This is a genomic window from Microbacterium panaciterrae (assembly GCF_039541635.1).
GTDB classification, from domain to species: domain Bacteria; phylum Actinomycetota; class Actinomycetes; order Actinomycetales; family Microbacteriaceae; genus Microbacterium; species Microbacterium panaciterrae.
Map to the genome: position 1 here is coordinate 1 of NZ_BAABGP010000021.1, position 56,003 is coordinate 56,003.

At 69.0% G+C, this 56,003-nt stretch carries 52 protein-coding genes (1 of these 52 running past the window's edge); 25 read left to right on the forward strand and 27 right to left on the reverse strand.

Annotated features, from left to right (window positions below; translation table 11 throughout):
- Nucleotides 1–143 precede the first annotated feature (143 nt).
- Both ABD882_RS14895 and ABD882_RS14900 read left to right on the forward strand, forming a co-directional pair.
- Nucleotides 144–2,231 carry an APC family permease gene (locus tag ABD882_RS14895; RefSeq protein WP_425563379.1) on the forward strand — a complete coding sequence of 696 codons (2,088 nt, stop codon included), beginning with the start codon at nucleotides 144–146 and terminating at the stop codon, nucleotides 2,229–2,231.
- A 53-nt stretch (nucleotides 2,232–2,284) separates the two neighbouring features.
- The gene (locus tag ABD882_RS14900) at nucleotides 2,285–2,992 is read left to right on the forward strand and encodes a DedA family protein (protein ID WP_345188154.1); all 708 of its coding nucleotides are present in this window, start codon (nucleotides 2,285–2,287) and stop codon (nucleotides 2,990–2,992) included.
- On the opposite strand, the gene ABD882_RS14905 is transcribed toward ABD882_RS14900, so the two are convergent.
- The gene (locus tag ABD882_RS14905) at nucleotides 2,968–3,627 is read right to left on the reverse strand and encodes a response regulator transcription factor (protein WP_345188156.1); all 660 of its coding nucleotides are present in this window, start codon (nucleotides 3,625–3,627) and stop codon (nucleotides 2,968–2,970) included. The two genes, ABD882_RS14900 and ABD882_RS14905, sit on opposite strands and share 25 nt — an antisense overlap.
- The gene (locus tag ABD882_RS14910) at nucleotides 3,624–4,649 is read right to left on the reverse strand and encodes a sensor histidine kinase (protein ID WP_345188157.1); all 1,026 of its coding nucleotides are present in this window, start codon (nucleotides 4,647–4,649) and stop codon (nucleotides 3,624–3,626) included. Before ABD882_RS14910 ends, ABD882_RS14905 begins: the two co-directional genes overlap by 4 nt.
- A gap of 237 nt (nucleotides 4,650–4,886) precedes the next feature.
- On the opposite strand from ABD882_RS14910, the gene ABD882_RS14915 reads away from it, so the two are divergent.
- The 7 genes from ABD882_RS14915 to ABD882_RS14945 all read left to right on the forward strand — a co-directional run bounded on the left by ABD882_RS14915 (nucleotide 4,887) and on the right by ABD882_RS14945 (nucleotide 14,040).
- Nucleotides 4,887–4,976, forward strand: a complete 90-nt coding sequence (locus ABD882_RS14915; RefSeq protein ID WP_345188158.1) for a potassium-transporting ATPase subunit F — start codon at nucleotides 4,887–4,889, stop codon at nucleotides 4,974–4,976.
- Complete coding sequence (kdpA, locus tag ABD882_RS14920; RefSeq protein ID WP_345188159.1) at nucleotides 4,976–6,673, forward strand: potassium-transporting ATPase subunit KdpA; 1,698 nt, start codon at nucleotides 4,976–4,978, stop codon at nucleotides 6,671–6,673. The genes ABD882_RS14915 and kdpA overlap by 1 nt, the downstream gene beginning before the upstream one ends.
- Before the next feature lie 158 nt (nucleotides 6,674–6,831).
- A complete protein-coding gene (kdpB, locus tag ABD882_RS14925; RefSeq protein ID WP_425563380.1) occupies nucleotides 6,832–8,973 on the forward strand; it encodes a potassium-transporting ATPase subunit KdpB in 2,142 nt (713 codons plus the stop codon).
- Nucleotides 8,974–9,003: 30 nt separating this feature from the next.
- Nucleotides 9,004–9,642: a potassium-transporting ATPase subunit KdpC gene (gene kdpC / locus ABD882_RS14930; protein WP_345188161.1), complete on the forward strand. Its 639-nt coding sequence runs from the start codon at nucleotides 9,004–9,006 to the stop codon at nucleotides 9,640–9,642.
- 42 nt (nucleotides 9,643–9,684) lie between these two features.
- Entirely contained in the window at nucleotides 9,685–12,420 is a 2,736-nt protein-coding gene (locus tag ABD882_RS14935) for an ATP-binding protein (protein ID WP_345188163.1), read from the forward strand.
- Complete coding sequence (locus tag ABD882_RS14940) at nucleotides 12,417–13,097, forward strand: response regulator (RefSeq protein WP_345188164.1); 681 nt, start codon at nucleotides 12,417–12,419, stop codon at nucleotides 13,095–13,097. Before ABD882_RS14935 ends, ABD882_RS14940 begins: the two co-directional genes overlap by 4 nt.
- 52 nt (nucleotides 13,098–13,149) lie before the next feature.
- The gene (locus ABD882_RS14945) at nucleotides 13,150–14,040 is read left to right on the forward strand and encodes a siderophore-interacting protein (protein WP_345188165.1); all 891 of its coding nucleotides are present in this window, start codon (nucleotides 13,150–13,152) and stop codon (nucleotides 14,038–14,040) included.
- 54 nt (nucleotides 14,041–14,094) lie between these two features.
- Here the strand turns inward: ABD882_RS14945 and ABD882_RS14950 are convergent, their stop codons facing one another.
- Nucleotides 14,095–17,073: a helix-turn-helix transcriptional regulator gene (locus ABD882_RS14950; protein WP_345188166.1), complete on the reverse strand. Its 2,979-nt coding sequence runs from the start codon at nucleotides 17,071–17,073 to the stop codon at nucleotides 14,095–14,097.
- A 681-nt stretch (nucleotides 17,074–17,754) separates the two neighbouring features.
- Here ABD882_RS14950 and ABD882_RS14955 point away from each other — a divergent pair.
- A complete protein-coding gene (locus ABD882_RS14955) occupies nucleotides 17,755–18,792 on the forward strand; it encodes an FUSC family protein (protein WP_345188167.1) in 1,038 nt (345 codons plus the stop codon).
- Nucleotides 18,793–18,997: 205 nt separating this feature from the next.
- On the opposite strand, the gene ABD882_RS14960 is transcribed toward ABD882_RS14955, so the two are convergent.
- A complete protein-coding gene (locus ABD882_RS14960; protein ID WP_345188168.1) occupies nucleotides 18,998–20,812 on the reverse strand; it encodes a glycoside hydrolase family 35 protein in 1,815 nt (604 codons plus the stop codon).
- A gap of 177 nt (nucleotides 20,813–20,989) precedes the next feature.
- Here ABD882_RS14960 and ABD882_RS14965 point away from each other — a divergent pair, with 177 nt between their 5' ends.
- Nucleotides 20,990–21,652 carry a DNA alkylation repair protein gene (locus ABD882_RS14965; RefSeq protein WP_345188169.1) on the forward strand — a complete coding sequence of 221 codons (663 nt, stop codon included), beginning with the start codon at nucleotides 20,990–20,992 and terminating at the stop codon, nucleotides 21,650–21,652.
- A gap of 123 nt (nucleotides 21,653–21,775) precedes the next feature.
- On the opposite strand, the gene ABD882_RS14970 is transcribed toward ABD882_RS14965, so the two are convergent.
- Together ABD882_RS14970 and ABD882_RS14975 are read right to left on the reverse strand one after the other, a co-directional pair.
- Entirely contained in the window at nucleotides 21,776–23,440 is a 1,665-nt protein-coding gene (locus ABD882_RS14970; RefSeq protein ID WP_425563381.1) for a SulP family inorganic anion transporter, read from the reverse strand.
- A 5-nt stretch (nucleotides 23,441–23,445) separates the two neighbouring features.
- Nucleotides 23,446–23,829 (reverse strand): ArsR/SmtB family transcription factor, encoded by a 384-nt coding sequence (locus ABD882_RS14975; protein ID WP_345188172.1) that lies wholly within the window; start codon nucleotides 23,827–23,829, stop codon nucleotides 23,446–23,448.
- Nucleotides 23,830–23,911: 82 nt separating this feature from the next.
- Between ABD882_RS14975 and ABD882_RS14980 the strand changes: the two genes are divergently transcribed.
- Both ABD882_RS14980 and ABD882_RS14985 read left to right on the forward strand, forming a co-directional pair.
- The gene (locus ABD882_RS14980; RefSeq protein WP_345188173.1) at nucleotides 23,912–24,262 is read left to right on the forward strand and encodes a zinc ribbon domain-containing protein YjdM; all 351 of its coding nucleotides are present in this window, start codon (nucleotides 23,912–23,914) and stop codon (nucleotides 24,260–24,262) included.
- Between the two features lie 77 nt (nucleotides 24,263–24,339).
- Nucleotides 24,340–26,922, forward strand: coding sequence for a DEAD/DEAH box helicase (locus tag ABD882_RS14985; protein WP_345188175.1), 2,583 nt, complete (start codon nucleotides 24,340–24,342; stop codon nucleotides 26,920–26,922).
- A 3-nt stretch (nucleotides 26,923–26,925) separates the two neighbouring features.
- Here ABD882_RS14985 and ABD882_RS14990 read toward each other — a convergent pair whose 3' ends face one another.
- Nucleotides 26,926–27,783, reverse strand: a complete 858-nt coding sequence (locus ABD882_RS14990; RefSeq protein WP_345188176.1) for a hypothetical protein — start codon at nucleotides 27,781–27,783, stop codon at nucleotides 26,926–26,928.
- 334 nt (nucleotides 27,784–28,117) lie between these two features.
- On the opposite strand from ABD882_RS14990, the gene ABD882_RS14995 reads away from it, so the two are divergent.
- Both ABD882_RS14995 and ABD882_RS15000 read left to right on the forward strand, forming a co-directional pair.
- The gene (locus ABD882_RS14995; RefSeq protein ID WP_345188177.1) at nucleotides 28,118–29,215 is read left to right on the forward strand and encodes a M4 family metallopeptidase; all 1,098 of its coding nucleotides are present in this window, start codon (nucleotides 28,118–28,120) and stop codon (nucleotides 29,213–29,215) included.
- A complete protein-coding gene (locus ABD882_RS15000) occupies nucleotides 29,196–29,600 on the forward strand; it encodes a protealysin inhibitor emfourin (RefSeq protein WP_345188178.1) in 405 nt (134 codons plus the stop codon). Before ABD882_RS14995 ends, ABD882_RS15000 begins: the two co-directional genes overlap by 20 nt.
- A gap of 23 nt (nucleotides 29,601–29,623) precedes the next feature.
- On the opposite strand, the gene ABD882_RS15005 is transcribed toward ABD882_RS15000, so the two are convergent.
- The 5 genes from ABD882_RS15005 to ABD882_RS15025 form a co-directional block, all read right to left on the reverse strand.
- Nucleotides 29,624–29,899 carry a hypothetical protein gene (locus ABD882_RS15005; protein ID WP_345188180.1) on the reverse strand — a complete coding sequence of 92 codons (276 nt, stop codon included), beginning with the start codon at nucleotides 29,897–29,899 and terminating at the stop codon, nucleotides 29,624–29,626.
- A gap of 45 nt (nucleotides 29,900–29,944) precedes the next feature.
- Nucleotides 29,945–31,000 (reverse strand): DUF998 domain-containing protein, encoded by a 1,056-nt coding sequence (locus ABD882_RS15010; RefSeq protein ID WP_345188181.1) that lies wholly within the window; start codon nucleotides 30,998–31,000, stop codon nucleotides 29,945–29,947.
- A gap of 136 nt (nucleotides 31,001–31,136) precedes the next feature.
- Entirely contained in the window at nucleotides 31,137–31,703 is a 567-nt protein-coding gene (locus ABD882_RS15015) for a hypothetical protein (protein WP_345188182.1), read from the reverse strand.
- 155 nt (nucleotides 31,704–31,858) lie between these two features.
- Nucleotides 31,859–32,836 (reverse strand): SRPBCC family protein, encoded by a 978-nt coding sequence (locus ABD882_RS15020; RefSeq protein ID WP_345188183.1) that lies wholly within the window; start codon nucleotides 32,834–32,836, stop codon nucleotides 31,859–31,861.
- Between the two features lies 1 nt (nucleotide 32,837).
- Entirely contained in the window at nucleotides 32,838–33,248 is a 411-nt protein-coding gene (locus tag ABD882_RS15025; RefSeq protein ID WP_345188184.1) for an ArsR/SmtB family transcription factor, read from the reverse strand.
- A gap of 228 nt (nucleotides 33,249–33,476) precedes the next feature.
- Between ABD882_RS15025 and ABD882_RS15030 the strand changes: the two genes are divergently transcribed.
- Nucleotides 33,477–34,682 carry an ROK family protein gene (locus tag ABD882_RS15030; RefSeq protein ID WP_345188185.1) on the forward strand — a complete coding sequence of 402 codons (1,206 nt, stop codon included), beginning with the start codon at nucleotides 33,477–33,479 and terminating at the stop codon, nucleotides 34,680–34,682.
- Between the two features lie 146 nt (nucleotides 34,683–34,828).
- On the opposite strand, the gene ABD882_RS15035 is transcribed toward ABD882_RS15030, so the two are convergent.
- The 9 genes from ABD882_RS15035 to ABD882_RS15075 all read right to left on the reverse strand — a co-directional run bounded on the left by ABD882_RS15035 (nucleotide 34,829) and on the right by ABD882_RS15075 (nucleotide 43,252).
- Complete coding sequence (locus ABD882_RS15035; RefSeq protein ID WP_345188187.1) at nucleotides 34,829–35,782, reverse strand: Gfo/Idh/MocA family protein; 954 nt, start codon at nucleotides 35,780–35,782, stop codon at nucleotides 34,829–34,831.
- Nucleotides 35,779–36,636 carry a carbohydrate ABC transporter permease gene (locus ABD882_RS15040; protein WP_345188188.1) on the reverse strand — a complete coding sequence of 286 codons (858 nt, stop codon included), beginning with the start codon at nucleotides 36,634–36,636 and terminating at the stop codon, nucleotides 35,779–35,781. Before ABD882_RS15040 ends, ABD882_RS15035 begins: the two co-directional genes overlap by 4 nt.
- Entirely contained in the window at nucleotides 36,633–37,577 is a 945-nt protein-coding gene (locus ABD882_RS15045; protein WP_345188189.1) for a carbohydrate ABC transporter permease, read from the reverse strand. Before ABD882_RS15045 ends, ABD882_RS15040 begins: the two co-directional genes overlap by 4 nt.
- A 51-nt stretch (nucleotides 37,578–37,628) precedes the next feature.
- Nucleotides 37,629–38,906 carry an ABC transporter substrate-binding protein gene (locus ABD882_RS15050; protein ID WP_345188190.1) on the reverse strand — a complete coding sequence of 426 codons (1,278 nt, stop codon included), beginning with the start codon at nucleotides 38,904–38,906 and terminating at the stop codon, nucleotides 37,629–37,631.
- Between the two features lie 178 nt (nucleotides 38,907–39,084).
- Complete coding sequence (locus ABD882_RS15055; RefSeq protein ID WP_345188191.1) at nucleotides 39,085–39,846, reverse strand: SDR family NAD(P)-dependent oxidoreductase; 762 nt, start codon at nucleotides 39,844–39,846, stop codon at nucleotides 39,085–39,087.
- Nucleotides 39,847–39,859: 13 nt separating this feature from the next.
- Nucleotides 39,860–40,846, reverse strand: coding sequence for a Gfo/Idh/MocA family protein (locus tag ABD882_RS15060; RefSeq protein ID WP_345188192.1), 987 nt, complete (start codon nucleotides 40,844–40,846; stop codon nucleotides 39,860–39,862).
- Entirely contained in the window at nucleotides 40,843–41,736 is an 894-nt protein-coding gene (locus tag ABD882_RS15065) for a sugar phosphate isomerase/epimerase family protein (protein ID WP_345188193.1), read from the reverse strand. Before ABD882_RS15065 ends, ABD882_RS15060 begins: the two co-directional genes overlap by 4 nt.
- A complete protein-coding gene (locus tag ABD882_RS15070) occupies nucleotides 41,733–42,281 on the reverse strand; it encodes a VOC family protein (RefSeq protein WP_345188194.1) in 549 nt (182 codons plus the stop codon). Before ABD882_RS15070 ends, ABD882_RS15065 begins: the two co-directional genes overlap by 4 nt.
- Nucleotides 42,278–43,252, reverse strand: a complete 975-nt coding sequence (locus tag ABD882_RS15075; RefSeq protein ID WP_345188195.1) for a Gfo/Idh/MocA family protein — start codon at nucleotides 43,250–43,252, stop codon at nucleotides 42,278–42,280. Before ABD882_RS15075 ends, ABD882_RS15070 begins: the two co-directional genes overlap by 4 nt.
- 116 nt (nucleotides 43,253–43,368) lie before the next feature.
- Between ABD882_RS15075 and ABD882_RS15080 the strand changes: the two genes are divergently transcribed.
- The 5 genes from ABD882_RS15080 to ABD882_RS15100 are packed head-to-tail and all read left to right on the forward strand — an operon-like array spanning nucleotide 43,369 to nucleotide 46,482.
- The gene (locus tag ABD882_RS15080; protein ID WP_345188196.1) at nucleotides 43,369–44,010 is read left to right on the forward strand and encodes a bifunctional 4-hydroxy-2-oxoglutarate aldolase/2-dehydro-3-deoxy-phosphogluconate aldolase; all 642 of its coding nucleotides are present in this window, start codon (nucleotides 43,369–43,371) and stop codon (nucleotides 44,008–44,010) included.
- A gap of 1 nt (nucleotide 44,011) precedes the next feature.
- Complete coding sequence (locus ABD882_RS15085; protein WP_345188197.1) at nucleotides 44,012–44,647, forward strand: P-loop nucleotide/nucleoside kinase family protein; 636 nt, start codon at nucleotides 44,012–44,014, stop codon at nucleotides 44,645–44,647.
- Nucleotides 44,644–45,474: a sugar phosphate isomerase/epimerase family protein gene (locus ABD882_RS15090; protein ID WP_345188198.1), complete on the forward strand. Its 831-nt coding sequence runs from the start codon at nucleotides 44,644–44,646 to the stop codon at nucleotides 45,472–45,474. Before ABD882_RS15085 ends, ABD882_RS15090 begins: the two co-directional genes overlap by 4 nt.
- On the forward strand, nucleotides 45,471–46,262 hold the full coding sequence (locus ABD882_RS15095; RefSeq protein ID WP_345188199.1) for an SDR family NAD(P)-dependent oxidoreductase: 792 nt from the start codon (nucleotides 45,471–45,473) through the stop codon (nucleotides 46,260–46,262). The genes ABD882_RS15090 and ABD882_RS15095 overlap by 4 nt, the downstream gene beginning before the upstream one ends.
- Nucleotides 46,263–46,305: 43 nt before the next feature.
- A complete protein-coding gene (locus ABD882_RS15100) occupies nucleotides 46,306–46,482 on the forward strand; it encodes a hypothetical protein (RefSeq protein WP_345188201.1) in 177 nt (58 codons plus the stop codon).
- An 88-nt stretch (nucleotides 46,483–46,570) separates the two neighbouring features.
- On the opposite strand, the gene ABD882_RS15105 is transcribed toward ABD882_RS15100, so the two are convergent.
- Complete coding sequence (locus tag ABD882_RS15105; protein WP_345188202.1) at nucleotides 46,571–47,545, reverse strand: glycoside hydrolase family protein; 975 nt, start codon at nucleotides 47,543–47,545, stop codon at nucleotides 46,571–46,573.
- Nucleotides 47,546–47,655: 110 nt separating this feature from the next.
- Between ABD882_RS15105 and ABD882_RS15110 the strand changes: the two genes are divergently transcribed.
- Nucleotides 47,656–48,660: a LacI family DNA-binding transcriptional regulator gene (locus ABD882_RS15110; protein WP_345188203.1), complete on the forward strand. Its 1,005-nt coding sequence runs from the start codon at nucleotides 47,656–47,658 to the stop codon at nucleotides 48,658–48,660.
- A 29-nt stretch (nucleotides 48,661–48,689) separates the two neighbouring features.
- Here ABD882_RS15110 and ABD882_RS15115 read toward each other — a convergent pair whose 3' ends face one another.
- The 5 genes from ABD882_RS15115 to ABD882_RS15135 form a co-directional block, all read right to left on the reverse strand.
- Complete coding sequence (locus ABD882_RS15115; RefSeq protein WP_345188204.1) at nucleotides 48,690–49,508, reverse strand: carbohydrate ABC transporter permease; 819 nt, start codon at nucleotides 49,506–49,508, stop codon at nucleotides 48,690–48,692.
- Nucleotides 49,505–50,461, reverse strand: a complete 957-nt coding sequence (locus ABD882_RS15120; RefSeq protein WP_345188205.1) for a carbohydrate ABC transporter permease — start codon at nucleotides 50,459–50,461, stop codon at nucleotides 49,505–49,507. Before ABD882_RS15120 ends, ABD882_RS15115 begins: the two co-directional genes overlap by 4 nt.
- Nucleotides 50,462–50,528: 67 nt before the next feature.
- Nucleotides 50,529–51,767, reverse strand: coding sequence for an ABC transporter substrate-binding protein (locus ABD882_RS15125; protein ID WP_345188206.1), 1,239 nt, complete (start codon nucleotides 51,765–51,767; stop codon nucleotides 50,529–50,531).
- Between the two features lie 55 nt (nucleotides 51,768–51,822).
- Nucleotides 51,823–52,737, reverse strand: a complete 915-nt coding sequence (locus tag ABD882_RS15130; RefSeq protein WP_345188207.1) for a family 43 glycosylhydrolase — start codon at nucleotides 52,735–52,737, stop codon at nucleotides 51,823–51,825.
- A 163-nt stretch (nucleotides 52,738–52,900) separates the two neighbouring features.
- On the reverse strand, nucleotides 52,901–53,572 hold the full coding sequence (locus ABD882_RS15135) for a TetR/AcrR family transcriptional regulator (protein WP_345188208.1): 672 nt from the start codon (nucleotides 53,570–53,572) through the stop codon (nucleotides 52,901–52,903).
- Between the two features lie 105 nt (nucleotides 53,573–53,677).
- On the opposite strand from ABD882_RS15135, the gene ABD882_RS15140 reads away from it, so the two are divergent.
- The 3 genes in view from ABD882_RS15140 to ABD882_RS15150 are tightly spaced (at most 60 nt apart) and all read left to right on the forward strand, a layout consistent with a single transcriptional unit that may run on beyond the window.
- The gene (locus tag ABD882_RS15140) at nucleotides 53,678–54,544 is read left to right on the forward strand and encodes an alpha/beta fold hydrolase (protein ID WP_345188209.1); all 867 of its coding nucleotides are present in this window, start codon (nucleotides 53,678–53,680) and stop codon (nucleotides 54,542–54,544) included.
- A 34-nt stretch (nucleotides 54,545–54,578) separates the two neighbouring features.
- The gene (locus ABD882_RS15145; RefSeq protein WP_345188210.1) at nucleotides 54,579–55,586 is read left to right on the forward strand and encodes an NADP-dependent oxidoreductase; all 1,008 of its coding nucleotides are present in this window, start codon (nucleotides 54,579–54,581) and stop codon (nucleotides 55,584–55,586) included.
- Nucleotides 55,587–55,646: 60 nt separating this feature from the next.
- Nucleotides 55,647–56,003, forward strand: partial view of an alpha/beta fold hydrolase gene (locus tag ABD882_RS15150; protein WP_345188212.1) — the beginning only. The gene runs 501 nt beyond the window's last position; the window shows 357 of its 858 coding nt (coding positions 1–357); the start codon lies at nucleotides 55,647–55,649; the stop codon falls past the right edge of the window.

A 56,003-nucleotide genomic window follows, 5' to 3' on the forward strand; every position in this document is an offset into this window, starting at 1 on the left:
CTGACCGCCTAAACCCCACCCACCACGGAGCAACAGGAATTACACCACGACACGGGACTTGACCGCAAAGAGTGATGGAACAGTGATGCAAAACACCGCCGTGAAATTGCATCCGCACCGAACCAGGCGTAGTTTTGCGGCTCGTGGCAAATGACAGCCGTGAGAGCGCCGACGCCCCGCAGGTAGCCAAACGCATCCTGCTCGGAGAACCGCTCAGCACCGAGAAGGCGAACGAGCAGCTCCTCCCCAAGAGGATGGCGCTGCCGATCTTCGCATCCGACGCCCTCTCCTCTGTGGCGTACGGTCCGCAGGAGATGCTGATGACTCTCGGCATCGGTGGTCTGGCCTTCCTCACGTTCGCCCCGTGGGTCGCCGCGGCGGTCGTGCTGCTGCTGATCGTGATCGTGCTGAGCTACCGGAAGCTGATCCAGGCGTACCCCTCCGGCGGCGGCGACTACGAGGTGGCGGCGAAGAATCTCGGCGAGGTCCCCGCCGTCGTGGTGGCCTCGGCGCTGCTCGTCGACTACATCCTGACCGTTTCGGTGTCGATCGCGTCGGGTGTGGACAACATCATCTCCGCGGTGCCTCAGCTGAACCCGTGGCGGGTCGAGCTCGCCGTCGGCTTCGTCATCCTGATCGTCGTGGTGAACCTGCGGGGCGTCCGCGAGGCGTCGACGTTCTTCGCGATCCCCACCTACGTGTTCGTCGGATCCGTCCTCGTCATGATCGTCACGGGCCTCGTGCGCACGTTCCTCGGCAACACCCCCGTCGCCGAGAGCGCGTCCTTGGCGATGCACGGCGACCAGCTGGCGAACGCGGCCATCATCCTGCTGGTGCTGCGGGCGTTCTCCAGCGGCTGTTCCGCCCTGACCGGCGTCGAGGCCGTCTCGAACGGCGTGCAGGCGTTCCGGATCCCGAAGATCCGCAACGCACAGGCGACGCTCGCGATGATGGGCGGCATCGCGATCCTGCTGTTCACCGGGCTCACCGCCCTCGGCCTGATCACCCAGGTGCACTACGCGGAGGATCCGTGTCGCGACCTGGTCGGATTCAACTGCGCGCTGCCGCAACAGTCACTGATGGCGCAGATCGCGTCGGCGGTGTTCGGCGGCGGCTCGCTGCCGTTCTTCATCATCCAAGCCGCGACCGCGTGCGTGCTGCTGCTCGCGGCCAACACCGCGTTCAACGGCTTCCCGCTGCTCGGCGCGGTGCTGGCCCGCGACGGCTACGCCCCCAAGGCGCTGAACACCCGCGGCGACCGCCTCGTGTTCTCGAACGGCATGATCCTGCTCGGCATCGCCGCGGTGGGCGTGCTGGTGATGTTCCAGGCGAACCTGACGAACCTGATCCAGCTGTACATCATCGGCGTGTTCGTGTCGTTCTCGCTGGGCCAGGTCGGCATGGTGCGGCACTGGAGATCGCTGCTGCGCGCCGCGAAGTCGCAGAACGCGGAGGTCGCGGCTGCTGCGCGCCGCACCGCCTACACCGGTCTCGTGATCAACTCTCTCGGCGCCGCCATGACGATCGCGGTGCTCGTGATCGTGACCGTGACGAAGTTCACCCACGGCGCGTGGATGGTGTTCCTCGCGATCCCGATCCTCGCCCTGCTGATGATGGGCGTGAAGCGCTACTACCGCGACGTGGAGCACGAGATCGCGATCGACGACACCACGCATTTCGGCGCCGAGGGCGATGTCGCACTGATCCTCGTCAACCGGCTGCAGAAGCCCGTGATCAAGGCCATCGACTACGCGATCGCGGCCAAGCACCAGAAGACGATCGCGTTGCACGTGGCGGCCAACCCGGAGGACGGTCAGCAGCTGCAGAAGGACTGGCAGCGGCATCGGATCCCGATCCCGCTTGTCATCGTGGAGTCGCCGTTCCGCACCTACGCGGCACCCGTCGAGGCCTACATCAACAAGTACCGGCAGAAGAACGGCCCCGCCGTGGTGACCGTGTACCTGCCGCAGTACATCGTCGGACACTGGTGGGAGTCGGTCCTGCACAACCGGCGCGCGCGTCGCGTGGCGGCCCAGCTCATGCTGGTGCACGGCGTGAGCATCACCCTGGTGCCGTGGCTGCTGGACTCGTCCGAGCTCATCTACGGCCGCCGCTCCCGCCCGATGCCCGGTCAGCAGCGCTCCGGCCGGCCCGTCGTGCTCTACGCCGACGCCGGCGCGAAGGGCCGCCGCGCGCAGCGCCCCGCGGGTCCTCCCGAGCACGAGGGCTGAGCCCGGGCGCGAATCTTGGCGAGTCCTTGGCGCGGGGTGCTTAGCGTCGAAGCATGCACACGCTGATCGTCTCGACCGGGATCATCCCGGACGCCGCCTCGATGCTGCACGCCTTCGGCCCGTGGGTGCTCGCGGGCGTCGCGCTGCTGATCTTCATCGAGTCCGGGGTGCTGTTCCCGTTCCTGCCCGGTGACTCGCTGCTGGTGACGGCCGCGATCCTCGCCGGCCCGCTCGGGATCCAGCCGTGGCAGGTCATCGCGGTCGGCATTCCGGCCGCGTTCCTCGGCGATCAGGTCGGGTACTTCCTGGGACGGCGCTACGGGCGGAGGCTCTTCACGGACGACGCCCGCGTGCTGAAGAGCTCCCGGCTCGTGGAGACCGAGCAGTTCTTCGCGAAGTACGGCGGCGTCTCCCTCGTGCTCGGCCGTTTCGTGCCGATCGTGCGCACCTACGTGCCGCTCGTCGCCGGCACCGCGCGGCTCCCCTACCGCCGGTTCCTGCTCTGGAACCTCCTCGGCGGCGTGCTCTGGGTAGGCGGGATGACCGCGATCGGGCTGCTGCTCGGCGGGATTCCGGGGGTCGTGAACAACATCGACCTGCTCATGATCGTCATCGTCGTGGTCTCGCTGGTCCCGGTCATCATCAGCGGGCTGCGCGGGATGATCCGCGCCCGCCGGCAGGCGGCCGTTCGTGCCGCCCAGGCCGATCCCGCAGAAGCCCGTGCGGAGTCGGCGGATCAGGCGGGCGTGCCCAGGCGGTAGCCGGATCCGCGGATCGTCTGGATGAGGTCGCGATCGGTCTTGCGGCGCAGGTAGTGCACGTACGTCTCGACCGTGGTCGGGCTCTCCCCGCGCGGGAACACGGCCGAGAGCAGGTACTCGCGGGAGAACGTGCGCTCGGGTTCCGCGGCCAGCACGGCCAGGAACGCGGCCTCGACCTCGGTGAGGAGCACGCGGCCGGTGTAGGGCGAGTCGATGCACTGATCGAGCGGGTGGAACGTCCAGCTGCCGATCGCGACGCCCTCGTCGGGCCGCGTGTAGTCCCGGGTGAGGGCGCGCAGGCGCGCGCTCAGCTCCTCGAACTCGAACGGCTTCACCAGATAGTCGTTCGCGCCCGCGTCGAGTCCTGCGACCCGGTCGTGCAGCTCGCCCAGGGCGGTCAGCATCAGGATCGGCGTGCCCACCTTGCGCCGCCGCAGCTCGCGCACGAGCTCCTCGCCGCTCATCCCGGGCAGCCGGCGATCCACGATGATCGCGTCGTAGCCGTGTGAGAGCACGGCGTCGATCCCGGCCTCGGCGGACGCACGCAGCTCGGTCTCCCACGAGGCCGCGAGCACGTCGCGCATGATGGGCCCGAGCCGCGGGTCGTCCTCGACGATCAGCAGCCGGCCGCTCATCGCGCCTCCCCGGGTGCGATCGGGACGGTGAGTTCGAACACGGTCCCCGCGGGGCCGGTCTCCGCGACGCGCACGCCGCCGCCGTGCCGCTCGGCGAGTTCCTTCACGAGGGCGAGGCCGATCCCGAACCGGGTGCGCGATCCGCCCGTGGTACCGGATTCGGCGCCGGACTCGGCGCCCGTCGTGGGCGCCGCCCCGTGCGCGAACCGGTCGAACACCCGGAGCGGATCGATCCCGACGATCCCGGCGCCGACGTCTGCCACGGCGATCCGGGCGACGGATCCGTCCCGCGAGGCCGACACCGTGACGACGCCGCCGGAGGGCGAGTGGTCGATGGCGTTGTCGAGCAGCGCCACCAGGCATCGGCGCAGCTCGGCGGCGGGCAGAGCCACGTCGGCCGTCAGCGGCTGCGCGTTGACCTGCACGCCGCGCTGCTCGGCCAGCAGCGCCATGTCGGACACTGCTCCGGCGATCACCTCGCCGAGCGCCGCGACGCCCGACGTCACGGGCCTGCCCGTGGCGGTGGCGAGCATGTCGTCGACGATCGCGGACATGATCCGCGCGTCGTCGCGCAGCGCCTGCACGGTCTGCTGCCGCTGCGCGTCGTCGGGCGGAAGGGCCGCGAGCTGCTGCAGTCGCGCGTTCAGCACCGCCAAGGGGGTGCGCAGCTCGTGGCTCGCATCGGCCACGAAACGGCGCTGGATCCGCGCCGCCTCCTCGAGCGGACGCACCGCGCGCCGCGCGATCAGCCAGGCGGCGGCGCCCGCGCAGGCGACGGCGGCGATCCCGACCACGACGGCCGCGAGCGCCAGGTCCGCCGGATCGAGGAAGACCCTGACGGTGCCCGGATCCGGCGTGCCGAAGCGTTCCGCGGGTCTGGTCTGCCAGAACACGTAGGCAAGGGCGAGAGCTCCGCCGAGCAACACCAGCACGGCGCACACCGCCGCCACCTGCCACGCGATCGCCCGGGTGGAGCGTCGGTAGCCGGGCGCCTCCAGCGTGCGTTCCCCGAGCGATCCCATCGGCGCCCCCATTCTGCTCTGGGATCCATCCTCGCGCGTTCACCACGCCTGCACGAGATTCCGTCGCGTGCGGAACCCGCATGAGTTCCGGGGCGGGGCCGTGAGGGAAGCGTGAGGAAGCCCGTCTCCGGCCGAGCGGGCGAGTTCTATCGGATCCGTGCTCGACATCATCTACCTGGCTCTCACGCTCGCGCTGTTCGCCCTCGCCGCCCTCGTCGCGAAGGGGGTGGAGCGGCTGTGATCGGGTTCGAGATCCTGGCCGCCGTCCTCGCCGTCGTCGCGATCGGCTACCTCGTCGTCGCCCTCGTCGCGCCGGAGCGGTTCTGATGGGCGCCGTCGACGCTGGCGCCGACCTCTGGTTCGGCGTGCTGCAGGCCGCGACCCTCGTCCTCGCGCTCGTGCTGCTCTACCGCCCGCTCGGCGACGCCATGGCCCGCATCTACACGGGCGCGAAGGACCTGCGCGTCGAACGCGGCATCTACCGCCTGATCGGCGTGGACGCCGCCGCGGAGCAGACCTGGCGCGCCTACGCCCGCAGCGTCCTCGCGTTCTCCGTGGTCGGGGTGCTGCTGGTCTACGCGCTGCAGCGGCTGCAGCAGTTCCTGCCGCTGTCGCTGGGCCTGCCCGCCGTGCCGGAGGGACTGGCCTTCAACACGGCGGTCTCCTTCGTCACCAACACGAACTGGCAGTCGTACTCGCCCGAGCAGACCATGGGGCACTTCGTGCAGCTGGCCGGCCTCGCCGTGCAGAACTTCACCTCGGCCGCCGTCGGCATCGCCGTCGCGATCGCCCTGGTGCGCGGCTTCGCCCGCCGCGGCAGCACCACGATCGGCAACTTCTGGGTCGACCTGATCCGGGGCCTCGTCCGGCTGCTGCTTCCGCTCGCCGTCGTCCTCGCGATCGCCCTCCTCGCGGGCGGGGTGGTGCAGAACCTCACCGGCTTCACCGACGCGCACACCGTCGCCGGGTCTGTGCAGTCCGTCCCCGGCGGACCGGTCGCCTCACAGGAGGCCATCAAGCTCCTCGGCACCAACGGCGGCGGCTTCTACAACGCGAACTCGGCGCACCCGTTCGAGAACCCGACCCCGTGGACGAACCTGCTCGAGATCCTGGCGCTCCTCGCGATCCCGTTCGCCCTTCCGCGCACCTTCGGGAGGATCATCAGCGACCACCGGCAGGGCTACGCGATCGCAGCCGTCATGGGCACGATCTTCCTCGCCTCGGTGGTCGCGCTGAGCGCGCTCGAGGTCGGCGGCGGCGGCACCGCGACGCAGCTGGCCGGGGCGGCGATGGAAGGCAAGGAGCAGCGCTTCGGGATCCTCGGATCCGCCCTGTTCGGCACCGCCTCGACGCTCACCTCGACCGGCGCGGTGAACGCCATGCACGACTCGTTCACCCCGCTCGGCGGCATGATGCCGATGATCAACATGATGCTCGGCGAGGTCGCGCCCGGCGGCGTCGGATCCGGCCTGTACGGCATGCTCATCCTCGCCGTGATCGCCGTGTTCGTCGGCGGGCTGCTCGTGGGCCGCACGCCCGAATACCTCGGCAAGCGGCTCGGACCGCGCGAGATCAAGCTCGCGAGCCTCTACATCCTCGTGACGCCGACCCTCGTGCTCGCCGGAACCGCGCTGAGCTTCGCGATCCCCGGGATCCGCGCGGACGTCGAGAAGACCTCGATCCTGAACCCCGGCCCGCACGGCCTCAGCGAGGTGCTGTACGCGTTCACCTCTGCGGCGAACAACAACGGATCCGCCTTCGCCGGCCTCACCGCGAACACCCCCTGGCTGAACACCGCCCTGGGTGTCGCGATGCTGCTGGGGCGCTTCATTCCGATCGTGCTGGTGCTGGCTCTCGCCGGATCCCTGGCGCAGCAGCAGCACGTGCCGGAGACCGCGGGAACCCTGCCCACGCACCGCCCGCAGTTCGTCGGCCTGCTCGTGGCGGTGTCCGTGATCGTCACCGCCCTCACCTACTTCCCCGTGCTCACGCTCGGGCCGCTCGCAGAAGGACTCGTCCGATGACCATCCCCCGCACCCCTTCGCTTTCGCTCCCTGAGCCCGTCGAAGGGACCCACCCCGAGCAGGGCCCTTCGACAGGCTCAGGGACCGGGGCTGGCCGCAGCACCGGCTCGACCACGACCCCGCAGCGGGCGTTCGGCTGGGCCCAGCTCGTGCAGGCGATGCCGGGGGCCGTGCGGCGCCTCAACCCGGCGCTGCTGCTGCGCAACCCCGTGATCCTGCTCGTCTGGGCCGGCGCCGCGCTCACTACGGTGCTCGCGATCGCCGAGCCGTTCCTCGGCTCCGACGCAACGGCCTCCGGCGGCGCACACGTTCCCGCCGGCTTCACCTGGTCGATCGCGGTGTGGCTCTGGCTCACGGTGCTGTTCGCGAACCTCGCCGAATCCGTGGCCGAGGGCCGCGGCAAGGCCCAGGCCGCCACGCTGCGCAAGACCAGGACGAGCACGATGGCGCGTCGCGTCGTCGGCTACGACCCGGTCGCGGATCCCTCCGGTGAACAGGCGGCGACCGAGGAGGTCTCCTCCGCCGACCTGCGCCGTGACGACGTCGTCATCGTCATCGCGGGAGAGGCGATCCCGGGCGACGGCGACATCGTCGCCGGCATCGCGACCGTCGATGAGTCGGCGATCACGGGCGAGAGCGCGCCGGTGGTGCGCGAGTCCGGCGGCGACCGCAGCGCCGTCACCGGCGGCACCCGCGTGCTGTCGGATCGGATCGTGGTGCGGATCACCTCGAAGCCCGGCGAGACGTTCGTCGATCGGATGATCGCGCTCGTCGAGGGCGCGAACCGGCAGCGCACCCCGAACGAGATCGCGCTGAACATCCTCCTCGCGAGCCTGTCGATCGTGTTCCTCGTGGTGGTCCTCGCGCTGAACCCGATCGCGTCGTACTCACGATCCCAGGTCGGCATCCCGGTGCTGATCGCCCTGCTCGTCTGCCTCATCCCGACCACGATCGGCGCCCTGCTGTCGGCGATCGGCATCGCCGGCATGGACCGGCTGGTGCAGCGCAACGTGCTCGCGATGTCGGGTCGCGCGGTGGAGGCCGCGGGTGACGTCACCACGCTGCTGCTGGACAAGACCGGCACGATCACGTACGGCAACCGCCGCGCGACCGAGGTGCTGCCCGTCACCGGCGTCACCGTGGAGGAGCTGCTGCACGCCGCCGCGCTCTGCTCCCTCGCGGATCCCACACCGGAGGGCGCCTCGATCGTCGAGCTCGCCGCCGGCCGCGGGATCCTCGTGGCCGCGCCCGACGGTGCAGAGACCGTGCCGTTCACCGCGCAGACCCGCATGAGCGGCGTCGACCTCGCCGACGGATCCCGGATCCGCAAGGGCGCCGGATCCGCGATCCGCGCCTGGCTGGCGGCGGAGGGCGACACGGACGACGCGACCGCCGCAGAAGCCGCCCGCTTCGCCGACGGCATCGCCGCCTCCGGCGGGACACCGCTCGTGGTGGCGATCGCCGGCCCCTCTCCGCTCGCGCTGTCCAATCCTGAATTCGCGCGCGAAAACTACGCCGCGCCCTCAGGAAACGACAGCGCGAGCGCGCCGGTCGGGTCCACCCGGATCCTGGGCGTCGTGCACCTCAAGGACGTCGTGAAGGAGGGCCTGGCCGAGCGGTTCGGGGAGCTGCGCAGCATGGGCATCCGCACCGTGATGATCACCGGCGACAACCCGCTCACCGCGAAGGCGATCGCCGCGGAGGCCGGCGTGGACGACTACCTCGCCGAGGCCACGCCAGAGGACAAGCTCGCCCTCATCCGCCGCGAGCAGGAGGGCGGCCGCCTGGTCGCGATGACCGGCGACGGCACGAATGACGCCCCCGCCCTCGCCCAGGCCGACGTCGGCGTGGCGATGAACACCGGCACCTCGGCCGCGAAAGAGGCCGGGAACATGGTCGATCTGGATTCGGATCCGACCAAGCTCATCGACATCGTGCGGATCGGAAAGCAGCTGCTCATCACCCGCGGCGCGCTCACCACGTTCTCGCTCGCGAACGACATCGCCAAATACTTCGCGATCATCCCGGCGATGTTCATGGGCGCGTTCCCGGGGCTCGCGGCGCTCAACGTCATGCAACTGCACTCGCCGGCGTCCGCGGTGACGAGCGCGATCATCTTCAACGCGATCGTGATCGTGTTCCTCATCCCGCTCGCCCTGCGCGGCGTGAGATACAAGCCCGCGAGCGCGTCGCAGATCCTGCAGCGCAACCTGCTCATCTACGGCGTCGGAGGCGTGATCCTGCCGTTCGTCGGCATCAAGCTCATCGACCTCCTCGTCGCCCTCATCCCCGGCTTCTGACCGCGATCCCCGAACCAAGGAAACACATTCATGTCGAACCTCCGCGGCACCGTCCGCCTCACCGGCGTCGCCGTCCGGGCGATGCTCGTGCTCACGCTCGTCCTCGGCGTCGGCTACACGCTCGCGATCACCGGCATCGGCCAGCTCGTCCTGCCCTGGCAGGCGAACGGCTCCCAGGTGGACGCGAAGGATCGCCCTGTGGGCGGCTGGCTGGGCGGCAGCGCGTCGGCCGGCAGCATCCTGCTCGGCCAGTCCTTCGCCGACGCGAAGGGGAACGCCCTGCCGCAGTACTTCCAGCCGCGTCCGTCCGCGGCCGGCGACGGCTACGACCCGCGCTCGTCGGGCGGCAGCAATCTCGGCCCGAACAACCCGGATCTGGTGAAGGCCGTCGCCGAGCGCCGCGCCGCGATCGCCGCCCGCGAGCACGTCGCCGAATCCGCGGTCCCCGCCGATGCGGTGACCGCGTCCGGGTCGGGACTGGATCCGCAGATCAGCCCCGCCTACGCCCTGCTGCAGGTGGATCGGGTCGCGCAGGCGCGCGGACTGGATCCGTCCGCCGTGCGGAACCTGGTGGAGTCTAAGATGCAAACGCGCGATCTCGGCTACCTCGGCGAACCGCGGGTGAACGTCGTCGACCTCAACCTCGCGCTGGACGCCCTCGGGCGATGATCGCGGCCGAGGGCGATGCGCAGTGACCGGGAAGAGGCCGTGATGCACGACGAGACGCGAGAGGGCGGATCCACCCGCGGTCGCCTGCGCGTGCTGCTGGGCGCCGCGCCCGGCGTCGGCAAGACGTACGAGATGCTCGCCGAGGGCCGCCACCTGCGCGACGAGGGCCGCGACGTCGTGATCGGCATCGTCGAGACGCATGGCCGTGACGCCACGCTCGCCCAGGCCCAGGACCTCGAGCAGGTGCCCCGCCAGCAGCTCGCGCACCGCGGCGTGCAGCTCGACGAGATGGACCTGGACGCGGTGCTGGCCCGCCACCCCGAGCTCGCCCTCGTCGACGAGCTCGCGCACACGAACGCGCCCGGGTCTCGCCACGCCAAGCGCTGGCAGGACGTCCAGGAACTGCTCGACGCGGGCATCGACGTGGTCACCACGGTCAATGTGCAGCACATCGAGTCGTTGAACGCGGTCGTCGAGAAGATCACCGGTGTCGCGCAGCAGGAGACGGTTCCCGATGCGGTGATCCGCGGCGCCGATGAGATCGAGGTGGTCGACCTCGCGCCGCAGTCGCTGCGCGACCGGCTCTCGGCGGGGCAGGTCTACCCCGCCGAGCGGATCGACGCGGCCCTGTCGAACTACTTCCGCCTCGGCAACCTCACGGCGCTGCGCGAGCTCGCACTGCTCTGGCTCGCCGACGAGGTCGACAGCGCCCTGCGCAGCTACCGCACCCAGCACGGCATCGACAGCGCCTGGCAGACCAGAGAGCGCGTCGTGGTCGCGCTCACCGGCGGATCCGAGGGCGAGACGCTGCTGCGCCGCGGCGCCAGGATCGCGGCCCGCGCCGCCGGCGGCGACCTGCTCGCGGTGCACGTCACCACCCAGGACGGGCTGCGCGGCGACCGCCCCGGCGCCCTGAGCGCCCAGCGCGGACTGGTCGAGTCGCTCGGCGGCAGCTACCACCAGCTCGTCGGCGACGACATCGCGGGCACCCTGGTCGAGTTCGCCCAGTCCGTCGACGCCAGCCAGCTCGTGATCGGCGTCAGCCGGCGCAGCCGCGTCTCCGCGGCGCTCACCGGACCCGGCATCGGCGCCGAGATCATCCGGCGCTCCGGCGACATCGACGTGCACATCGTGACCCACGCCGCCGCCGGGCGGCGCGGGGCGCTGCCGTCGATCAGCGGCGGAGCCCTCGGCTGGCGCCGCCAGCTGATCGGCTTCGGGGTCGCGCTGGTCGGCGGGCCTCTGCTGTCGTGGCTGCTGTTCGCGCTCAAGGCGCCGGGATCCATCACCTCCGATGTGCTCAGCTATCAGCTGCTCGTCGTCGTCGTGGCGCTCATCGGCGGGCTGCGCCCCGCGCTGTTCGCCGCCGTGCTGAGCGGCGTCACCCTGGACTTCCTGTTCGTGGAGCCGTTGTTCACGGTGACGATCGCGGATCCGCTGCACGCGCTCGCCCTCGCCCTGTACGTCGTGATCGCGGTGCTCGTGAGCATCGTGGTGGACCAGGCCGCACGCCGGGCCCGCGCCGCGCAGCGGGCCGCCGGCGAGGCCGAGCTGCTCGCCGCCGTCGCCGGGAACGTGCTGCGCGGCGACAGCGCGCCGACCGCGCTGGTGGCGCGCGCCCGCGAGGCGTTCGGGCTGAGCGGGATCCGCCTGCTCTCGCCGACGGGCGAGGTGCTCGCGGCTGACGGCGAGCCCCTGCCCGATGCGGCGGCGGGCCAGGGAACGCGGGACGGATCGCGCGCCGGCGTCGAGTCGGTGCCGGTCGGTGTCGGCGCGGACGGCAAGCCCCGGGCGATCCTGGAGCTGCGCGGCGGGGATCTCGACGCCGCCGGTCGTCGCCTGCTGGACGCGATCGTCGCCCAGCTCGCCGCGGCGATCGAGCACACCGACCTGCGCGAGACCGCGAGCCAGGCCGCGGTGCTCGCCGAGACCGACCAGGTGCGCAGCGCCCTGCTGTCCGCGCTCAGCCACGACCTGCGGCGGCCGCTCTCCGCCGCCGTCGCCGCCGTGGGCGGGTTGCGCAGCGCACATCGCCTGTCCGCCGAGGATCGCGCCGAACTCGTCGAGACCGCCGACGAGAGCCTGGCCACGCTGTCCCGCCTCGTGACCGACCTGCTCGATGTGAGCCGGGTCGAGGCCGGGGTGCTGGCCGTCTCGCTCAGCCGGGTGGACGCGGGCGGCGGCGTGGTGTCGGCGCTCGACGAGCTGTCGCTGGGGCCCGCCGACGTGGAGCTCGCCCTGGATCCGGCGCTGCCGCCGCTGCGGGCGGATCCGGTGCTGCTGCAGCGCGTGCTGGTGAACTTGCTCACCAACGCCGTGCGGCATTCCCCGGACGGCCAGCGCGTGATCGTGTCGACGAGCCGGTTCGGCGGGCAGGCGGAGATCCGCGTCGCCGACCGCGGGGAGGGGATCCCGGAGGATCAGCGCGAGAGCGCGTTCCTGCCGTTCCAGCGCCACGGCGACACCGACAACACGACCGGGCTCGGCCTGGGCCTGGCCCTGTCCCGGGGGTTCACCGAGGGCATGGGCGGTACGCTGACCGCCGAGGACACCCCGGGGGGAGGCCTGACCATGGTCGTGTCGCTGCCGCTCGCGGACCGGGATCCCGACCCCGACCCCGATGCCGATGCCGACGGATCCGGCCTCCCACTCTCGTCCGGGTCGCAAAAATGGTCGGGATCCGGCTCGAAAGACGGCCATTTTCGCGACCTGAACGACCACGACCACGACCAGGACCCGGACGACCAGAGCGCACCACCCGAGGAGGAGCCGCGATGAAACTGCTCGTCGCCGACGACGATCCGCAGCTGGTGCGGGCCCTGCGGATCACGCTCGCGGCGCACGGTTACGACGTGATCGCCGCTCCCGACGGGGCCGCGGCGATCGCCGCGGCCGCGCAGACGCACCCCGACATCGTGCTGCTCGACCTGGGCATGCCGAAGCTCGACGGGATCGCGGTGATCGAGGCGCTGCGCGGCTGGAGCGATGTGCCGATCCTCGTCGTGTCCGGACGCACCGGTTCGGCCGACAAGGTCGAGGCGCTCGACGCCGGCGCCGACGACTACGTCACCAAGCCGTTCCAGATCGATGAGCTGCTCGCCCGGCTGCGAGCGCTCGCCCGACGTCGAAGCGGCGCCTCGGCCGAGTCGTCGGTCGTGTTCGGCGAGGTCGAGGTGGATCTCGCGGCCAAGGCGGTGACGCGCAGCGGATCCCGCGTGCACCTGACCCCGACGGAGTGGCAGATCCTGGAGCACCTGGCGCGGCATCCCGGCGCGCTCGTCACGCGGCAGGAGCTGCTGCGGGAGATCTGGGGCACCGAGCAGGTCACCGACACGGGCTATCTGCGGCTGTACCTGTCGCAGCTGCGGAAGAAGCTGGAGCGCACCCCGAGCGCCCCCGAGCACCTGCTCACCGAACAGGGCATGGGCTACCGTCTGGTGCTGGATCCGGCCTGATCGGGGCGATCCCGATTAGTCGAGTTAGGTGAGCCTAACCTAGCCTGGACGCATGCCTCATCACCCCTATCGCACGTTCCGCACCACGGTCGCCCGGGTCGAGCGGCTGTCCCCGCACTTCCTGCGCGTCACGCTGACCGGATCCGACCTCGTGCATTTCGGCACCGCCGGGCTCGACCAGCGGATCAAGCTCGTGCTGCCGCTGGCCGACGGATCCTTCACCGATGTCGGACAGTTCGACGAGACGGTCGGCATGCTCGAGTGGTATCGGCGATGGCGCGCGCTGCCGGACGAGATCCGCAATCCGATCCGCACCTACACGGTCCGCGCGGTGCGCCCGGATGCGCGCGAGATCGACGTCGACTTCGTGCTGCACGGCACCGAGGGGCCGGCCTCGGCCTGGGCATCGACGGCCGAGGTCGGATCGCCGCTCGTGGTGGTCGGCCCCGATGCCCGCGCCGAGGAGACGGGCGGGCTGGAGTGGAACCCCGGCGGCGGATCGGTGCTCATCGCGGGCGACGAGACCGCGGTTCCGGCCATCTGCGCGATTGTGGGGACCCTTCCGCCGCAGGTGACGGGAGCCGTGTACATCGAGGTGCCCACGGAGGCCGATGTGCTCCCGCTGGTCTCGCCGGCCAAGGTCGATGTGACCTGGCTGCCCCGCGGCGGCACCGGGCACGGCCTGCGGCTGAGCGCGGCGGTGCATGCCTGGGGCGAGGCGCAGAACGGATCCGCCTCGTCGCTGGACTTCGCGGATCCGTCCGAGGACGAGGTGCTCTGGGAGGTGCCCGAGCGCGCCGTCGGATCCTGCTACGCGTGGCTGGCCGGCGAGGCGGGCACGATCACCGCGCTCCGCCGCCACCTCGTTCGAGATCTCGGGATCGACCGGCGCTCCGTCGCGTTCATGGGCTACTGGCGGCGGGGCAGGGCCGAGGCGTCCTGAGGTGCCGGCCCTTCCGCAGGGGACGGATCGTGGTCGGATCGAGTCGTCGCCCGCTCAGTCCCGGGCGCGGGCGGCCACCGCGGCCTCGGTGCGCGAGGAGACACTGAGCTTGCGCAGGATCGCCGAGACGTGCACGCTCGCCGTCTTGCCGCTGATGAACAGGCGTTCGCCGATCTGGCGGTTGCTGAGCCCCTCGGCGATGAGATCGAGCACCTGCTGCTCGCGGGCGGTGAGTTCGACGGCATCCGCCGGCTGCACGCCGCGACCCGCGGCCCGGCTCAGCCCGGCCGCCTCGATGAACTCCGCCGTGCGCCGCTGCAGCCGGTCGTGGCCGAGCTTCTCGGCGATCTCCGCGGCCTCGGTCGCGATGTCGGTCGCGGCGACACGATCACCCGCGGCCACCCGCACCCGGGCGAGCTCCAACCGGACGAGCGGCCGGAAGATCACCGGGATGTCCTCGGCGTCGGCGACCGGGATCGCCGCCGCCAGTGCTTCCGCATCAGCATCGAGCACCGCGGTCAGCACGACCCCCCAGTTCGGGATCTGCAGTTCGAGCGGCAGGTCCGACCACGCCGTCCTGACACTCTCCGCCGTGGCAGCCGCGAGCTCGGCCTCGCCGTCCGCACGCAGATCCGCGACGACCCGCGCGCCCTCGAGCAGCAGGCGGCACAGGTGCGCGAGCCGCGGACCGGAGTCGTCGATCGCGCGTCGCAGCGCTTCGGCTGCCTGCACCGGATCGCCCGCACCGAGGGCGAGGAGGATCTCGACGTCGCGCAGCGAGTACCAGACCTGCCGTTCCACCTCGGAGACGGCCTCGGCCGTCGCCCGCCAGTCGCGCAGAAGTTCCGCGGCCTCGGTGATCCCGCCGCGCCACACCAGTGCCCTCAGATGCGACATCGTGGAGTACATCCGGAACACCTGCAGCGTGCGCACCGAGAGGTCGCTCGCCATCGCCGCCTCGACTCGCGCGATCTCGCCGAGCTCGATGAGCGGCTCGATCATGTTGTGCGACAGGATCGAGCCGGTCGCGCGCTCCACCCCGAGCGAACGGGAGTGCTCGACACCGAGCTCGGCGACCGCGACCGCCTCACGGAAGCGGCCGAGCATGTTCAGCGTGTCGGCGAAGTTGACCCGGTAGCGCAACTGCGCGTCATGATCGGTGGCGTGCTCCCAGGACAGCCGGAAGTCGGCCAGCCCCGCTTCGACCTCGCCCAGATGGATCCGGCTGCACGCCCGCAGATTCGCCGCGACCGACATGGCGTTGTCGAATCCGATCCGCTCCGCGATCCGGAACGCCTCGTCCGACGTCGCGACCGCCTGATGCAGCCGCGCACCGGTGAGATGGCGCCCGCCGAGGTAATTCAGCAGGGTCGCGCGCAGGCGCTCCTCCCCCTCGCAGCCGTCGATGACCGCCAGCGCCTCCGTGAGCAGTTCGACGGATCCGGCCCGGCCCAGGTTCTGCAGGTACAGCGCCTTGTCGCGCAGCAGCCGGGCGTGCACGGCGGCGTCGACCGTCGTGGTGTCGATCTCGCCGAGCGCGAGCGACACGACGGTCAGCGCGCGCTCGCCGTCGCCGCCGTTGCGCAGGATCGAGCCGAGCTGGGCCAGCAGGGGGATCCGGTCGAGACCGGCGACCTGTGGCGCATCGGGCACCTGATCCCACAGCTCGAGCGCGAGCTCGCCGAAGCGCGCGGCGGTCGAGAAGGCATAGCTGTTCTTCGCCTGCAGCATGGCGCTGACCGCGGCGCCGAGCGCGCGGGGTGAGTCGTGAGCCCGATGCCAGTGGAAGGCGAGGGCCGAGGCCGATCCGCCGGCCGCCTCCAGTGCGTCGGCGTAGGCCCAGTGCAGACGGGCCCGCTCGCCCGGGAGCAGATCGTCGTGCACGGCCTCGCGCAGCAGCGCGTGCCGGAAACCGTAGCTCTCGTCGTCGCGCACCGCGAGGATCCCCGCGCCCATCGCCTCGCGCAGCGCGTCGTCGAGCCGCTCATCCGCGAAACCGGCGAGCGCGACCAGCAGCTCGTGCGCGATCGCGCCGTCGGAACCCGACGCCAGCCGGACGACGCGCTTGGCGTCGTCGCCCAGGGCGTCGAAACGCGCCAGCAGTACGTCGCGCAGGGTGTCGGGCATGGGGCCGCGCACGTTGCAGAGCAGCTCCTCGACAAAGAACGGCACGCCCTCGCTGCGCTCGAGGAGCCGCGCGAGCGCAGCGTCGTCGATCGGGCCGCGCAGGCCCTGCACCAGATCGCGCACGCCGAGCGCGTCGAGGCGGCCCAGCGTGACCCGATCGAGCAGCCGGGCGCGCTCGGCCTCGGCGAGGAACGTGCGCACCGCTCCTCCGCGGCGCACCTCATCGATCCGGCAGGTGAGCAGGAACAGCACCGGACGCCCGGCGAGCGCACGCAGCAGGAACGACAGCATCGACAGCGTCGCCGCGTCGGCCCAGTGCAGATCCTCGATCACGACCACCACGGGACGGATCGCGGCCGCCGCCTCGAGCAGGTTCGCGATCGTCTCGCGCAGCCCCTCCGGGCGCATCGCGGATCGATCGACGGGGGCACCGCCCCGCTCGGGCAGCAGCAGCTGCAGCGCGTCGCGCCCGGGACCGGCGGCTTCGTCGGCACGATCGCCGAGCTCGTCGAGCGCACCGCGCAGGATCGCGGGGAGCGGCCCGAACGGCGCAGGGGTGGATCCGTAGTCGAGGCACCAGCCGGTGAGCACAGTCGCGTCGGTCGCAACCCGGCGGCGGAACTCCGCCGTCAGCCGGGACTTGCCGATCCCCGCCTCACCGCCGACGAGCACCGAGGCGGGCTCACCCTCGGTCGCGCGGCGGAGCGCGTCATCGAGCACGGCGAGCTCGGCATCGCGCCCCACCATCGCGGTGGACGTGGTGGCGAGGGACATGTCTTCATCGTGCCACCCGGCACCGACATTCTGCTCCGCGGTGCCGGGCGCACTGCTCTCGGCAGTGGGGATGGCGTCCGCGGTGGGGATGGCCTCGACAGTCGGGATGGCCTGCGCAGCGGATCCGGTCACGCCGCGTGTGCCGCGCAGCCGACGAGCTCGTCGGTGCGGCTCGCCTCGGCAGGCGATGTCCGCGCCGGCTGCGCTGGCGCCAGATCGCGCACCTCGCGGGCGGCGATCCAGTCTCTGCCGGCAGGGCGGTCGGGCGGGTGGCACGGGCAGCTCGGCGGGCGACACGGGCAGTGCCGGCAGAGCGGCGCGCGGCCCCGCGGGCGGCGATCCCGCGCAGCACCCGTCGCAGCAGCCCGTCCCGCCGCACGATCTGCTCGCCGTGCTCCGCCGCCATCCTCGCCCGCTCGGCGCGGATGGCCGCCTGCTCGATCTCGAGGGTCGTGATGCGGTAGCTCATCGCGTAGTTCAGATCCATGATTCTCTCCTTCTCCGGTATCTCTACGCTCGTCGCTAAGGCCCCTCGCCCCCATCGGGCAGATGCCTTAACTTCGGTGCCGGGCACCTCAGATCCACGGCACCCGGTGCGGATGAGGCGTTCGCGAAGCGGCGGTCCGGGGGTGCTGCCGGCCATTGTGCAGGGAGGCGCGGCGTTCTGCAGGGCCGACGACCCGATCGACCCGCGAAACTCCACGTGAGCGCGCCTTTCGGCGAGTTCGGCCCTGCACAATGCGCGCCCGCCCTGCACATCGGCGGCGTATCCCCGGGAACCTGGCCCGGGCGCCCGGGCACTACCGTGGAGCCATGCGCCCCCTCGCCACGCTCCGTGCCGCTCGACGGGCGCCGATCCTGCAGGTGGCGAAGTTGGCGGCGGCGACCGTCGCGGCCTGGCTGATCGCCGGCTGGCTGGTGCCGGGGCACCTGCCCGTGTTCGCCGCGATCGCCGCCCTGCTCGTGGTGCAGCCGAGCGTGAACCAGTCGCTCGCGAAGGCCGTGGAGCGCAGCATCGGCGTGATCGCCGGCGTCGTGATCGCGGTGCTGCTGAGCATGGCTCTCGGCGGGCTCAGCTGGGTCGTGCTGCTCGCGGTCGTGGTGGCGATGGTGGTGGCGTGGGCGTTCAAGGCCACCCCCGGCACCGCGAACCAGGTCGCGATCTCGGCGATGCTCGTGCTGGCTCTCGGATCCTCCAGTCCCGACTATGCGGTGGACCGGATCCTGGAGACCCTGATCGGCGCGGCCATCGGCTTCGTCGTGAACGTCGCCGTGGTCCCGCCCGTGTTGGTCGCCCCGGCCCGCCGCGATCTGGCGCTGCTCGGCGGCGAACTCGCGGCGAGCCTGGACCGGCTGGGCGAGGCGATCGGCGAGGCGCAGGGCTCTGCGCGCCTGCAGGAGCTGATGCTCGAGGCCCGTCTGCTGCGTCCGATGACGACCGCCGCGGCGGCGTCGCTGAGCGCGGGCGAGGAGTCGCTGACCCTGAACCCGAGCGGATCCCGCCATCGGGCCGAGCTCACCGCCATGCGCGCGCTGCTCGACCGGCTCGGCCCGATCGTGACGCAGGTGATCGGCATGACCCGCGCCTACGTCGACCAGTACGACGACGCCCTGCCCGCGGAGCCCGCCGTCGCCGCGATCGCCGACCAGCTGCGCCGAGCGGGCCATGACGTGCGCCTGGCCGTGCAGCTCGCGGAGGTGGATCCCGAGCCCGAGGCCCTCACGTCCGCGATCCCGGCGCTCACCTCGCCGCTCGAACTCCGCCCGCCCTCGTCACGGCACTGGGTGCTGATCGGATCCCTCACCGAGGATCTGCGCCGGATCCGCGCGGGACTGCGCGACGAGGACTGACCGGATCCGGGGCGCTCGCGCCGCGCATGTCAGGATCCGGGCCATCCGAGACCCGCGCGGATGGTTCCGCTGCCGAGTGGACGGCAACCCGCCGAGCGCACGGGTCATTCGCGCGACGATCCAGTGCACTCGGCAGTACGCCGTGCACTCGGCGCGCGCGTTCCGCCGCGCCGGCGCCCGAGCCGCGCAAGCCCGAGCCGCGCACTCAGGATCCGATGAACTCCTCAAGGGGGCCGAAGTCGGGCTCCTCGCGGATCTCGACCACGGATCCGAGCGCGTCGGTGTCGAGGATCCGGATCACGTTGCGCCCCTCGACCCACAGCGGACCCGGCGCATACAGCGTCACCTGCGGCCCGACCGCGCGGTAGCGGCCGAGCAGGAATCCGTTCAGCCAGACCAGACCGTTCACGCCGCCCGGGAAGGCGAGCCACGCGTCGGCCGGGTCGGCGACGTCGAACACGACCTCGGCGAGACCCGCGGCTGAGTCGGCGTCGGCGCCCTCGGCGAGACCGGCGTCGGCACCCACCGGGATCGCGGGCACGTCCTGCGGGATCACGCGGTGCGTCCAGCCGTGCGCGAAGCGTCGGCCGATCCGCACGCCCGCCATGATCCCCTTGCCCTCGCCGGTGTGCGGGCCGTAGTTGATGCGCCCCTGACTCTCCACGATCAGGGTGAGCAGACCGGATCCATCCGATCCCTGATCCGGTCGCAGGGCGGGCAGGGCGAGCGACCGCTCGGCGTCGCGCTCCAGCACGCCCAGCTTTACGCCGTCGAGAAAGACGACCGCGCGGTCGTGCAGCACATCGACGGTCAGCGCGGCGCCCGGAGCGAAGTCGATGCGCGCCTCGTAGGCGACGAGCCCGTCCTCGGCGCCGACCTGCTCGAACGTGAGGGGCATCGGCGCCGTGACGCCGGCGGGCACGGCACGCACCACGTCCAGCAGCGTCGCGACCCGGGTCAGCGGCGCGGACGCGGCAGCCTGCCGGCGCGGCTGCTCGGGGATCGGCGGCAGGTCGCCGTCGTGGAACGGCGCGAACACGGCGCGCAGGGCGTGGAACTTGTCGTTGAGCGTTCCGTCCTCGCCGATCGGGGCATCGGAGTCGTAGCTCGTGACGGTCGGCTGCAGCACGCCGTCGTGATTTGCCCCGGCCCAGAGGCCGAAGTTCGTGCCACCGTGCGCCATGTAGAGGCTGACGGATCCGCCCGACTGCTGCGGATCTCGCGGGGAGAGCAACTCTTCGACGGTGCCGATCATGCTCGCGGCCGAGCGCACATGGTGCTGTTCGCCCCAGTGGTCGAACCAGCCTCCCCACAGTTCGGCGCAGAGCAGAGGCTGATCCGGCACGCGCAGCCGCGCGGCCTCGGCGACGCCGGTGCCGAACGTGAACGAACCCATCGCGCCTGCGACGCTGCCGTTGCGCACCATGTCGGCGGTCGTGCCGTCGGCGGTGGTGAGCAGCTCGACGATGCCGCGGGAGCGCAGGCCGTCGCGCAGGTGCAGGAGGTAGTCGTGGTCGCTGCCGAAGGATCCGTACTCGTTCTCGACCTGCACCGCGGTGATCGGCCCGCCGTGCGCGGTCTGCAGAGCGGCAAGCCGCGGGATCAGGGCGTCGTACCAGGCGTCGACGGCGGTGAGGAAGACGGGATCGCTCGTGCGCAGGGCGCGCGCGCGTCCGCTCAGCCAGAACGGGATCCCGCCGTTCGACCACTCCGCGCAGATGTACGGACTGGGACGCACGAACACGTCCAGGCCGATCTGGCCCGCGAGCCGGATGAACCGCTCCGCGTCGCGCCATCCGGTGAAGTCGGCGGAGCCCTCGACGCGCTCGTGGAAGTTCCACGGGATGTACGTGTCTACGGTGTTCGCGCCCATCGCGGCCAGCCGGCGCAGACGATCCTCCCACTGGTCCGGGTGGATCCGGAAGTAGTGCACCGCGCCGGACAGCATCCGGAACGGCCGCCCGTGCCGAAACAGGGCGCCATCGGCATAGGTGAGCGCGGGGCTCGGAGTCTCGGTCATGGCTCTCCCGGGATGGTGCGGCGCGATGTTTGCGTCACCATTGTCTCGCACAGCCGGGCTGCGCCGGGAATGCCGATGAGGGCCGGTTCCGAACTCAGTCGATTCGGTCGTGCATGTCCGGTTCCGGCCCGAATCGGCCCCGGATCGACTGAGTTCGACACACCGTAGGCTGGCGGCATGTCGACCATGCTCCCCGATGCTCTCGCCGCCCTCGCGGCGCTGGAGGATCCGAGGGCGCGCGCCGTCAACGAGCGGCACGGCGACCCGCACGGGGTGAACCTGTCGAAGCTGCGCGGCCTGGCCAAGGCGACCGGGACGGATCCCGCCCTGGCCGACGAGCTGTGGGATTCCGGGGACGTCGCGGGCCAGCTGCTCGGGATCCTCGTCGCCAAACCTCGCGTGCTCTCCGCCGACCGGCTCGACGCGATGGTGCGTTCGACCCTCAGCTCCAATGCGCACGACTGGCTCGTCGCGTATCTGGTGAAGAAGTCGCCGCACGCCGAGGAGCTGCGCGAGCTCTGGTTCGAGGATCCGGATCCCGACGCCCGCGCCGCGGCGTGGTCGCTGACCACCGCCCGTGTCACGAAGAGCGCCGACGGGCTCGACCTGGACGCGCTGCTGGACCGGATCGAACGCGAACTCTCCGACGCTCCGGCCCGTGAGCAATGGGCGATGAACGAGACGCTCGCGCAGATCGGCATCCACCACGCCGCCCTGCGCGACCGCGCGATCGCGATCGGCGAGCGACTGCAGGTGCTCGCCGACTACCCCACCCCGCCGAACTGCACATCGCCGTTCGCGCCGCTGTGGATCGCGGAGATGGTGCGCCGGCAGGGCTGAGCTGCGCGTGGCGCCCCGTGCGCGCCGCGTCGCCTCGCCTCGCCGCGCCCGCGGCGTCCGGTCGCGCAGCGTCCGCGCCCCCTCGTGCCCCTACACGTGCCACGACGGCACCCGACAGTGCTGTCAGAGCACTCCCGGGCCGCGCACGACGTGACTGCGGGCGTGCGCGACGGCGGATCCGAGGTCCTCGAACAGATGATTCCGGTGTCGCAGCGAGGCGATCACTCCGACACGTTCGGCGATCCCGCGGTGGTCGGGGCGGATCCCCTTCACGAGCACGGTGATGCCACGTCGCTCGAGGGACGCGATGAGCTCCGTGATCACCTGCGCGCCGGTCGCATCGAGCAGCTGCAGCTGCGACATCCGCAGGATCACGACCTCGACATCGCGCAGACCGGCGACACGTTCGAGAGTGCGCTCGGCGGCCCCGAAGAAGAGCGCGCCCTCGAGGCGGAACACCGCGATCCGCTCGTCTCCGGGCTGCGCGGCGCCGGGAAGCTCCTCCCGATGCACACCGCTCGTGCGAGCCATCTGCCTCAGCGCGAAGAAGCCGGCCACGAGCAGTCCGATGAGCACCGCGTAGATGAGGTCGACGCTGACCGTGACGATCGCGGTGAGGCAGAACACGACCGCGTCGGAGCGCGAGGCGCGCAGGATCGTGCGCACTGTGCGGGGCGCGATCATCCGGCACGCGGTCACCATGAGCACCCCGGCGAGCGCGGCGAGGGGGATCCGCGAGACGACGGCGGATCCGACGAGCACGATGAGCAGCAGCAGTACGCCGTGCACGATCGCGGCGACCCGCGTGCGCGCTCCGGCCCGCACACCCACCGCCGTGCGGGCGATCGCGCCCGTGGCCGGCATGCCGCCGAACAGTCCCGCGGCGACCGAGGCCAGCCCCTGCCCGACGAGCTCGCGATCGGCGTCGTAGGGGCCGGTGTCGGCGAGCGTCGCGGCGACCCGGGCGGACAGCAGCGACTCGATCGCCGCAAGAGCCGCCACGGCGACCGCCGGCCCGATCAGCGCCGAGACCGTGGCGAGGTCGAACGAGGGCAGCACGGGAGCGGGCAGGCCGGGAGGAAGCCGGCCGATCGTGTCCACCGGCATCCCGGACACGGCGGCCACCACCGCGGCGATCGCGATCGCGACGAGGGACCCGGGGAACCGCGGATGGATGCGCAGTGACAGCAGCATCACCACGACGACGATCGCCACGAGCAGCAGCGACCAGCCGAGCTTCGGCCACTGCGCCGCACGCAGCGTCTCGACGGCGGCGACGGCGGCATTCGTGCTGTGCCCGTGGGATCCGGTCGCGGTGGGGACCTGCTGCAGGAAGATGATCACGGCGATCCCGAGCGTGAACCCCTCGATGACCGGCCAGGGGATGTACGAGACCGTGCGGCCCAGGCGCAGCACGCCCGCAGCCAGCACGATGAGCCCGGCGAACAGGCAGACCAGCGCGAGGGCTCCTCTGCCGTGCGCGGCGATGATCGGCGCGAGCACGACGACCATCGCGCCCGTCGGGCCGGACACCTGCACGTTGGATCCGCCGAAGACCGCCGCCACGACGCCGGCGATGATCGCGGTGATGAGACCGCTCTCCGCGCCCGCGCCCGAACTGACGCCGAACGCGAGGGCGAGCGGCAGCGCGACGATGCCGGCGGTGACGCCGGCGAGCAGGTCGCCGCGCCAGGTGCGCGGCAGTGCGCGGTAGTCGGCCGCCGAGGGCAGCAGGGAGAGGATCCCGGCTCCCCTGCGACCGCGGGCACGGCCGGTCCGGGCGGGCATGGTCATCACGGGGTGCCGACGGCGTCGCCGATCGCGTCGCCGATCGCCGGCAACCCGATCTGCTCGACGAGCTGCTGCTGCGTGGTCTGCAGAATCTCGCCGAGCAGGGCGCGGGCGACGCGGAGCAGGTCGGCGACCTGCGGATACGCGAGGCGGTAGTAGACGAGGCTGCCGCGCCGCTCGGAGAGCACGAGACGGTTGCCACGCAGCACCGCGAGATGCTGCGAGAGATGCGAGGCCTCGAGGTCGGTGGCCGCGAGGAGTTCGGAGACCGAGGCCTCCGGGGCGGTCGAGAGCACCTCGAGGATCCGGATCCGGATCGGGTGCGCGAGCCCCTTGAACAGGCCCGCCTTGACCTCGTACAGCGGACGATTCGGGTCGCTGAGCATCCGCGCTCCTCTCCTCGGCCCCCACGCCGAGAGGCGCGGATTAACGATGTGATGGATTCATCATATCGGCTAGACTGCGGGCATGCCCGACTTGTTCCCTCTCTGTCCCGAATGCTCGAGCGAGCACGCCTACGAGCTGGGCGCGCTCCTGGCCTGCCCGATGTGCGGACACGAGTGGTCGCGTGACGCAGAAGAGCCCACCGCCGACGTGACGCATGTCGTGAAGGACGCGGTGGGAAACGTCCTCGCCGACGGTGACACGGTGGTCGTGACGACGTCGATCAAGGTGAAGGGATCGCCGTCCGGGATCAAGGCCGGCACCAAAGTGCGCGGCATCCGCCTGATCGATCCGGTCAACGGTCACGACATCGACTGCAAGGTCGACGGCTTCGGCGCCATGCTGCTGAAGTCCAGCGTCGTCAAGAAGGCCTGACCCCAGCGGCCCATCGGACGCCAGGGGGCGGCGACGCGTCCCGGCCCCCGGACGGCGGGTGGGATGATCGACACATCATGTCTGTGCGCCTGGATCCATCCCTCGTCCGCCCGGCCTCGGGGGATCCGGATCCCGATGCGGTCTACCTCGCGTTCGTCGAGTGGGCCGAGTCGACGGGCATCTCGCTCTATCCCGCCCAGGATGAGGCTGTCATCGAGATCGTCTCGGGGCAGAACCTGATCCTGTCCACGCCGACTGGGACCGGGAAGTCGCTGGTCGCGGTCGCCGCGCACTACGCCGCCCTCGCCGACGGGCGCCGCACGTATTACACGGCGCCGATCAAAGCACTGGTCAGCGAGAAGTTCTTCAGCCTCGTCGACGTGTTCGGGGCGGAGAACGTGGGTATGGTGACCGGCGACTCCGCCGTGAACGCCGATGCGCCGATCGTGTGCTGCACAGCCGAGATCCTGGCGAATCTCGCGCTGCGCCAAGGCCCTGACGCCGACGTCGGCCAGGTCGTGATGGACGAGTTCCACTTCTACGGCGACCCGGATCGCGGCTGGGCCTGGCAGGTGCCGCTGCTCCTGCTGCCGCAGGCGCAGTTCGTGCTCATGTCGGCGACGCTCGGCGACGTCACCGCCCTCGCCGAGGACCTCACCCGCCGCACCGGCCGCGAGACGGCGGTCGTCACGGGCGTTGAGCGGCCCGTCCCGCTGCACTTCCTGTACGAGACCACGCCGATCCACGAGACGATCGACGATCTGCTGCACACCGACCGCGCCCCGGTCTACGTCGTGCACTTCTCCCAGGCCGCGGCGATGGAGCGCGCCCAGGCGCTCGCCAGCGCGAAGGTCGCCACCCGCGAGCAGCGCGACGAGATCGCCGAGCTCATCGGCGGCTTCCGGTTCACGACCTCGTTCGGCAAGACACTGTCGCGGCTGCTGCGCCTCGGCATCGGCGTGCACCATGCCGGCATGCTGCCGAAGTATCGTCGCCTCGTCGAACAGCTCGCGCAGCGCGGACTGCTGCGCGTGATCTGCGGCACCGACACGCTGGGCGTCGGCATCAACGTGCCGATCCGCACGGTGCTGCTCACCGCGCTGACCAAGTTCGACGGCACCCGGATGCGTCAGCTCAACGCCCGCGAGTTCCATCAGATCGCCGGCCGCGCGGGCCGCGCCGGCTTCGACACCGCCGGCACCGTCGTCGCGCAGGCGCCGGAGCACGAGAGTGAGAACATCGCCGCGGTGCGCAAGGCCGGAGACGACCCGAAGAAGAAGCGCAAGATCGTCCGGAAGAAGGCGCCGGACGGGTTCGTGTCGTGGGGCGAGCCGTCGTTCCAGAAGCTCATCGCCGCCGAACCCGAGACGCTGACCTCGCACATGCAGATCACCAGCGCGATGATGCTCAATGTGATCGGCCGCGGCGGCGACGTCTTCGCCAATATGCGTTCGCTGGTATACGACAACCACGAACCGCGGGCGAAGCAGCGGATCCTCGCACTGCGGGCACTGGGGATCTATCGCACCCTGCGCGAGTCTGGCATCGTGGAGCAGGATCCGGATGGCGGGATCCATCTCACCGTCGACCTCCAGCCGAACTTCGCGCTGAACCAGCCGCTTTCGCCGTTCGCGCTGGCGGCGTTCGAGCTGCTCGATCCGGACCCTTCGACAGGCTCAGGGACCGAAGGCAGCGCAGGGACCGCCGTAACCGTCGGGACCGGATCCTTCGCGCTCGACATGCTGTCCATCGTGGAAGCGACGCTCGACGATCCGCGGGCGATCCTCAGTCAGCAGGAGTTCGCGGCCCGCGGTGAGGCCGTGGCCGCGATGAAGCGCGAGGGCATGGAGTACGACGAGCGCATGGAGGCGCTCGAGGAGATCACCTACCCGAAACCGCTCGACGAGCTGCTCACCGCCGCGTTCGAGACGTTCAGCGCCGCCCAGCCGTGGATCCGCGACTTCGCGCTGCACCCCAAATCGGTCGTGCGCGACATGTACGAGCGAGCCATGTCGTTCGGGGAATATGTCGCGCAGTACAAGGTCGCCCGCTCCGAGGGCGTCGTGCTGCGCTACCTCTCCGACGCCTACCGGGCCGCCTCGCAGACCATCCCCGAGCACCTGAAGACCGAGGAACTGCGCGACCTCATCGAATGGCTCGGCGAACTGGTCCGCCAGGTCGACTCGTCGCTGCTGGACGAGTGGGAGGAGCTGATCGCCGGCCACCCCACCTCGCACTCCGACGAACCCGTCGTCCCGCCGGCGCCGAAGCGGCTCACCACCAACGTGCGCGCGTTCCGGATCCTCGTCCGCAACGAGCTGTTCCGGCGCGTGCAGCTCGCCGCGCGGGAGGATCTCGACGGGCTCGCCGCACTCGACCCGGAGTTCGGGGCCGATGCCTGGGACACCGCGCTGGACGCATACTTCGCAGAGCATGATGAGATCAGCACCGGGGCGGATGCGCGCAGCGCGGCGCTGCTCATCATCGACGAGACCGGCGGGCCCGATCACGAGCGCCCCGCGCGCGCCTGGGCGGTGCACCAGATCATCGACGATCCGGCGGGCGATCACGACTGGCGGATCTCCGCAATGGTCGACCTCGACGCCTCAGACGACGCGGGCGAAGCGGTCGTCGCCGTGACGGCCGTGACTCGGCTGTAGGCGTCAGGCCGCCCGGTCGAGCTCCTCGACGAGCGGTCCAGCGGCCGCGACGACCTCGGCGCACGGCCGCTGCGCGATCACGGTCAGCGCGGTGGTGCGGGCGCCGCCCTCGGTGAACCGCGTCTCGAGCGCCTGATCCCCGGGGAACTCGATCGTCACGCGGCAGATCGGGCCATCCTGCTTCTGAACCGCCGCGTGCCCGGCGATGGTCTCGGCCTCGGCTCCACCGCCTGTGTCGAGTCCACCCACGAGACCGGCGCTCACCTGGAACCGCGAGTCGTTGCTCCCCGTCGCCTTCTCTGCACAGGCGCGAGCGTCGGGCGACGCGGCGACGACCGGCCGCGACTTCGGATCCGTCAGCCCCAGGGTCTGCGCGAGCCCGGCCGTCTTCGCCGCTGCGCAGATGTCACGGGAGAGCAGGTTGCCGCCGGTCCACGGGATGGTCGGAAGGGATCCCCGCGACGCCTCCTGGAGGAGCATCGACATGATCGCCCGTTCCCGGCGGACGTCGAGATCACCGGGAGCGGGCTTGAGCGCGAGGACCCTGTACCCGAAGCCCCGTGCGGTGTATCCGAACACCTCCTGCGCATCGCTGGGGGGACCGACGACGAGCCACCCTCCGCCCTCGCGCGAGGTCCGTTCGCCGCCCGTCACCTCGGGCCACTGCTCCGCCGTCGGCCAGTCCGTCAGCGAGATCCGATACGTCGGGGTGGACAGCTCGACGCCCGCCTCCGGGACGAAGATCTCGCAGCCGGAGACGTCCGCCGCGATGCCGACCTGCAGGTCTCCAGGCCCGTCATGGAAGAAGACCCGCTGCAGCGCGTACGCCGAGATCAGCCCGCACGCGTCAACGGTGCGCACCTGCTCCGACGTCAGTGGGTCCGGTCGTGGCGGCACGGTGTGCCTCGAGGTGGCCGTCGGCGCCGGCTCTCCCGTGCAACCGACGAGCAACAGGCTCGCGAGCGCCACGGCCACACCGGACCGCGCGCTTCGGCGCAGCAGGCGCCTCGCCCTGTTTCCCGACTCGAGCCGTCCACTCACGTCCTACCCCCTGAACCTTGACCGCGCCCCAAGCTATGCGATCGCGAGCGCAAGCGGGATGGGGAGAACTGCCCATCCCGGATCCGCGGTTCTGACGCCGGTGTCGGCCCCCCGGCGTATCGTCGGAGACCAGGGGACGCGGATCGGAGGAATCATGACCATCCACGAGCACGACGACCGAGCCGTTCACGGCCGGATCCATGACTCGATCATCCCGTCCTACCTGCTCTCGAAGCTCGCGAAATCCGGGCGGTATCCCGAGGCGGCGGCATCCGCGCGGCAGACGCTGATCGGCACTCCGCCGTCCGAGCACCGCGCCCAGCTGCAGCTCTCCATCGACGAGAACGGCGCGCTGGTCGCCACGGTCGAGGCGGCACCGAACCGCACGATCAGCGACGCGCACGGCACCGAGAACCTCCCCGGCTCCGTGGTGCGCACCGAAGACGGCCCGGCCGTCGCCGACGTCGCCGTCAACCAGGCGTATGACGGTCTCGGCGCGACGTTCGAGATGCTGCTCGACGCGTTCCAGCGCAACTCGATCGACGGCAACGGCTCGCCGCTCGACGCGACCGTGCATTACGGATCCGGCTACGACAATGCGTTCTGGAACGGCTCACGCATGGTGTTCGGCGACGGCGACGGGCAGGTGTTCCAGAACTTCACCGCCTCGACCACCGTGATCGGCCACGAGCTGGGGCACGGCGTCATCCAGCACACGGCCGGCCTGGACTACCAGGGCCAGCCGGGCGCCCTGAACGAGTCCTGCGCAGACGTGTTCGGCGCACTGACTGAGCAGCATCTGCTCGGTCAGACCGCGGATCAGGCGACGTGGCTGATCGGCGCGGGCATCTTCACCCCCGCGGTGCATGGCAAGGCGCTGCGCTCGATGCTGCACCCCGGCACAGCCTACGACGACGCCGAGCTCGGCAAAGACCCGCAGCCTGCCGACATGAGCGGCTACGTGCAGACCACCGACGACAACGGCGGAGTGCACATGAACTCCGGCATCCCGAACCGGGCGTTCGCGCTGTTCGCCGTGGCGCTCGGCGGCCGGGCCTGGGAGACGGCGGGATCGGTCTGGTATCGCACGCTGTCATCCGGTTTGCCGTCGTCGGCGACGTTCGCGCAGTTCGCGGCGGCGACGATCGCCGAGGCGGACAAGGTCAGCCGGTCCACGGGCGCCGCCGCCCGTGCAGCCTGGACGACGGTCGGCGTGATCAAGGCTGCCGGTGATGGACGCTCCGCACGCTGATCGGCCCGTCGGCGCCCCGGCCGGTCGTCCCCGGGGCGCCCCGGTCGATCCGGAGTCCGCCGAGGCCGTCGCAGGTGATGCCGAGGCCGAGGGCGTTCTGATCCTCGTCGCACGCAGCGGGGGGATCGCCGGCATGACCCGGCGCTGGAGCGTCGAGCCCGCCGACGGCGAGGCGCAGCATTGGATGGCGCTCGTCGATCGTTGCCCGTGGGACGACGAGCCTGCCGCCGGAACCGGGGCGGATCGCTTCGTCTGGCGGATCGAGGCGCACGTCCGGCGGGTGCGTCACGAGCAGATCATCCCCGAGGAGCACCTGCAGGGTCCCTGGCGGGACCTCGTCGACGCCGTACGCGCGGCCGGCGCGGACACGGGCGCCGATCGGTAGCTGCCGCGAGTCGCCCCTCGAATTCAACCCTTGGTGCCCGAGCCGTCGTCCTCGGTGTCCGGGACAGGCACGCTCTCCGGGACAGGCACCACGATCGGCTCCGCCGCGAGGGATCCGGATCCGATCACGCCCGTCACCGGCACCGCGATGCTCGCAGCGGACGTCGCTCCGATCCCGAGTCCGAACGGATCCGCCGTCGGCGCCTCCGGAAGCAGATCCGCCTCGTCGCGGTCGAACAGCTCTCCGGGCAGCGCGGCCCACTCGCTCGGCTCTTCCGGCTTCTGCGTGAACATGCCCATGCGTCCATTGTGCGCCCGTCCGTGACGCGATGGATCCCTGTGCGTTCAGAGCGAGCTGAGCGTCGCGCGGGCGGAGGGCCGCGAGATGTCGGGGACGAGCACGGCGAGCACCCGCACGAGCGTGGTCATCCAGACCAGGCCGAGCCCGACGGCGATCGCCTCGAGACCCGCCGCGGAGTACAGGCGCACCGGGATGTGCAGCACGATCGCCCCCGCGAGCAGGATCCCGAGTCCGATCGTGGCGATGACGAGCGCCCGGGGCGGTCCCGGCAGGGTGAGCAGCGTGACCAGGGCCGCGGCCGCGAACAGGACGAGCGTGCCGATCGCGGCGATCCAGTGCGCGGGCCGATTCACCTCGATCGGCACGAATCCGACGACGGCGAGCGCGATCCCGGTCGCCGCCCACAGCACGACCACGACCGCGATCCGCCGCAGCGCGCCGTCGCCGAGCAGCCGGTGCAGGTCGCGGCCGATGTAGGAGCCGATGGTCGCGAACAGCAGGCCCGCGACGACAAGCGTGCCGTTGAACGCCCACCCGTGGCCGCCGAGTCCGAGCTGGGAGAAGTTCAGCTGCCACCAATGCGGATCCGCCGCGGTCGCCATCGCGAACAGCGTGCCGATCGCGAGAAAGCCGAACAGCAGCGCCGAGAGGTCGCGCGTACGCAGATCCACGCCGGCCGTGTAGGCGAAACGCCCCGCGACCGCGGCGGCGACGCCCGCGATCAGGGCGCCGCCGAGCGCGCCCGACGCGAACCCCTGCAGGCCTGCACCGAAAACCACACCGGCGAGCAGCACGCCAAGCCCCGACACCGCCGCGAACGCGATGGTCAGGGCGGCGGCCGAGACGTCGGACACCACCGCCTGCCATCGCGGCATCGGAGCCGTCTCTCCGCGCCGGTGCTGAACAGTGCTGACGAGGAACGCCACGGCGGCGATGAGCCCCGCGATCGCGGCGACCGGTGCGCTCAGCGATCCCGGACCGGTGAGCGGCCGGGGAGGACCCTGCAACAGCAAGAACCCGGCACCCGTTCCGAGCGCGAAGCAGAGCGCGGTTGCCCACACCGTGCGGGTCTCGCCGCGCAGCCGCTCTGCCGTGTCCATGCCGCCATCGAATCACGCCCCGCCGACGTCGCCCGCGCGACCGCCCGCGATGCCGCGGATCCGCGACCGCCCTGCGACGGCAGGATCCGCGTTCACAAGCGCCGGCAGGATCAGCCGCCGCCCTGCACCGTCGGTATCAGCCGACCCGACCGGATCCGGGAAGCCCCAGCGCTTCGCCGCGCACCGGCCAGCGCCCGTGGTGCCGGCGAAACTCCACCGCCCGCAGGAACGGCGACATGTCGTAGAGCCGCACGTTCAGGCGCAGCCGCGGACCGCTCGCGGCGCGGAGTGTCAGGATCAGCTGCAGACCGGATCCGTGCACGTCGTAGTCGACGAGGTCGCTGTACGCGATCACCCGCTCTCGCCCGAACACGGTGCGGAACGCGATCTCATCCGCGCGCGGCGCGACGTAGAAGTTGCGGTACATCACCAGGAACACGACGCCGGCGATAGCCATCAGCACGGCCGCGATCCGCATCGGCCAGAGCATGTCCAGACGGTCCTCCGCGGTGAACGCGGAGAGGCCGAGCAACACCCCCGCAGCGAGCAGCAACGCGCCGACGATCGGCACGAGCCGCGGCATGCGCTGGCGTTCCGGGTGCTGTGTCGACCGGTTCGGACGTCCGCGCAGCCGCGCCACCGCAGCCGCCACCAGGATCAGCACCGACAGCACGAGGAGGATCTTCACCACGATGCTGGACACCCCTTGACGGTATCAGCGCTGCTCCCGGCGACATATCGCGTCCAGGCCGCCCCGCAGCCGGCTGATCGGGCCCGGCCGATCACTCCCGAGACGAGGGACATCCCGGCCGCCCGGGCAGTGCGCCTGCGGACGACCGGGATGCGCCGTGCGGATCCTCAGACCAGGACGGCTGCCTCCAGCCGCCGGAACGAGGCCTCCATGCCATCGACCATTCCAGTGGCGAGGATCATATCGCGCGTGGCGAGATCCGGGTACTCGATGAGCACGGTGACCAGGGTCGCGCCGTCCTCCTCATAGAGGTTCAGATCGTTCAGCGTCGTCGGACCGTCGGTGCCCTGCATGCGCTCCGTCGTGACGGCGCGGCGCGGGGCGTCGATGATCAGCGCCTCGCCCTCGAACCCGAACGCTTGGCCGGGGGTGTCGCCGACCGGAGCCCACGAGTTCCGGTACGTGTCGCCGACCGCGACGGCGGCAACGCACTCGGTCATCTCCCACCCGTCGGGGCCGAGCATCCACTGCCGGATCAGCTCGGGCTCGTTGTGCGCCCGCCAGACCAGCTCGCGCGGGCCCTCGACGAGCCGGGTGATCCGCACGTGCGTGTCATCGAGCAGCTCCAGCCGGGTGCCCTTGCCCTGGGCGTAGGCGCGCAGATCCTGCAGCACCGTGTCGAGCTGGCTCATGGCCATCTTGGTGCCCTCGATCACGCCCATGGCGACGACCTGCTCGAGCGCCTCGGCGGAGTCGAAGTGGCTGGTGCCGACCATGCGGGTGCCCTCGGCGGTCGGCGAGAACTCGAGCGTCATCCGCATCGCCGGGAAGCCCTCCATGGGCTGGCCGGCGTCGTCGACGAACGAGTCGAGCACCTCGAACAGCGTCGGCGCCTCGATCCGGGTGAACTCCCACCGTCCGGACGACTTCTCGCCGCGCGGACCGGTCAGCCGGTACTGCGCGAGGCCGCCGACCGTGTGGTCGAACGCGGTGAAGGTCGCCGGCCAGCCCGGAGGGCCCCAGAAGCGCTCGAGCTGGCGCGGGTCGGAATACGCGGCCCACACGCGCTCCACCGGGGCGGCGAAGTCGGCGTGGATGGTCAGGGTCAGGTTCTCGGGATCGGTGATCACGTCGGTGACAGGCATGTCACGCTCCTTCTTTCGGTCGTGGGGTGGTGGATCCGCGCGGCGCGGATCCGGGATCGGTGTCGGAGTCGGTTTCGGGGTCCTCGGCGAGCAGGTCGTCGAGGCGGGAGATGCGGCTGCGCCACAGCTCCTCATAGCGGGCCAGCAGCGCCCGTGCGCGCGCGATCATCTCGGGGTTCGCGCGGACGAGCCGCTCGCGTCCCTCGGCGCGCTTGACGATGAGCTCCGCGGCCTCGAGCACCGCGACGTGCTTCTGCACCGCGGCGAACGACATGTCGTAGTCGCGGGCGAGCACAGACACAGACTGCTCTTGAACGAGCGTGCGGCGCAGGATGTCGCGCCGCGTGCTCGCCGCGAGGGCCTGGAACACACGGTCGATCTGTTCATCGCTGAGTTCATTTCGTACAACCATTTGGTTGTACGTTACGACGGATGGAGCGGGGTGTCAAGGGGTTGATTGGCCGACGACCGCGGAGCGTCGTTGCGGCCATCGCACACCCCGACCATGCGCATCCTCAGTCTTTGCAGTTACATCGAAAATCGCCATCTATTCGTCGTGGACAGGAGTTGATAGCGCAATGCTCGACCGAAGAGGTGGCCGAGGTGGTGTAATGGTGACATGGCACGAGAGAGTAAGCCGTTGGGCTCGTTCGATGCGATCGACCTGTTCAGCTTCGGTCGGGGACTGGGCGATCGCTCTTTCACGCTGAGCGAGCTATCAGAGCTGACCGGGCGCGCTCGTTCGACCGTGGCTCTTCGGCTCGAAGAGCTGATCGCTGCGGGGCTTGCGGTGTCGGCGCCGACGATTCCCTCCGCGGCTGCTGGACGGCCTTCGGCCCGCGTCTCGTTCGAGCCGGTGTCCTGGGGGACGATCGCGATAGACATCGGTCGATCTCACAATCTGGTCGCGCTTCTCAACCTCTCGGGTCAGATCATCGCTGAAGCGGCCTTCCCCGCCGAGATGGCGGACGGGCCGGAAGTGGTCCTCGATGCGGCAGCTGCAGCGTCGTCCACCCTCTTGAAGGAAAGCGATCACGCGGGCTGGCGAATCGCCGCCGTCGGCGTCGGCATCGCACTTCCGGTGTTCCATGAAGAGGGTCGGCCTTTCAACTCGACCAATCTGCCTGAGTGGGATCACTTCGACGTGCCTGGACACTTGGCGAAGTACTTCGCGGTTCCTGTGCTCGTCGACAACGACGCCAACCTCATGGCATTGGGGGAACACGCGTTGCGACCGGACGCCGGCGAGATGATCGCCGTGGAGGCGTCCACAGGCATTGGTGCAGGCATCATCAGCAACGGCACCCTCTTCCGAGGCGCTAAGGGCGCGGCCGGCGCCATCGGCCACATCCCCGTCCCTCGGGAAGCCGACGTGCCGTGCATCTGCGGCAGGCGCGGATGTCTCGTCGCGGTGGCGAGCGGACCCGCGATCGCTGCCTCCCTGTCCGCCCAAGGGCTGCCAGCGACGACTGTGGACGACGTCGTCGAGCTTGCGCTCAGCGGAAACCTCGAAGCGATCGCGGCCGTTCGTCGCGCGGGGAACGACATCGGCGAAGTTTTGACGACCTGCATCAGCTTCTTCAATCCCGCGACGATCGCCATCGGCGGAAGACTCACCACTGCCGGCAACCATCTGGTCGCCGGCATCCGCGAAGTCGTTTATCAGAAAGCGACACCTTTCGCGACCGAAGGCCTCGCCATCGTTCGGTCGCTCGAGCCAGTGCGGGCGGCTCTGATCGGAGCCGGCATCATGGCCACAGAGTACGCACTCAGCGAGGACAACCTCCGACGGCTCGTCCCGGGCGGAGCCGCTGGCGCGCCTTCGCTACTGGTTGCGGAAGGCTGAGTCGACCAAGGATCGTCGCCGACACCTCGCGCTCCCGGAGTGGTCACATCGCCGAAGCGATGCCGGCGACGAAGAGCGTAGCGCCACCGGGTGCAGCCAGACCGAGGGAGATCGGTCGGCCGGACTCGCCGGGACCGCTCGGATGCTCACTCCAGTTCCAGAAGAATCTTGTCCGCGATCTCGGTCGCCCGCAGTGCCTGCCGGTAGCCCACGAGAGGCTTCTCGCCCCGCGCGAAATCGATCGCACGCTTCGCCTGCTCGAGAAAGAGATCGACCTCGGGATAGTGTTTCACCGACTCGGACCCGTGACGGTTCCACTCGTGGAGAGCCCAGTTCGACCAGAGCCGGCGCCCCTCATGAGCGACGACGTCCACCTCGAAGGCCCAGTCGTCGCCGTTCAGCCCCGCGGAGTGATTCCACGGGTTCCAATACGTCTCCAGCCGGAACAGTGGACCTCCGTCGCCGAAGGTCAAGGATGCCGCGGCGTAGTCGGACACGGAAGCGTTGTGCAGCTGGTCACTTCTGTACGAACTGCGAACGGTCACGTCGCCGGGGAAGCACGATGCCACATACTCGATCGCATGGATTCCGTTCACGACGATGACACCGCCTTCCTGGGGTGCCACACGCCAGGAGTCGAGCGTCAGTTTCCTGGCGGCGGATCGGACACTGATGCTGATCACCGTGGACTCGGAGATCCACTCCGCGAGGGGACCTGCGATCGGGTGATGGTGAAGCGTGTATCCGACCATGAGAGCATCGTCGATGTCATCGATCGCGCCGAGTTCCGCTGCGTTCTTCGAGGATGACCCGAGCGGCTTCTCCACCAGCACTCGGAACCCGCGCCGAAGCAGGTCCGCCGTCACGCCCGGCTGCACGCTCGTGGGCAGCGACACGACCACCAGGTCGATGTTGTCGGGACGCAGGTCGACGTGAGATTCGATGACCGTCGCGCCGAGCTCTCGTGCAAGCTCGTGCACGGCAGGGCTGGGATCGATGACGACGGCGACGTCGGCACCGATGTCCCGGAACGCGCGTGCGTGGCGGCGCCCGGCCCAGCCAGCCGCACCGATCACCGCAACCCGAGCAGGCGTGCTCATCCCTTGACGCCCCCGGAGGTCAATCCGGCGATGAACCACCGCTGGAACGCCGCGAACACCGCCAGCACCGGAATGAAGGCGAAGATCACGAAGGCGGAGAAGAGGCCCCAGAAGTTGCCGAATCCCGTTGTGATGTACCGGACGATCCCGTTCTGCACCGTCTTCATGTCCTCGGTGGTCGCCAGCACCGTTCCCACCAGGAAGTCGTTCCACACGAAAACGAAGATGAAGATGGCGATCGCGGCGATCCCGGGCCGGATGAGAGGGATCACGATCCGCCAGAGAATCTGCAGCCGGGAGCAGCCGTCGATGGCAGCCGCCTCCTCGATCTCGACGGGGATGTTCTCGATGAAATTCCGCAGGAACAGGATCGTCTGGCCGCTGATGATCGCCGTGTACACGACGATCAGCATGGGGTAGGTGTTGATCAGCGCCGTCTTGACGAACATCGAGTACAACGCGATGAACACAACGATCGCCGGAACCATCGAAAACACGAGGATGCCGGTCATCACGGCTTCCATGCGCCGCCCTCGGTATCGGGTCGCCACGTACGCGGCGGGGATGCAGATCGCCAGGGCCAGGACGATAGAACCGCCCGCGTAGATGAGCGAGTTCACGAAGAATCGCACGTTCGTCGTGGTGTAGATCCTGCCGAAGGTGTCGAAATTGATCGGGTTCGGGATCCACACCGGGGGAAACTTGATCGTGTCCTCATCGAGCTTGAGCGCGGTGGAGAGAATCCACGCCACGGGCGGGAGCACAATGGCCGCGGACAGGACGATGTAGATCCAGGCGGGCACAGCTCGGAGCAGCTTGCCGAGCCGGCGGCGTCTCGCCGTTGCGACGTTCATAGTGCTTCCTTTCGGCGGAAACGAATGGCGACGAGCGTGAGCACGATGTTCACGGCGAAGAGGAGGATCGCCGTGGCGGACGCACCGGACAGGTCGAAGTCGACGAAGGTCTGGTTGAAGACGCGCATCGAAAGCGTCTCCGTGGCGTTCAGGGGCCCGCCGCGCGTGGTGACGAGGATGATGGTGACCATCTGCACGTACAGCATGAGAAGCACGATGATGACCGAGACGATCGTGTTCCGCAGATACGGCAGCGTGATGCTCACGAAGCCGCGCCAGATCCCGCCACCATCCACCCGCAGGCTCTCGCGAAGTTCTTCGGGGATAGTCTGCAGAGCCCCGAGGAACAGCAGCATCGCCTGAGGGTACGACCACCACGCCGTGATCAGAGTCACCGCGATCAGCGCGACGGTCGGGGAGGAGAACACGTCTGTGCGTCCCCACCCCAGTGAGGTGGTGATCGCGGACGCGGGGCCGAAGTTCGGGTTGAGAAACCACAGCCAGATCGTGCCGGCGGTAGCCTGCGACATCAGCCACGGCAGGAGGAACAGACTGCGCACCGTGCGCTTGAACCGATGAATGTTGTTCAGGACGATCGCCGACAGCAACCCCGCAGGAAGCGCGATCACCAACGCGCCCAGCGAGAACACGAGAGTCGTGCCGATCTGCGCCGGAAGGCTCGGGTCGGAGAACAGCGTCGTGAAGGACTTGAGGCCGGAGAACTTTCCGATCGAGTAGTACTTCGTCTCGTGCAGCGCGGTCCATGCCGTGTAGAACAGAGGACCGATGAAGACGAATGCGAAGACGAGGACGACCGGGACGGTGTACAGCCATACCTTGCGATCGTTTCGGCTGGAGCGTGCCTTCGGGATTGACCGGGCGCCCCGTCCCATCTTGCGTCGCCCCGGAGGAGGCATCACCAGAGTACGAGTTTCAGTCATGATTTTCCGATCCCCGGGGAGCCCTTGCGGACTCCCCGGATGTTCGTCGGTCTACTTGTTCGCCGCGTCCTGTGCGGCCGAGATGAACTCTTTGCCAGTGAGACCGTTCAGATACAGGGACTGTCCCGCATGGGAGAGCCCGCTGGCCACGGCAATCCAGTTGTCCGAGTAGGCATGCGGCTTGCTGTTGCTCTTGACATAGTCCGCGATGGATTTCACGGTGTCCGCCTCCGGCGTCGAGAAGTACGACTCCTTATACGTCGACGCCCGCGGGGGCACTTCGCCTCCGGTTGCCATCACCGCTCCGGCCTTCGCGCCCGTCATGTATTCGATGAATTTCCATGCAGCGTCGACATGCTTGCTTCCTGCACCGATGCCCATCGTCCAGCCGATGGTGGCGCCGGTCTGGCCGCCTGTCGAAGCCTTGGGAAGAGCGGTCCACTTGATGTCGGGGTTGGTCTTGCCGTACGTCACGATGCGCTCGGTTCCCAGAACCGCCATGGCGACCGTGCCGTTGGCGAGGCCGTCGGTCACGGTGGAGTAGCTGTCAGAGACGACGCTGCTACCGAGCGCCTTGGCGTCGCGGAGTTTCGCAAGGAAGTCGCCGAACTCAGCCGCCTTCGCGCCGGCGAAGGCGGCGTGCCCGTCCTTGTTCCAGATGTCCTGGCCAACCTGGCTCATGAAGCAGTCGAAGAACGTGGCGATGATGGCCGAGTTATCCGTGTCGGAGAACCCCGTGCCGAAGCCCGTGTAGCCGGCGGCTGCCGCCTTGGCGGCGACGTCGACGACCTCGTCATAGGTCTTCGGAACGGTGGCCCCGATCTTGTCAAGGATCTTCTGGTTGTAGTAGAGCGAGCAGGTCCGGTACTCGTAGGGCACGGCGACCTGCTTGCCGTCGGGTCCGGCCAGGGTGTTGACGGGCCGCAACCAGTCCTTGACATCCGATGCGGCCGCAGGCAACGGCGAGTAGGCGCCGGCTGCGGCCATCTGCGGCACCGTCGGCGTGAACATCTTGAACACGTCGGGCGCTTGCCCCGCTGCTGCTGCCTGCGGCAGGCGGCTGAGCATGTCACCCAGTGACACGACAGAAAGATCGACCTTGATGTCGGGATTGGCCTTTTCGAACGCGGCGATGTTCTCGCGCAGCGCGTTCGCACGGGGATTGTTCTGGCTCGGGTCGAGGAAGTCCCAATACGTCAGCGTCACAGGACCTTTGTCGCTGCCGCCTCCCTTCCCTCCTTGCGAGTCATCCGCCGGCGCGCATGCGGCCAGCATCAGACTCGCTGCGGCAAGACCTGCCACCACGAGGCTCCATCGCTTTGTGATCATCCCACTCTCTCCTTTGAGATCAGTCGCTTTGTGTGACAGCTGTGAACGCCCGGGACACGCATGTCAGCGACAGTTTCGGCACTTCGACTGCGGAGCCCCGTTGATGTTCGGCTCCTGACGAGATATTAGCATCGTTCGACAGATATATGTCGATTATCTTCATAACGAAGGAGGCGAATTACGACCCCATCCCGAGATGGGCGCCACCCGCCACATCCAGACTGATCCCGGTGATGTAGCGGTTGCGTGGATCCGTCAAGAACAGCGCCGCGCTGGCGATCTCCTCGGGTCGCGCGAACCTGCGCATCGGCAGCTGCGCGGCGCGCGCTGCTCTCGCGGCGAGGGCAGCCTCAGCGTCGGGGCCGGAGGCCTCAGCGAGTTTTGCCCACATTGGAGTTTCGGTGGGCCCAGGAGCGATCGCATTGACGGAGATTCCCGACGGCCCCAGGATCTGGGCCATCGACCACATGATGTGGAGCACCGCGATCTTGCTTGCGTTGTACGGGAGATATGTCGTGCGCGCCTCTTTCGCGGCGACGGACGACAGCAGCAGGATGGACCCTTTGATTCCGAGATCGATCATGACCTGGGCCGTCTCGCGCGTGACTGTGAAAGCAGCCGTGCCGTTGATGGTCATGACGCGTTCGAACTCTGCCGTGGTCGTGCTCATGGGATCGACGGTGTCGCCCAGCACGCCGGCGGCGTGGATGAGCACATCGATGCGCCCGTACGCCTCCACGACGTCGGCGAGCATCGCCTTGACTGCCACCTCATCGGTCACGTCGAGATCGAAGTATGCGGCGGCTGCGCCCACCGCCGACGGCCCACGGTCCGAGTTGATGACGGTCGCACCGAGTTCCACATAGGCGGCAACGATGGCCGCACCGATGCCGCCGTTGCCGCCGGTGACGATGACCACCTGATCTGCTGCATTCACCATGTCCTGATCTCCTTCACTTCTTCGCGTGGCTGGACCACTCGCGTCCGGCCTGTTCCTCAGTCGGGAGTCCCGCCGCGGACAGGATCCGCTCGAGCAGCGCCTGGGTCTTGACCGCTTCTCGTCCGGAGGTGAGCGGCTCCTGCCTGTCCCGGACACGTTGGAGGAAGTGATCAACGGCGCCGGCGAAGCCGAGGGTGTGGGTCGCGGTCGCCCATCCATACGCTTCCGGCGTCATCTCGCGAATGGTGGTGACGCCGTCGCGCGTGATCCTGGCGGTATCAGGGGCGGAGATCTCCGCGCTGACGCCGTCGCCGTAGGCGTCGAGCTTCTCGCCCCAGTTGCCGGCGTTGCGGGCGGCCATGAGGACCCCGGTATGTCCGTTGTCGAAGTGGATGAGAGCGGCCAACCCGTCTTCCTGCCACGGATCGACTCCGGCCGCGCGAGCTGTCACCTCAATGGGCTCGCCGCCGCAGTACCAGCGGAGAAGGTCGATCATGTGGATGGCGTTCTCGAACGTCGCGCGGTACTCGGATCCGGCGCGGTTCTTCTGTGCGACGCAGAACGTCGCACCGTCGGCTGCGAAGGCCGAGCGCCCGGATTCGTAGACGGGCGCGAACCGACGGTTGAAGCCGACCATCAGAACGCGATCATGTTCTGAGGCGATGCGCTCGAGCATCTCGGCGTCGTCCAGACGCGTCGCCAAGGGCTTCTCGCAGAACACATCGACCCCGGCCGCGAGCGCACTCTTCGCGGCGTGGACATGCTCGGAGCGCGGAGTGAGGATGAAGACCGCGTCCAGCTCCTCGCGGTCGAGCATCGCATCGACGGTGCCGTGCGCGCGCTGAAAGCCCCACCGCCGCATCAGCGGTTCCGGGTCATCTCGTCGCGTGACAAGTGCGCGGAGTTCGACGTCATCCCTCGCGACGAGCGACGGGAGCTGGGCGATGCTGGCGATGTTGCCCGCGCCGACGACACCGACACGCAGACGCTGCCCGCTCATCGTGTCCCCTCCAGTCCGCTCAGCAGTTCCCGGAGAGCCGTCGCTGCCTGTCCGAAGCCGATCTCGGGAGCCGGGAGGTCCTGCGGGTGCCAGCGGTACTCGTACTCGAGCGTCAGGACGTCGTCGTAGCCGCGACGCACGAGTTCCGCGATGATCTCGTCCCACGCGACCACGCCCTCACCGACCACGCGCGACCTCACAGCGCGCTCCTCCGCCTTCACGCGTGCCGTGTCGCTCGCCCGGAAAGGCGCGTTCGGGTCCTTGAACACCAGGTCCTTCACGTGGACGTGGCGGACGAGATCGCCCTGCACGGCGAGCGCCTCCGGCCAGGCCTCGTCATGCGTGAAGGTCAGGTTCGCCTGGTCGTACAGCACGCCGACAGACGGAGCCGCGACCTCTCGGACGAGTCGCGCGGTGTTCGCCGCGGTCTGGGTCATGGTGCCGAAGTGGTTCTCCACGCACAGCACCACCCCGGCGTCCGCCGCGTCGACGGCGAGCACCTCGAGCGCTTTGCGAAGCTGATTCCAGTGGGCGTCCCAATCCTTGTCGCCGTCGTGCCAGGAGCCGGCGTACACGCGGACGCGAGAGGCGCCGACGGTGTGGGCGGCGGCGATGCACGCGCGCAGATCGTCCACACCTGCGCCCCAGGACGCGTCGTCGAGGCTGTTGATGGCGGTCGTGTAGGGCGTGAGCGCGACGATGGGGATCCCTTCGTCCCCCGCGATCTCCGCCGCCACAGCGGCCGCGCGTTCGTCGTGGGGTGCGATCGCGGCGGCGTAGTCCTGCTGATAGATGACCTCGGCCGCGTCGAGTCCCGCCGTACGGAACAGCCGCAATGCGCCGCGGAGGTCGTGGTCGGGTGTGCCGAGGGTGTGCCCTGCGATGATCATGACGATGTGGGTCCTTCTGTGTAAGTGGTCCAGTCGGCGGGGCCGACCAGGTGCGGCGGGTTCTGCACTCGGGACCGATCGACGAGTTCGATCAGCAGGCCCCAAGGTGTGACGAAATAGCCCCAGCGGTTGCCGGCGACGGCAGGGCTGTCACCGGCGACCTCCTTGCGCTCGCCGAGGATCCGGACTCCGGGAATCTTCCTGAGGATCTCGAACGAGTCGTCGACATCGTCGACGGTGAAGCAGAGGTGGTGACCGCCGGCGTCGCTGTGGCGCGGGTGCTGGCTGCGCCGGTCCGCCGTTCGCCACTGGAAGAGTTCGAGGTTGAGGTTGGGCGGCATCCGCAGCATCGCCAGCTCGAGTTGCGCGTCGGCGGGAACATCGAAGTTCTCCGGCATGAAGCCTGCGTCCGGGCCGCGCGTCGAGCGATACAGCTCTTCGGCGCCGAACACCTCGACGAAGAAGCTCACCGCTTCGTCCAGGTCGGGAACCGTGTAGGCGGCGTGATCCACGTAGCGCACGCCGGGCAGTCGTCGTCCGGTCATAGGGTGGGGCTCCCTTCTGAATAGGCGTCCCACACGATCGCCATGGCATCCTCGAGATCGCGAATGCCGGGCAGCCCTTCGAAGCCCTGGTCGAGCGTGTCGGCGACGGCGTCGACGAACCGGTCGTACAGGGGATCGCTGTCCACGTCGAGACGGCTCACCTGTGTCGCACCGGCGGTGTCCGTGAACGAGGCCGTCCCGTCGGTCCAGATGCTCGCCACCCCGTTCGGGCCGATTCGCGTGAACGAGCAGTGCCGCTTGAGAACGGAATCGGGGAACGCGTAGCCGACCTGGATGGTGCCGATCCGGCCGTCGGAGGTCGTGAGAGTCAACGACCCGAAGTCTTCGACGCCGCGCCCATGGAGGGTCGACGACAGCGCGGCCGACGCCTTCGCCCTTCGCTGCCCTGCCGACCTCAGGAACATGTCGATGAAATGCGGCGCAAGGTTGATGACGCAGCCGCCCCCGGCGCGCGCGCGATCCACCATCCAGGGGCTGCCGTTGGTCAGGTACCGGCCCGGCGGGCCCGCAATGAACTGTGTGCTCTCGTACACAGCCGGGCCCGCCTGCGACAGCCAGTGCTCGATGGGCCCGCCTCGCTGCACGAACGTGACCGCGATGGGCACGCCGGCGGCCTCGGCCGCGGCGCGAACGTCGGCGACCTCGCTTCGGGAGACGCCCGCCGGCTTCTCCACGACGAGAGGAATCCGCGCAGCGATCAGCGCCAGGCACGCGTCTCGCATCTGGTCATGCGGAACGAACACGTAGGCGAGGTCGGCATCAGGGTGCGCCGCGAGCACGTCCTGCCAGCGCTCGTAGACCGGAGCATCCCACAGGTCGCCGTAGTGCCGAGCACTGTCGGCATCCTCGTCGCTGACGCCGATGACGTCATGTCGAGCACCGATTCGTTCCGCACAGAGCGGAACGTGCCAGTGGGATGGACCGAAGACCATCGTTCGTGCCGGATTCATGCGCGCTCCTTGCGACCAATCAACGACTGGCGGATCACCGCTGCGATGCGGTGCCGGTGGACAGTTTATGTCGATGAACACTATATTGGTGTCGACCCACGATATAAAGAGGTTTCATGAACGCAAAGCTGCGGACCCTGATGAACATCCACTCGACCGGCACGGTTGTCATCGTGCGACTCGATGATGCCGACGAGGCGCTGCGAGCTTCGAGAGCGGCCATCGAGGGCGGGGTGCGGGCGATCGAGATCACGCTGTCCACCGACGGCGCACTCGGCGTCATCGAACGACTCGCGAACGAGTACGGCTCCGAGGTGTCGATCGGGGCAGGCACAGTCATCGACGAACCTATGGCGTACGCGTCCGTCTCCTCGGGCGCCTCCTTCGTCGTGAGCCCCAACCTCAGCCGCGCGATGCTTCGCGCCGCCAACCGCTACCAGGTGGTCTCGATCAGCGGAGCGTACTCCCCCACCGAGATCCTGGAGACGGCTGAAGAAGGCGCCGACATCGTCAAGCTCTTCCCGGCGGACGCCGGTCCGGACTACGCCAAGGCTGTGCTCGCGCCTCTTTCACAGATCGCCCTGATGCCTGCGGGAGGCGTCGACGAGCACAACGTCCGCGACTGGTTCGCGGCCGGGGTGAGCGCCGTCGGCGTCGGAAGCAGCATCACGAAGGCGGCGAGACCGGACGGCGACTATGCACGTGTCACGACAGCGGCCCGGAGGTTCCTCTCGGCTGTCGAAGCCGCGCGAGGCTGACATGTCGTTCGCGGTCGCGGTCGTCGGCCCCGCTGGTTCCGGAAAGTCCACGGTAGCGCGCGAGCTCGCCCGACGCGCGTCTGCGGTCTATCTGGACAAGGACACCCTGGCCGGACCGCTCGTCGAAGCAGCGCTCGCCGCGAGCGGGAACGAGAGCAGCGACCGAGAGAGCAGCGACTTCTACCGGACACGGCTCATGCCGTCCGAGTACTCGGCACTCTTCGCAGTGGCCGGCGACAATCTGCGATTGGGGCACGACGTCGTCATGGACGCACCCTTCGCCGCATATCTGGACAGCCCCGACTTCTTCCTCCGGTCGGCCGCCGCGGGCGGTTGGCCGGGCTCCCGCTCCTTCGTCCTCCGCGTCCTTGCTCCGGAAGCGGTGATCAAGACGCGGCTCCTCACGCGCGGCCTCGCCCGCGACGTCGCGAAGCTCGGCGATTGGGACGCGTTCTGGACCAGGTGGGGAACGACCCCCGTCGCCTGGGAAGGCGTGCAGGTTCTCGACGTGGTGAACGACGATGCAGGCGCGGATGTCGGCGCCGTGCTGGAGCAGATCCGCGACGCGGACCGCATCCGCGCGAACACCGAACGACCGACCTCAACCGAACGACCGACCTCAGGAGAGTTCCGATGATCATCAACACCTTTTCCTACCTCTGGTCCAAGACCGCTCCCGAGGCGATCGCGGAACTGGTCGAGAACGGCTACACGACATTCGAGATCCCGATCAGCTCGCCGCATTGCTGGCCTGTGGAGATCTCCAGCTCCGAGCGCGCGGCCACCGCTGCGCAGCTGAACGGATCCGGTGCGAAGATCAGGTCGCTGAATGCCGGCGGATATGACGTCAACCTGGCAAGCCCGGCCGCGAGCGTGCGACGCAGGAGCATCGAGCACATCGACTCGGTGATCGAACTGGCGACAGAGTGGAATGTCCCGGATATCGTGATCTCTTCCGGTACGCGGCGTCCCGTGATCTCGCCACCGCTCGAGAGCGTGTACGGGTGGCTGTACGAGAGCCTGGAGGATCTCGTACCGCGGGCCAAGAAGGCCGGCAAGCGGCTTCTGTTCGAGAATGCTCCCTTCTGCTTCACTCCCACGATCCGGGAGATCGCGGACGTCGTGCGCACCGTCGACGACGACGCGCTCAGGATCGTGCATGACGTCGCGAACGCCGCGTTCATCGGGGACGAACCGGTCGCGGCGCTGAAGGCGCACCACGAGTGGATCGGACTCATGCACATCTCGGACACGGGCACGGACGTCTGGGGCCACGACCCCATCGGCACCGGCGTGATCGACTGGGAGGGACTGGGCCGCGCCGTAGAGTCGACCCTGGGAGTCGACAACGTCGTTCTCGAGATCATTCGCCAACAGAATCCACTCGAGGAGTTCGCACAGGCGATGCGGGATCTTCCCGCCTTCGGGTGGAACCTGGAAACCCGCGAGGAGGCCATGCGATGAGAGCTCTCGTCAGCGGCGGAAGCAGCGGGATCGGCGCGGCCACGAGTCTGAGGGTCGCGGAAGCGGCTCTCGCTCGGGGCGAGCAGGCGATGATCGCGGTCTGCGGGAACAGGTCGGGCGCTGGGCAGGAGGAGGTCGTCCGCTCGATCCAGTCGATAGGCGGTGCCGCCATTGCTCTGGTGGGCGACCTCGCCGATCCTGACGTGCCGGCACAGCTCGTCGCCGATGCCGTGCGTGAGTTCGGCGGCCTGGACGCACTCGTGTCGAACGCCGGGATCGCCAAGCCGGGCGCGCTCACTGACGTCTCCCTCGAGGGCTGGGACCACATGTTCTCCGTCAACGTCCGAGGCGCCTGGCTGCTCGCCAAGGCGAGCCATCCACATCTGCGGGAGAGCCGAGGTTCAGCGTGTTTCGTCTCTTCGATGTCCGGCCAGCTTCCCCACGCCGGATCGGGCGCTTACAGCCCGAGCAAGGCCGCGCTGACCCTGCTGGCTCAGACGCTCGCGCTGGAATGGGCGCCCGACGGCATCCGTGTCAACGTCGTGTCTCCGGGCATGACCCGTACCGGCATGACCGAGCAGATGTACGTCGATACCCAGATCAAAACAGCGCGTGAAGCGATCATCCCGTTGTCGAGGATTGGCGAACCCGTCGACATCGCCAACGTGATCGAGTTCCTCGTCGGCCCGCTGTCAAGTTACGTCACGGGTCAGGATGTCTGTGTCGACGGCGGCTTCACGAAGTCGATCCTCGGCCACATTCCCGGTCGGCCCAGCTCGAAGCCTTGAAATCCGCGACGATTCGCACGCTCGATGCACGGACGGGAGGCGGATGACAGACATGGACGGGGCTGTTCCGCCCCATGGCAGTAGCGCCCTCGGCGCCCTCACCATGCAGCAGGTCCTGATCGCGCTCGAAGAGCCGGAGACCGCGGCGGAGTCCATCCCGATCCCGGTTCGGGCGCGGCGCTCGTTCTCCGCCTGGAACGCGGCGAGGAACGAGTGGTAGCTCGGGTCCGTGGCCCAGGTCGAGGTACGCGCGGGCAGGACTGAAGCGTTGGAAATCCCGCGTCCGGGTCACCAGGATCCGCTGGCGCTCATGTCGTCCCTTCTGCCGAGGTCGTGGCCCCTGCTGCGGCCCCGCCGAGGAAGCCCTGCGTGGTGGCGATGTCTCGTTCGGCGATCAGCTGCCCCTGATGCACGGTGAGACGCGCGGCGTGGATGGGGCTGCTCCGCGCGACGATCGCGTCGGAGTCGTCACGCCGGGGGTGCGTGAAGTAGAAAAGGATCGCGGACTCCACGCGCCCGGCTGACGCCGGGACCACCACTGCGTCTGCATGATGGCCGAATCCGCGATCCTCGGCGTGGCCGCCCGGGGTGTCGAGGATGAGCCCGCCGTTCACCTCCTGACGTTGCCAGTCACGGGCGTCACGGGAGCGGTGGACGCCAAGCCCACGCCACTCGTCGGTGACCATCCAGTACCACCCGCCGAGGGGGAAGACGTTCGGGCCCTCATGCGGCGGGAGCGCCGGCACGGCGGGCCCTTCGACCTGCCAGTCGGTCAGGTCCGCGCTGACGGCGGACCAGGTCGAAGAGCCGTCGCGCTCGTTCTTGTACCAGAGCCGCCAGTTCCCGTCGCCGCACAGCGCGACGGCTGCGTCGATCACCCGATCGGAAACGGGATCGAGCTCGCCGACGCGGGCCCAGTTCAGCAGGTCGTCGCTGACGAACTCCACAATGTGGGCATCGGCGCTGGTCCACGAGTCCGGGACGCCGTCGACCACCGTCAGATACATCCGGTACCGGCCTCCGGCGGCGATGACTTCGGGAGCCCAGAGGGTGTCCGCACCGCCGAGACCTTCGGCGATTCCGAGGTAGTGCCATGTGGCTCCCTCGTCCGAGGAGGTCGCGATTCCGATCGAGGTACCGTGAATCCAGCGCACGCCGTCACCCGGATCGGTCGTTCGTCGTTGCGTGTAGAGCATCCACCACTCGCGCGTCCGGTCGTTTCTGATGACTGCCGGGTCGGTGGCGCCGTCGTAGACGGGATCCCGGAAGATCGGCGCGCTCATCGCACGCTCCTGACATGCCTTCCGATGGCGGGACGCAGGCCACGCGATCGTTGTAACGTTATACAACAGTCAGGGACATCGCCCGACAGCGGGCCGGAAGGGGAGACGTCATGGTGACGATCCGCGACATCGCGAAGGCCGCGGGAGTCTCGCCCATGACGGTCTCGAACGTCCTCAACAGCAGGCCGCACGTCAAGGACTCGACGCGGGCGCGCGTCCTGCAGACGATCGACGACTTGGACTACCGGGTGAACATCGCAGCACGCAATCTGCGCCGCGGGAAGACGCACACCATCGGCTTGGCCGTGCCGGAGGTCGACCGCCCGTATTTCGGTGAGCTGGGTGCGGCGATCATCGAGAACGGCCGGCGTCACGACCTCAATGTGGTCATCGAACAGACGGAGCGGTCGCGCGAGAACGAGCTGACCGCGTTGGCCCTGTCGCGCCTGCGCATGTACGACGGCCTCATCCTCAGCGCTGTCGGACTCGGCGAATCCGACGTCGATCTGCTCCGCGTCGACTTCCCGGTCGTGATCCTGGGCGAGCGCATCTTCCAGGGCCCTCTGGACCACGTCGCGACGCCGAACGAGGACGGTGCCCACGCCGCGGTGCAGCACCTGATCGAGCGCGGGTGCACGAGGATCATCGCCGTGCACGGTTCCCTGAGCGACGACACGGACGTCTCGAGCCTGCGCCACGCGGGATACCGCCGGGCGCTGGCCGACGCGGGGATCGAGGAAGACTCCCGGCTGACGTTGACGCTGGACGTGTTCTCGCCGGAAGCGGCCTCCGCGGCTGTTCACCAGGCGGTCGATGCAGGCCTGCAGTTCGACGGAGTCTTCTGCGTGACCGACTATGTCGCCCTCGGCGTCCTCCGCGCACTGGCCGATCTCGGCATCTCCGTCCCGGACGAGGTGAAGGTGATCGGCTTCGACGATGTCGAGAGCAGCCGGTTCCTCACCCCGTCGTTGTCGAGCGTGAACCCGTCGAAGGATCTGATCGCCGCCAAGGCCGTCGACCTCCTGGTGGACAGGATCAAGGGTGCGACCGGTGATCCCGTGGAGTTCGTGAGCCCGTACGCCCTCATGGCGCGCGAGTCGACCGCGGTCCGCTGAGAACGGATCCGAAGCAGGTCCGCCTCGACTCATCCCTTGACGCTGCCGTTGACCAGCCCGCTCACGATCTGACGCTGCGCCACGATGAAGAAGATCACCATCGGGATGAGGACGATCACGCTCAACGTCATGAACGCCGGCCAGTTCGTCGTGAACTGTCCGACCGCGGTGTAGACCTGCAGCACGAGAGTCTGCTTCTCCGGCGAGTTGATGAACACGTTGGGGGTGATGAAGTCGTTCCACACCCACATCGTCTGGAACACCCCCACGGTCACGAGGATCGGGCGGATCAGCGGCAGGGCGACCGACCAATACACCCGGAATGCTCCGGCGCCGTCGATCCTCGCCGCCTCGAACAGCTCGGTCGGCAAGGTGCGCATGTAGCCGACGATGAGGAAGTAGCAGAAGATCGAGCCGCAGCTGTACATCACGATCAGGCCGTTGAGCGAGTCCACGAGGCCGACGCCTGCCAGCATCCGGTACAGCGGGATGAGTGTCGCCTGCCCCGGCACGAGGAACGCGACCACGAGGATGATGCCGACGATGGTCGCGAACCTGCCCTTGCCCATCAGCACGCCGAACGCCGCCATGGACCCGATCAGCAGCATGAGCACGATCGAGATCACGGTCACGTACAGCGTGTTCAGGAAGGCCTGCACCACCGGCGTGGTCTCGAAGACCTGGAGGTAGTTGCCGAGAAAGAGGTGCGTCGGCAGGGCGAGCGGGTTGGCCGCCGTCTCCGGCTGGGTCTTCAGGGTGTTGACGAGGATGTAATAGAACGGGATGGCGACGACGCACGCGATGGGGATCATCACGATGCTGAGGACGATTCCGCGGGTCTGTTTCATGAGTAGCGCTCCTCGAGACGGCGGGAGAGGGCGAGTTGGCCCACGATGATCAGCCCGACGACGATCAGGAAGAGCACGCTGAGAGCGGACGCCTTGCCGACGTCGGACTGCGCGATGCCGTTCTCGATGATCGACTGGGTCAGCGTCCGGGTGGCGAACCCCGGGCCGCCGTGCGTGAGCGTGAACGGCAGGTCGTAGACCTTGAGCCCGTTCGTGAGCAGGAGGAGCTGGCTGACCGTGACGGCCGGAATGAGCAGCGGCAGCGTCAGATTCTTGAACTCCTGCCAGCGGTTGGCTCCGTCGATCTTGGCGGCCTCGAAGATGTCGGAGGGCAACGCCTGGAGATACGCCAGGTAGAGCATCGCATGCCACCCGGTCTGCGACCACACGGCGACGATGATCACGCTCACCTGAGCGAGAGTCTCGTTCGAGAGCCACGGGATCGGCGCCACACCGAGCTGGCCGATGACGGAGTTGATGACTCCTGAGCCAAGGGGGCTGAGGATGAAGGCCCACACCAGGCCGAGGATCGCGACACTCGGCACGGCAGGGAAGAAGAAGACCGAGCGGACGAAGCCGCGTCCGACGAACCGGCGATTGAGCACCAAGGCCAGCGGAATCGCGAGGCCCGTCACGATGGCCGCGGTGGCGACGGCGTAGAAGAGCGTGAAGCCGAACGCCGAGACCATCGACGAGTCTCTCCAGATGGTGATGTAGTTCTTGAAGCCGACGAATGCGGGGGTGCTGACATACCCGTTGTAGTCGGTGAAGCTGTAATAGATGGACTGCGCCATGGGGATCAGGTACAGCACGACGAAGACGATGAGGATGGGGACGACGAACCAGTAGGCCGCGAATCCCTCTCGAGCCCGTCCGTAGCGCGATCGGGTGCGCGTCGCCGTTCGCAGGTTTCGAGCGACCGCCGGGGGTTCTACCGTTGTTGCGTTGGCCATGTCCTTGCGCTTCCTGGGATGCCCCGAGAGGTGGCGCCCGGGGGCGGCGCCACCTCTCGGGAGTTTTCTACTTGACCGAGTCGAGCTTCGCGTCGAGACCCTTGGCGAACTGCTCCGGTGTGATGCTGCCGGAGATCGTCTGCTGCAGGAGCGCGGTTGCCTCGGTGCTCATCTGATCGCTGTGCGTCGGCCAGTTCACCGCGGGCAGGTAGAACTTGCCGGCGCGGACGGCATCCGACATGTCGCTGAGCGACGGGTCGAGCGTTGGCGTGAAGTCCTTGGTCGTGGTGATGGACTGGGTCTGCTTCTGGTAGACCTCGACGCCCTGCTTGCTCTGCAGGAACTGAACGAACTTCTCGGCGGCCTCAGGATCCTTGGCCTTCGCGTTGATCGCGTAGCCCGGGGAGACCGCGCCGCACCAATAGGCCTGGCCGTCGGCACCGGGAACGGCGAGGTACTGCAGCTTCAGGCTCGGCGCTGCCTGCTGGATGCTGCCGAGCGCCCAGGAACCTGTCCCGATCATCGCGACCTTGCCCTGCTCGAACTGCTGCGTCACCTGGTCACCGGTGAGGCCGGCCACGGTGCGGGGCTCCACGCCTTGCGTGAACAGCTGGTTCCAGGTGCTGATCGCGTCGGTCCAGGTCTTCTGGAACGTGGTCTTGCCGGCCCAGATCTGCTGGTCCATGGTGCCGCCAAGGCTCTGGTTCTCCAGCCCGACAAGCGCGGCGAGGCTGACCGGGATGCCGTCGCCGGCCTCATAGAAGGGCGTGATCCCGGCGGCCTTGAGCTTCTTGCCCAGGTCCAGGAAGTCCTGCCAGGTCTTGGGTGCGCCCGTGTACCCGACCTTGGCGAGGAGGTCCTTGTTGATCAGGATGCCGCCACCCCAGGATGCTGTCGCAGCGCCGTAGACCTTGCCGTTCTGCGTGTAGGTGGCCTTGGCGGTAGGGGAGATGTTGGAGATCCAGGACTCGCTGCTCAGGTCCTTGGCGAACCCGCCGCTCATGATCTGTGCCTTGTTCTCGGCGGTGATGATGAAGACGTCGGGGGCGGTGCCGGAGCCGAGCAGCGTCTGCAGCTTCTGGATGTACTGCGGGACCGGCGGAGCGTAGGAGGCCTTGACGGTGTAGCCCGGGTTCTCCTTCTCGAACTCGGTGAACACCGGCTTCATGGTCTGCTCGGTGTCCCACGAGAGGAAGGTCACGGTCTTCGAGCCTCCGGAGGCGCCGCTGCCGGCGGAGCATCCAGTGAGCGCGAGGGCTGCGGCGGCGATCGCGGAGACCGCGATGAGCGTCCTCTTCATGTTCATGCCGCGGCGGCGTGGCGAGGAACTGGAGTGAAGCGACATTGCTTTCTGCTTTCTCTTAGGTGTCGAGGGTTTCGGGTAATGCAGGCTGTGTCAATCGGATTGAGTCAGCGCTTGTTCGCACCGGCGACAGGTCACCGGACGGCAAGTGGACGAGTTCGTCGATGACGATCTCGCGATGGAAGCCGTCTCCGTCGGGAACGGCGAACCGGTGGTAGGCGATGAGCCACTCGTCCGTGCCGGGGACACGGAGGATCGAGTGGTGTCCGGTGGCGAAGATCCCGTCGGCCGGCGACTGCTCCAGCAGGACACCGCGTTCGATCCACGGACCGAACGGGCTCTCACCTGTCGCCCACCGGACGCGGTACGCGGGGTCACGGGTGTCGTTCTCCGACCACGTCAGATAGTAGATGTCCCCGCGACGGTGGATATGCGCGGCCTCCCGGAAGGCGGGATGCTCCCATGCCGTCACCGATTCCGGGTCGATGGAGACCATGTCCTCGGCGAGGCGCGCGACGTGGGCCACGGTGTTGCCCCAGATCAGGTACGAAGTCCCGTCGTCGTCGACGAACACAGCCGGATCTATCGCGCGCCCCGCGAACTGACCGCGCGCGACGATGGGCCCGCCTGAGTCGATGAACGGCCCGGTCGGCGACGTGGCCACGGCGACGCCGATGTTGTCGTTGGCGGTGAAGTAGAAGTAGTAGAGACCGTTGCGGTATGCCGCGGCCGGGGCCCACGCGTTCCGGTCGGCCCAGGGGACGTCGCGGCCGAGGCGGAGCACCTCCCCCAGATCCGTCCACTCCCGAAGGTCGCGGGACCCGAGGACGCGGAAGTTGTCCGAGTCCCAGTTCTCGTTGCCGTCGGTCGTCGGGTAGAGGTAGAAGCTGTCTCCGAATGCGACCAGCGCGGGGTCGGCGAAGAAGGGCCCCGTGTGTGTCGTCGAGCGGTTCACGTCGTTGTCTCCGTTCATCTCCGTCGTGGCGGAGGCTCATCTGTATCGATACAAGCTCGATGGCATGTATCGTTACACATCGCCACGGGATTTGCAACTCAAACGTCGACATGGACGCCGCCTTCCAACTCATCCGCGCCCGCGCGCGCAATACCCGCACCCGTCTCTCCGAGGTCGCCCGCTACATCGTCGAGCACCCGCTCGACACGGCCGGCGAGCCGCCGTCGTCCCGGCTCTGAACGTGGGGCAGCACGGCAGTGACTTGCTGGCGGATCTGATCGAGGATGCCGGGGAGGTTCTCGTGCAGGTGCACAGTGGCGGCGGTGGTGACGTGGATGATCGAGGTGACGACCCGCGCGAGCGTGGCCGCGTCCGCGTCGTCGATAGCCGGGTCGGCGGCGAGGATGTCGGTGATGCCGGCTTCCAGCCGGAGGGACAGGGTGAGGCCGTCTCGGCGGTGGGGTTCGGCCGGGTCGCCGAAGACGAGTTCGTGGAGGTAGGTGCGGCCGTTCTCGGGCTGCTCGCGGATACAGGCCACGACCGGTTCGATCATCGCGAGCACCACTCCGACAGTATCCGCTCCCCATCGCGCGGCGGCGTCTGCGGCGGCGAGTCCGTCGTCGATGGCGTCGGCGAACTTCTGGTTCTGCACCAAGATCAGCAGCTCCGCCTTCGTCGAGGCATACAGATACAACGTCCCGATGGCGACATCGGCGCGGTCGGCGATCTGCTGCATGGTGACGCCTCCGACGCCGTGCTCAGCGAACAGGGCGTGGGCGGCGTCCATGATCCGGCGGCGCTTGTCCTCCTTGGCCCGCTCCCGACGCCCCTGCGGAGCTGGACGAGATTTCACGATGACCTCCCTTGACAAAATAACTGAGTTCGCTCAGGATTGAGTATACTCGGACAGGCGGGAAGAATCCCGTCAATCCATCACTCGATCCAGAAGAGAGCGGGCATGACAGAGACGCAGCAGGGAACAGGCAACCGGCCGATGCGTTTCGCCGACACGCCCACCAGGTCCGTTGATGCCGCCGGCGCCACGGTGGTCTACCGCGAGCTCGGCTCAGAGCACGGCGGGATTCCGCTGGTCGCGCTCACACATCTGGGTGCGAACCTGGACAGTTGGGACCCGGAGCTGGTCGATCCGCTTGCGCAGCACCGGTGGGTGGTCCTCCTCGGCTACCGTGGCGTGGGGGCGTCCACCGGAACCGTGCGGACCCGATTCGAGGACATGGCGGCCGATGCGATCGCCGCCATTCGCGAACTCGGGCTGTCCCACGTCGACCTGCTCGGGCTGTCGATGGGCGGCATGGTCGCCCAGGAGATCCTCCGCCAGGCTCCGGACCTGGTTCAGCGGGTGGTCTTCGCGAGCACCGGCCCGCAAGGGGGCCCCGGCCTGACCGTGATGACCGGAGTGACCGTACGGGCGATCGTGCGGGGCGTCGTGACCTTCACGAACCCCACCACACTGTTGTTCTTCACCCGCACTCCTGCCGGCCGCCAGGCCGCGAAGACGTATCAGGCGCGGCTGAAGCTGCGTCGCACCGGCCGGGACAAGCCGGTCACCCCGGGTGTGTTCCGCGCCCAGTTGCGCGCCGTGAATCGGTGGGGCCACCAGGCGCCACCGGCGTCGCCGTTCACAGGCCCGGTGCTGATTCTGCACGGAGACCGTGACCGGATGGTGCCTGTCGGGAACGCAGACTCACTCCTGGCCCGGTATCCGGACGCGGACGTGCGGGTCTTCGCCGACTCCGGCCACGGCGTCGCCTTCCAGAACCGCCACAGCGTCACGGACACCGCCACCCGGTTCCTGCAGCGCTGACCGAAGCCTCCCGCATTCACACAGAAAGAGCATCATGCGAGCGTTCGTGTTCCACAAGTACAAGCAGCCGGTCCGCGAGGCCGACGTCCCCGAGCCCACGGTCGGTGATCGGGACATCCTGATCCGGGTGGAGGCCGCGGGGCTGAACCATCTCGACGAGCGGCTCCGGGCGGGTGAGTTCACGGCGATCCTGCCCTACAAAACCCCCCTCACCCTCGGCCATGACCTCGCCGGCACGGTGATCCGCACCGGCGCGGGCGTGACCCGGTTCACCGCCGGGGACCGGGTGTACGCGCGGCCGCGGGACTTCCGCATCGGCACCTTCGCCGAGCGCATCGCGGTCGATGAGACCGACGTCGCCCTGGCTCCCACCTCGATCAGCACCGTGGAGGCAGGGTCACTGCCCCTGGTCGCACTCACCGCCTGGCAGGCCCTGGTGGAGAAGGGCAACGTGCAGCGAGGGCAGAAGGTGCTCATCCACGCCGGCGCCGGCGGAGTCGGATCGATCGCGATCCAGCTCGCCAAGCACCTCGGTGCCCAGGTCGCGACCACCGTGTCGGGCAAGAACGCGGACTTCGTCCGCGAGCTCGGCGCCGACGTGGTCATCGACTACCGCACCCAGGACTTCGAGACCGAGCTCTCCGGCTACGACTTCGTCCTCGACCCCCTCGGCGGGGACAACCTCACCAAGTCGCTCGCGGTGTTGAAGCGCGGCGGAAAGGTTGTCGGCATCTCCGGGCCACCCACCCCCGCGTTCGCGAAGGCGGCCGGTCTGAACCCGGTGCTGCGCCTGGCCGTCGCAGGGCTTAGCCGCAAGACCCGCGCACGGGCCAAGAAGCTCGGCGTGTCCTACGAGTTCCTGCTCATGCGCGCCTCGGGCGAGCAGCTGCGGGAGATCGCCGAGCTCGTCGACGGCGGCACCATCCGTCCCGTCGTCGGCGCGACCTTCCCCTTCGAGCAGACCGCGCACGCCCTGGCCTTCCTCGCCACGAGCAGCATCCGCGGAAAGGCCGTGATCACCGGCCCAGACCCGCGCGCGTAACCCCTGTCCAGCAGTCCACTTCCACTCACACGCATCTCAACTCATTAAGGAGCATCTCTCATGAGCACCACTGAACCCGTCATCACCTCCTACGCGGCGGCCCCCGCCAAGACCGTCATCGTCGGCGGCGACACCTTCGCCTACCGGGAACTCGGCCCCGCAGAAAAGGTCCCCGTGGTCTTCTTCGTGCATCTTGCCGGAACCCTGGACAACTGGGACCCTCGCATCATCGACGCGGTCGCGAAGACCCGCCACGTCATCACGTTCGACCAGCTCGGCGTCGGAGCCTCCTCCGGCCGGGTTCCCGACACCCTCGAAGAAGCCGCCGCCGACGCCCACCGGTTCATCACGAAGGGCCTGGGCTACGACACGATCGACATCTTCTCCTTCTCGATGGGCGGCATGATCGCCCAAGAC

Bases quoted from the DNA above. Each gene is read 5' to 3' on its own strand.
- ABD882_RS14900 (WP_345188154.1), top strand. From the start codon at position 2,285: ATGCACACGCTGATCGTCTCGACCGGGATCATCCCGGACGCCGCCTCG.
- ABD882_RS14905 (WP_345188156.1), bottom strand. From the start codon at position 3,627: ATGAGCGGCCGGCTGCTGATCGTCGAGGACGACCCGCGGCTCGGGCCC.
- ABD882_RS14910 (WP_345188157.1), bottom strand. From the start codon at position 4,649: ATGGGATCGCTCGGGGAACGCACGCTGGAGGCGCCCGGCTACCGACGC.
- kdpA (WP_345188159.1), top strand. From the start codon at position 4,976: ATGGGCGCCGTCGACGCTGGCGCCGACCTCTGGTTCGGCGTGCTGCAG.
- kdpB (WP_425563380.1), top strand. From the start codon at position 6,832: ATGCCGGGGGCCGTGCGGCGCCTCAACCCGGCGCTGCTGCTGCGCAAC.
- kdpC (WP_345188161.1), top strand. From the start codon at position 9,004: ATGTCGAACCTCCGCGGCACCGTCCGCCTCACCGGCGTCGCCGTCCGG.
- ABD882_RS14935 (WP_345188163.1), top strand. From the start codon at position 9,685: ATGCACGACGAGACGCGAGAGGGCGGATCCACCCGCGGTCGCCTGCGC.
- ABD882_RS14940 (WP_345188164.1), top strand. From the start codon at position 12,417: ATGAAACTGCTCGTCGCCGACGACGATCCGCAGCTGGTGCGGGCCCTG.
- ABD882_RS14945 (WP_345188165.1), top strand. From the start codon at position 13,150: ATGCCTCATCACCCCTATCGCACGTTCCGCACCACGGTCGCCCGGGTC.
- ABD882_RS14955 (WP_345188167.1), top strand. From the start codon at position 17,755: ATGCGCCCCCTCGCCACGCTCCGTGCCGCTCGACGGGCGCCGATCCTG.
- ABD882_RS14960 (WP_345188168.1), bottom strand. From the start codon at position 20,812: ATGACCGAGACTCCGAGCCCCGCGCTCACCTATGCCGATGGCGCCCTG.
- ABD882_RS14965 (WP_345188169.1), top strand. From the start codon at position 20,990: ATGTCGACCATGCTCCCCGATGCTCTCGCCGCCCTCGCGGCGCTGGAG.
- ABD882_RS14970 (WP_425563381.1), bottom strand. From the start codon at position 23,440: ATGCCCGCCCGGACCGGCCGTGCCCGCGGTCGCAGGGGAGCCGGGATC.
- ABD882_RS14975 (WP_345188172.1), bottom strand. From the start codon at position 23,829: ATGCTCAGCGACCCGAATCGTCCGCTGTACGAGGTCAAGGCGGGCCTG.
- ABD882_RS14980 (WP_345188173.1), top strand. From the start codon at position 23,912: ATGCCCGACTTGTTCCCTCTCTGTCCCGAATGCTCGAGCGAGCACGCC.
- ABD882_RS14985 (WP_345188175.1), top strand. From the start codon at position 24,340: ATGTCTGTGCGCCTGGATCCATCCCTCGTCCGCCCGGCCTCGGGGGAT.
- ABD882_RS14995 (WP_345188177.1), top strand. From the start codon at position 28,118: ATGACCATCCACGAGCACGACGACCGAGCCGTTCACGGCCGGATCCAT.
- ABD882_RS15000 (WP_345188178.1), top strand. From the start codon at position 29,196: ATGGACGCTCCGCACGCTGATCGGCCCGTCGGCGCCCCGGCCGGTCGT.
- ABD882_RS15005 (WP_345188180.1), bottom strand. From the start codon at position 29,899: ATGGGCATGTTCACGCAGAAGCCGGAAGAGCCGAGCGAGTGGGCCGCG.
- ABD882_RS15010 (WP_345188181.1), bottom strand. From the start codon at position 31,000: ATGGACACGGCAGAGCGGCTGCGCGGCGAGACCCGCACGGTGTGGGCA.
- ABD882_RS15020 (WP_345188183.1), bottom strand. From the start codon at position 32,836: ATGCCTGTCACCGACGTGATCACCGATCCCGAGAACCTGACCCTGACC.
- ABD882_RS15025 (WP_345188184.1), bottom strand. From the start codon at position 33,248: ATGGTTGTACGAAATGAACTCAGCGATGAACAGATCGACCGTGTGTTC.
- ABD882_RS15035 (WP_345188187.1), bottom strand. From the start codon at position 35,782: ATGAGCACGCCTGCTCGGGTTGCGGTGATCGGTGCGGCTGGCTGGGCC.
- ABD882_RS15040 (WP_345188188.1), bottom strand. From the start codon at position 36,636: ATGAACGTCGCAACGGCGAGACGCCGCCGGCTCGGCAAGCTGCTCCGA.
- ABD882_RS15045 (WP_345188189.1), bottom strand. From the start codon at position 37,577: ATGACTGAAACTCGTACTCTGGTGATGCCTCCTCCGGGGCGACGCAAG.
- ABD882_RS15050 (WP_345188190.1), bottom strand. From the start codon at position 38,906: ATGATCACAAAGCGATGGAGCCTCGTGGTGGCAGGTCTTGCCGCAGCG.
- ABD882_RS15055 (WP_345188191.1), bottom strand. From the start codon at position 39,846: ATGGTGAATGCAGCAGATCAGGTGGTCATCGTCACCGGCGGCAACGGC.
- ABD882_RS15060 (WP_345188192.1), bottom strand. From the start codon at position 40,846: ATGAGCGGGCAGCGTCTGCGTGTCGGTGTCGTCGGCGCGGGCAACATC.
- ABD882_RS15065 (WP_345188193.1), bottom strand. From the start codon at position 41,736: ATGATCATCGCAGGGCACACCCTCGGCACACCCGACCACGACCTCCGC.
- ABD882_RS15070 (WP_345188194.1), bottom strand. From the start codon at position 42,281: ATGACCGGACGACGACTGCCCGGCGTGCGCTACGTGGATCACGCCGCC.
- ABD882_RS15075 (WP_345188195.1), bottom strand. From the start codon at position 43,252: ATGAATCCGGCACGAACGATGGTCTTCGGTCCATCCCACTGGCACGTT.
- ABD882_RS15080 (WP_345188196.1), top strand. From the start codon at position 43,369: ATGAACGCAAAGCTGCGGACCCTGATGAACATCCACTCGACCGGCACG.
- ABD882_RS15085 (WP_345188197.1), top strand. From the start codon at position 44,012: ATGTCGTTCGCGGTCGCGGTCGTCGGCCCCGCTGGTTCCGGAAAGTCC.
- ABD882_RS15090 (WP_345188198.1), top strand. From the start codon at position 44,644: ATGATCATCAACACCTTTTCCTACCTCTGGTCCAAGACCGCTCCCGAG.
- ABD882_RS15095 (WP_345188199.1), top strand. From the start codon at position 45,471: ATGAGAGCTCTCGTCAGCGGCGGAAGCAGCGGGATCGGCGCGGCCACG.
- ABD882_RS15100 (WP_345188201.1), top strand. From the start codon at position 46,306: ATGACAGACATGGACGGGGCTGTTCCGCCCCATGGCAGTAGCGCCCTC.
- ABD882_RS15105 (WP_345188202.1), bottom strand. From the start codon at position 47,545: ATGAGCGCGCCGATCTTCCGGGATCCCGTCTACGACGGCGCCACCGAC.
- ABD882_RS15110 (WP_345188203.1), top strand. From the start codon at position 47,656: ATGGTGACGATCCGCGACATCGCGAAGGCCGCGGGAGTCTCGCCCATG.
- ABD882_RS15115 (WP_345188204.1), bottom strand. From the start codon at position 49,508: ATGAAACAGACCCGCGGAATCGTCCTCAGCATCGTGATGATCCCCATC.
- ABD882_RS15120 (WP_345188205.1), bottom strand. From the start codon at position 50,461: ATGGCCAACGCAACAACGGTAGAACCCCCGGCGGTCGCTCGAAACCTG.
- ABD882_RS15125 (WP_345188206.1), bottom strand. From the start codon at position 51,767: ATGAACATGAAGAGGACGCTCATCGCGGTCTCCGCGATCGCCGCCGCA.
- ABD882_RS15130 (WP_345188207.1), bottom strand. From the start codon at position 52,737: ATGAACGGAGACAACGACGTGAACCGCTCGACGACACACACGGGGCCC.
- ABD882_RS15140 (WP_345188209.1), top strand. From the start codon at position 53,678: ATGACAGAGACGCAGCAGGGAACAGGCAACCGGCCGATGCGTTTCGCC.
- ABD882_RS15145 (WP_345188210.1), top strand. From the start codon at position 54,579: ATGCGAGCGTTCGTGTTCCACAAGTACAAGCAGCCGGTCCGCGAGGCC.